General features: G+C 74.8%; 32 protein-coding genes and 1 pseudogene. 22 read left to right on the forward strand and 11 right to left on the reverse strand.

Annotated elements, in window-relative coordinates:
- Nucleotides 1-16 precede the first annotated feature (16 nt).
- On the forward strand, nucleotides 17-1,498 hold the full coding sequence (locus OSB71_RS05280) for an FAD-binding protein (RefSeq protein ID WP_265944709.1): 1,482 nt from the start codon (nucleotides 17-19) through the stop codon (nucleotides 1,496-1,498).
- A 166-nt stretch (nucleotides 1,499-1,664) separates the two neighbouring features.
- Here the strand turns inward: OSB71_RS05280 and OSB71_RS05285 are convergent, their stop codons facing one another.
- Nucleotides 1,665-2,468 (reverse strand): helix-turn-helix domain-containing protein, encoded by an 804-nt coding sequence (locus OSB71_RS05285; protein ID WP_265944711.1) that lies wholly within the window; start codon nucleotides 2,466-2,468, stop codon nucleotides 1,665-1,667.
- Nucleotides 2,469-2,871: 403 nt separating this feature from the next.
- Between OSB71_RS05285 and OSB71_RS05290 the strand changes: the two genes are divergently transcribed.
- From OSB71_RS05290 to OSB71_RS05365, 16 genes are all read left to right on the forward strand, one after another.
- Entirely contained in the window at nucleotides 2,872-4,173 is a 1,302-nt protein-coding gene (locus OSB71_RS05290; protein ID WP_265944713.1) for an aminotransferase class V-fold PLP-dependent enzyme, read from the forward strand.
- Nucleotides 4,170-4,955: a tryptophan 2,3-dioxygenase gene (locus OSB71_RS05295; RefSeq protein WP_265944715.1), complete on the forward strand. Its 786-nt coding sequence runs from the start codon at nucleotides 4,170-4,172 to the stop codon at nucleotides 4,953-4,955. Before OSB71_RS05290 ends, OSB71_RS05295 begins: the two co-directional genes overlap by 4 nt.
- Before the next feature lie 30 nt (nucleotides 4,956-4,985).
- Nucleotides 4,986-5,726 (forward strand): methyltransferase, encoded by a 741-nt coding sequence (locus OSB71_RS05300; protein ID WP_265944717.1) that lies wholly within the window; start codon nucleotides 4,986-4,988, stop codon nucleotides 5,724-5,726.
- Entirely contained in the window at nucleotides 5,723-6,916 is a 1,194-nt protein-coding gene (rffA, locus tag OSB71_RS05305) for a dTDP-4-amino-4,6-dideoxygalactose transaminase (protein ID WP_265944719.1), read from the forward strand. The genes OSB71_RS05300 and rffA overlap by 4 nt, the downstream gene beginning before the upstream one ends.
- A complete protein-coding gene (locus tag OSB71_RS05310; protein ID WP_265944721.1) occupies nucleotides 6,913-8,178 on the forward strand; it encodes a class I SAM-dependent methyltransferase in 1,266 nt (421 codons plus the stop codon). Before rffA ends, OSB71_RS05310 begins: the two co-directional genes overlap by 4 nt.
- A complete protein-coding gene (locus tag OSB71_RS05315) occupies nucleotides 8,175-9,233 on the forward strand; it encodes a methyltransferase (RefSeq protein ID WP_265944723.1) in 1,059 nt (352 codons plus the stop codon). The genes OSB71_RS05310 and OSB71_RS05315 overlap by 4 nt, the downstream gene beginning before the upstream one ends.
- Nucleotides 9,230-10,171, forward strand: coding sequence for an alpha/beta hydrolase (locus tag OSB71_RS05320; protein WP_265944725.1), 942 nt, complete (start codon nucleotides 9,230-9,232; stop codon nucleotides 10,169-10,171). Before OSB71_RS05315 ends, OSB71_RS05320 begins: the two co-directional genes overlap by 4 nt.
- A 29-nt stretch (nucleotides 10,172-10,200) precedes the next feature.
- The gene (locus OSB71_RS05325) at nucleotides 10,201-10,821 is read left to right on the forward strand and encodes a dTDP-4-dehydrorhamnose 3,5-epimerase family protein (RefSeq protein ID WP_265944727.1); all 621 of its coding nucleotides are present in this window, start codon (nucleotides 10,201-10,203) and stop codon (nucleotides 10,819-10,821) included.
- A complete protein-coding gene (gene rfbA, locus OSB71_RS05330; protein WP_265944729.1) occupies nucleotides 10,818-11,783 on the forward strand; it encodes a glucose-1-phosphate thymidylyltransferase RfbA in 966 nt (321 codons plus the stop codon). Before OSB71_RS05325 ends, rfbA begins: the two co-directional genes overlap by 4 nt.
- A gap of 10 nt (nucleotides 11,784-11,793) precedes the next feature.
- Nucleotides 11,794-12,975, forward strand: coding sequence for a glycosyltransferase (locus tag OSB71_RS05335; RefSeq protein WP_265944731.1), 1,182 nt, complete (start codon nucleotides 11,794-11,796; stop codon nucleotides 12,973-12,975).
- Nucleotides 12,976-13,033: 58 nt separating this feature from the next.
- Complete coding sequence (locus OSB71_RS05340) at nucleotides 13,034-14,143, forward strand: FAD-dependent monooxygenase (RefSeq protein ID WP_265944733.1); 1,110 nt, start codon at nucleotides 13,034-13,036, stop codon at nucleotides 14,141-14,143.
- Between the two features lie 33 nt (nucleotides 14,144-14,176).
- The gene (locus OSB71_RS05345) at nucleotides 14,177-16,507 is read left to right on the forward strand and encodes an excinuclease ABC subunit UvrA (protein WP_265944735.1); all 2,331 of its coding nucleotides are present in this window, start codon (nucleotides 14,177-14,179) and stop codon (nucleotides 16,505-16,507) included.
- Nucleotides 16,508-16,782: 275 nt separating this feature from the next.
- Complete coding sequence (locus OSB71_RS05350; protein WP_265944737.1) at nucleotides 16,783-18,579, forward strand: non-ribosomal peptide synthetase; 1,797 nt, start codon at nucleotides 16,783-16,785, stop codon at nucleotides 18,577-18,579.
- Nucleotides 18,572-23,182: a non-ribosomal peptide synthetase gene (locus tag OSB71_RS05355; protein WP_265944739.1), complete on the forward strand. Its 4,611-nt coding sequence runs from the start codon at nucleotides 18,572-18,574 to the stop codon at nucleotides 23,180-23,182. Before OSB71_RS05350 ends, OSB71_RS05355 begins: the two co-directional genes overlap by 8 nt.
- Before the next feature lie 129 nt (nucleotides 23,183-23,311).
- On the forward strand, nucleotides 23,312-24,754 hold the full coding sequence (locus OSB71_RS05360) for an FAD-dependent oxidoreductase (protein ID WP_265944741.1): 1,443 nt from the start codon (nucleotides 23,312-23,314) through the stop codon (nucleotides 24,752-24,754).
- A gap of 122 nt (nucleotides 24,755-24,876) precedes the next feature.
- Nucleotides 24,877-25,122, forward strand: coding sequence for a pyridoxamine 5'-phosphate oxidase family protein (locus tag OSB71_RS05365; RefSeq protein ID WP_265944743.1), 246 nt, complete (start codon nucleotides 24,877-24,879; stop codon nucleotides 25,120-25,122).
- 96 nt (nucleotides 25,123-25,218) lie between these two features.
- On the opposite strand, the gene OSB71_RS05370 is transcribed toward OSB71_RS05365, so the two are convergent.
- Nucleotides 25,219-26,076 carry a response regulator transcription factor gene (locus OSB71_RS05370; RefSeq protein ID WP_265944745.1) on the reverse strand — a complete coding sequence of 286 codons (858 nt, stop codon included), beginning with the start codon at nucleotides 26,074-26,076 and terminating at the stop codon, nucleotides 25,219-25,221.
- A 212-nt stretch (nucleotides 26,077-26,288) separates the two neighbouring features.
- Between OSB71_RS05370 and rfbB the strand changes: the two genes are divergently transcribed.
- Together rfbB and OSB71_RS05380 are read left to right on the forward strand one after the other, a co-directional pair.
- Nucleotides 26,289-27,284: a dTDP-glucose 4,6-dehydratase gene (gene rfbB, locus OSB71_RS05375; protein WP_265944747.1), complete on the forward strand. Its 996-nt coding sequence runs from the start codon at nucleotides 26,289-26,291 to the stop codon at nucleotides 27,282-27,284.
- Nucleotides 27,285-27,325: 41 nt separating this feature from the next.
- Nucleotides 27,326-28,999, forward strand: coding sequence for an MFS transporter (locus tag OSB71_RS05380; RefSeq protein WP_265944749.1), 1,674 nt, complete (start codon nucleotides 27,326-27,328; stop codon nucleotides 28,997-28,999).
- Nucleotides 29,000-29,031: 32 nt separating this feature from the next.
- Here OSB71_RS05380 and OSB71_RS05385 read toward each other — a convergent pair whose 3' ends face one another.
- Complete coding sequence (locus tag OSB71_RS05385; RefSeq protein WP_265944751.1) at nucleotides 29,032-30,030, reverse strand: GlxA family transcriptional regulator; 999 nt, start codon at nucleotides 30,028-30,030, stop codon at nucleotides 29,032-29,034.
- Between the two features lie 109 nt (nucleotides 30,031-30,139).
- On the opposite strand from OSB71_RS05385, the gene OSB71_RS05390 reads away from it, so the two are divergent.
- The gene (locus OSB71_RS05390) at nucleotides 30,140-30,832 is read left to right on the forward strand and encodes an HD domain-containing protein (RefSeq protein WP_265944753.1); all 693 of its coding nucleotides are present in this window, start codon (nucleotides 30,140-30,142) and stop codon (nucleotides 30,830-30,832) included.
- 524 nt (nucleotides 30,833-31,356) lie between these two features.
- On the forward strand, nucleotides 31,357-32,568 hold the full coding sequence (locus tag OSB71_RS05395; protein ID WP_265944756.1) for an LAETG motif-containing sortase-dependent surface protein: 1,212 nt from the start codon (nucleotides 31,357-31,359) through the stop codon (nucleotides 32,566-32,568).
- Nucleotides 32,569-32,704: 136 nt separating this feature from the next.
- On the opposite strand, the gene OSB71_RS05400 is transcribed toward OSB71_RS05395, so the two are convergent.
- From OSB71_RS05400 to OSB71_RS05420, 5 genes are all read right to left on the reverse strand, one after another.
- Nucleotides 32,705-34,549, reverse strand: a complete 1,845-nt coding sequence (locus tag OSB71_RS05400; protein ID WP_416237196.1) for a GMC oxidoreductase — start codon at nucleotides 34,547-34,549, stop codon at nucleotides 32,705-32,707.
- Between the two features lie 203 nt (nucleotides 34,550-34,752).
- On the reverse strand, nucleotides 34,753-36,363 hold the full coding sequence (locus tag OSB71_RS05405) for a succinic semialdehyde dehydrogenase (protein ID WP_265944783.1): 1,611 nt from the start codon (nucleotides 36,361-36,363) through the stop codon (nucleotides 34,753-34,755).
- 191 nt (nucleotides 36,364-36,554) lie between these two features.
- Nucleotides 36,555-39,191, reverse strand: a complete 2,637-nt coding sequence (locus OSB71_RS05410; RefSeq protein ID WP_265944758.1) for a serine/threonine kinase C-terminal domain-containing protein — start codon at nucleotides 39,189-39,191, stop codon at nucleotides 36,555-36,557.
- Nucleotides 39,192-39,421: 230 nt separating this feature from the next.
- On the reverse strand, nucleotides 39,422-41,836 hold the full coding sequence (locus OSB71_RS05415; RefSeq protein ID WP_265944760.1) for a serine/threonine-protein kinase: 2,415 nt from the start codon (nucleotides 41,834-41,836) through the stop codon (nucleotides 39,422-39,424).
- Between the two features lie 135 nt (nucleotides 41,837-41,971).
- Nucleotides 41,972-43,678 (reverse strand): glycerol-3-phosphate dehydrogenase/oxidase, encoded by a 1,707-nt coding sequence (locus OSB71_RS05420; protein ID WP_265944762.1) that lies wholly within the window; start codon nucleotides 43,676-43,678, stop codon nucleotides 41,972-41,974.
- Between the two features lie 189 nt (nucleotides 43,679-43,867).
- Here OSB71_RS05420 and OSB71_RS05425 point away from each other — a divergent pair, with 189 nt between their 5' ends.
- Nucleotides 43,868-45,130 (forward strand): nucleotide sugar dehydrogenase, encoded by a 1,263-nt coding sequence (locus OSB71_RS05425; protein ID WP_265944764.1) that lies wholly within the window; start codon nucleotides 43,868-43,870, stop codon nucleotides 45,128-45,130.
- Nucleotides 45,131-45,784: 654 nt separating this feature from the next.
- Here the strand turns inward: OSB71_RS05425 and OSB71_RS05430 are convergent.
- The 3 genes and pseudogenes from OSB71_RS05430 to OSB71_RS05440 form a co-directional block, all read right to left on the reverse strand.
- On the reverse strand, nucleotides 45,785-46,453 hold the full coding sequence (locus OSB71_RS05430) for a hypothetical protein (protein ID WP_265944766.1): 669 nt from the start codon (nucleotides 46,451-46,453) through the stop codon (nucleotides 45,785-45,787).
- Between the two features lie 197 nt (nucleotides 46,454-46,650).
- On the reverse strand, nucleotides 46,651-47,016 hold the full coding sequence (locus OSB71_RS05435; RefSeq protein ID WP_265944768.1) for a hypothetical protein: 366 nt from the start codon (nucleotides 47,014-47,016) through the stop codon (nucleotides 46,651-46,653).
- 509 nt (nucleotides 47,017-47,525) lie between these two features.
- Nucleotides 47,526-47,712, reverse strand: a pseudogene (locus OSB71_RS05440) (Uma2 family endonuclease); the annotation flags it as partial.

Consider the following 47,712-nt stretch of genomic DNA (forward strand, 5'->3'; position numbering starts at 1 on the left):
CTCTCCGGGAGGCGGCATGATCGGCCGCCGCGGATTCCTCGGCGCGGCCGGGGCGGCCGCCGCGGTGGTGGGTTTCGACCCGCTCGGCGGCGGATGGGTCACCCGGGCCGAGGCCGCGCACCGGCCCGGGTTCGACCGCGCCCCCGCGCTGGACGGCGAACTCGTGCTCGACCGGCCGTCCCGGGAGGCGGTCTCCACCGACCTGGGCAACATCGTCCACCACACGCCCCGGGCCGTCCTGCGACCGCGCTCGACGCGCGACATCGCCGCGATGGTGCGCTTCTGCCGGGCCCGCCGCATCCCCGTCTCGCCCCGGGGCCAGGCGCACACCACCTACGGGCAGGGCCTGAGCGGCGGGCTGCTCGTCGAGAACCGGCACCTGGACCGGGTCCACTCCCTCGGCCCGCACGTCGCCGAGGTGGACGCCGGGGTCCGGTGGATGGACCTGGCGAAAGCCGCCTACGCGGAGACGCCCCGCAGGACGCCGCCGGTGCTCACCGGCTACACCGGGCTGACCGTGGGCGGGACGCTGTCCGTGGGCGGCATCGGCGGCCTGGTCGGCGGCCTGGACACCGGGTTGCAGGTGGACCACGTGCGCGAGCTGGAGGTGGTCACCGGCGACGGGGCCGTCCAGCGGTGCTCACCGCGCCGCGCGCCCGACCTGTTCCACGCGGTGCTCGGCGGACTCGGCCAGTGCGGTATCATCACCAAGGCGGTCGTCGAGCTCGTGCCGGCGCCGGAGCGGGCGCGCACGTACACGCTGGACTACGCGGACACCGCCCCGTTCTTCCGCGACCTGCGCACCCTCCTCGACCGCACCGGCGTCGACCACGTCTACGGCGAGTTCCGCCCCGCCGGCTCCGGCATGGGCTACACCCTGCACGCGACGGCCTTCCACGCTGCGGACGCGCCGCCGGACGACGCGCGCATCCTGCGCGGCCTGGCCGCCGAGCCGCAGGTCACCGACACCGGCTACCTGGACCACGCGTTCTCGATCGACCGGGCCATCGACGCGCTGCGCGAGACGGTGGGCTGGGACCGGCTCGTCAAGCCGTGGTTCGACGTGTGGCTCCCGGGCTCGTCCGTCGAGCCGTTCTTCGGCGACGTCGTGGACGCGCTGACGCCGCGCGACATCGGCGCCTACGGGGCGGGGCTGATCTACCCGCAGCGGCGTGCGCGCACCACGCGGCCCTTCCCCCGGCTGCCCGCGCCGGACGACTCGCCCTGGGTGTTCGTCGTCGACGTCAACACCGTGTCCGAGACCCCGGAGCCGGGCGCGGCCTACACCGAGGCCATGCTCGCCCGCAACGAGCGGCTCTACGCCCGCACCCGCGACGGTTACGGCGGCACGCTGTACCCGATCGGCTCGGTGCCGTTCACCCGGCGGGACTGGCGCGCCCACTACGGCGAGGCGTGGCCGGCCTTCCAGGCGGCGAAGCGGCGCTACGACCCCGCCGGCGTCCTCACCCCCGGCCCCGGGATCTTCGGACGCCGGTGACCAGCACCGCGGCCGGGCCGACGCCGTCAGGCTCCCGGAGCCGGACCCCCGGGGCCGGGGTGGTCCCGGGGGACGCCCGGCGTGCCGGGACCACCGGGCCGGAGCCGCCCAGCCGCGCCGGGGCGGCCCCGGCCCCGGGCGCCCGCCCCGGGGCGGGCGCCCGGGGTCAGCCGCCGGTGGCCGCGAGGGCGCTGCGCACGTCCTCGGCCGCGTAGTAGGTGCGCCCGGCGCTGCGGCGGCGCGCCCATCGGTGCTCGCTGGCCAGCCGGTACACGCTCCCGCGCGGAATGCCCCACAGGGCGGTGACGTCCGCGGGGCTCAGCCAGCGCGGGCCGCGCGTCGGCGGCCCCGGGGCCGGGGCGGCGGACCGCGCGGCGGGTTCGCCGCCGGTCCGGCGCGGCGCGGGCGCGGTGCCTTCCCGGCGGCCCGGGGACAGCCACTCCGGGCCGCTCCAACTGTGCGCGGGGTCGGCGTCGCACGAGACGCGCGCCGGGTCGCGCCGCCGCCGCGGGGGACGGGCGGTCAGGCGCCCGCCGCAGCCGTCCGCCACGCACGGCCCGACGACCACGCGCCCCGCCTCTTCGGGACGGGCCACGCCCTCGACCCGGGCGAGCACGTCGGCCGTCTCGGCGGCGAACTCCCCCGCGGCCGCGTGCCGGACGAGCACGGCGAGGTGGTCGCGCAGAAAGCCGCACAGCTCGGCGGCGGTCCGGCGGGGCGGGCGGGCCCCGGTCAGCTCGGCCGTCAGCCCGGCCCAGGAGGCCAGCACGCCGAGCGCGGCGTGGCGCACGTCCGCCGCCGAGGCGTGCAGCGTGCTCACCGGGCGCCGCGAGGGGCCGGGCGGCCGGGCCCACGAGGGCGCGGGGGTGCGGAAGTGGCGCTCCCCGCACTCGCGGTAGAGGGCGGGCAGGCGCACCAGCGCCTCGTGGAGCCGGGCGCGGCAGGAGGGGCACAGGCTCGTCCCGGCCACCGCGCGCGCGGCCCGCTCCGGTGCCGCCGCGCACCCCGGGCCCGCGCACCTCGTCCCCGCTCCGCCGGTTCCCGCCCCGCGCGTCCGTACCGCTCGCGTCCCCTCGCACCCCGTTGCCATCTCCATGCCTTTCGCTCGTTCCCGACAACCGCTGTTCGACGCGCTCCCGGCACGCCGCCCACCCGTATTCCCGGAATCACTTCCGCCGACCCCGCCCAGGCCCGCTCTGACCCTTTTATGAGAACACCTGCAACACGCTTGAAGATTCTCTGACAGTCCATTGACGGAGCCACTGTTGACCGGCCCCGAGGGGCGAAGATAGAAATTTCTACAGTGCGCTTCGACTGTGTCCGCCGGCTGCCCCGAGCAGCGTCCGCTACGGAACACCGAAGGAGCACGACCAGTGGATTCCACTCGTGAGTGGGCCGAGAAAGAAGATCTCGCGGACCCGCTCTCCACTTTCCGTGAGGAATTCCTCCTGCCAGACGGCGTGATCCAACTGAACGGCAACTCCCTGGGGCCGCTGCCCCGCGCCGTTCCGGGGGCCCTGGACGACGCGGTGCGGCGCCAGTGGGGCGCCCACCTGATCCGGGGCTGGAGCGAGGACGGGTGGTGGGACGCCCCCGTGCGGGTCGGCGACCGGATCGGCCGGCTGATCGGCGCCGGGCCCGGCCAGACGGTCGTGGGCGACACCACCTCCTCGCAGCTCTTCAACGCGCTCACCGCCGCCGCGCGGCTGGTGCCGGGCCGCCGCGTGCTCGTCTGCGACGCCGGGAACTTCCCCACGGACCGCTACGTGGCCGCGTCGGTGGCCCGCGTGCTGGACCTGCGGCTGGTCGAGGCGCCGATGAGCGATCTCGCCGGGGTGCTGGCACGGCACCGCGGCGAGGTCGGCGCGGTGCTGTGCGGCGCGGTGGACTTCCGCACCGGCGAACTGTGGGACGTCGCCCGGACGACGGCCGACGTGCACGCGGCGGGCGGCGTCGCGGTGTGGGACCTCAGCCACGCGACGGGCGCGGTGCCGGTGGCGGTGGACGACGCGGGGGTGGACCTCGCGGTGGGCTGCGGCTACAAGTACCTCTGCGGCGGCCCCGGCGCCCCCGCCCACCTCTACGCCGCCGCGCGCCACCACGGCGCGCTGGACCTGCCGCTCACCGGCTGGCACGGCCACGCCCGGCCGTTCGACATGGCCGACGCCTTCGTTCCCGCGCCCGGCGTCGACCGGGCCCGCACGGGCACGCCGCACGTCCTGTCGCTGCTGGCCCTGGAGGCGGCGCTGGCGCCCCTGGAGGCCGCCGGGGTGGCCGCGGTGCGGCGCAGGAGCCTGCGGCTGGGCGACTACCTGGTCCGCCTGCTGGCCGACCTGCGCGACGCGGACGACGCCCCGGCGGCCGCCCGGGAGCTGGCGGTGGTGACGCCGTCCGCCCCCGGCCGGCGCGGCAACCACCTCACCCTGCGGCACCCCGAGGCGCCCGCGGTCGCCGCCGCGCTGGGGGAACGGGGCGTGGTGAGCGACGCGCGCCCGCCCGACCTGCTGCGCTGGTGCCTCAACGGCCTGTACGTCTCCCACACCGACGTCTTCGACGCGGTGGCGGCCCTGCGGGACGTCCTGGCCGAGCGCCCCGCGGCCGCCGGGCCCACCGCGCCCGGGACCGCCGCGCCCCGGACCGGCTCCGCCGACGGCGGGCGGGAGGTGGCCGCGTGAGCCGGACCAACCCCTACGTCGACTACGCCCGCATGGACGCCCTGCACGCCCTCCAGGAGCCGCGCACCGGGTCGCCGTTCGAGATGTCGTTCATCCTGCTCAGCCAGGTCAAGGAGCTGCTGTTCCGGATGGTGCACCTGGAGGTGGACCAGGCCAGGGCCCGGCTACGCGAGGACCGCGGCGAGGCCGCCTGCCGGGCGCTGTCGCGCGCCGTGCGCAGCCAGCGGGTGCTGATCGGCTGCTGGGAGAGCATGAACGCCATGCCGGCGGACGAGTTCCTGGTCTTCCGCGACGCGCTGGGCGAGGCGTCGGGCACCCAGTCCTTCATGTACCGGCTGCTGGAGTTCACGCTCGGCAACCGGGACACCGCGATGGTGCGCTCGGCCGACCTCACCGCCTTCCCCGAGCTGCGGGCGGAGCTGGCGCGGCCGAGCCTGTACGACGAGGCGCTGCGGCACCTGGCCCGCTCCGGGCTCCCCGTCCCCGAGCGCCTGACCGACCGGGACCCGTCGGCCCCGTACACCGCCGACGAGGACGTGGAGCGGGTCTGGCTGACCGTCTACCGCGACCCGCGGGGGCACCGCTCCGCCTACGACCTGGCCGAGCGCCTGCTGGAAGTGGCCTACCAGTTCTCGCACTGGCGCGCCGCCCACCTGCTCGTGGTCGAGCGGATGCTCGGCGGCAAGCGGGGCAGCGGCGGCAGCGACGGGGCCGCCTGGCTCCGGACGATCAACGAGCACCGCTTCTTCCCCGAGCTGTGGACCATGCGCTCGCTGCTGTGACAGCCCGCCCCCGACCGGAGGGAACCCGTCATGAACGAACTCGGCCTCACCATGGGGCGGGAAGCCTACGCCCACGCGGTCGCGGAGCAGGACGTCGAGCGGGAGTTCACGCTGCTGGACAGGGAGTGGGTCCAGCTCGGCGGCGTGCTGGGCGGGGAGTACAACCACGCGACCGGGCTGTTCGCCTCCTGGCTGCCGTACGAGGGCACCGGCCACCTGCTGGAGATGGGCTGCGGCTGCGGCGTCGCCTCGGTCGTCGCGGCGCTCTCGGGCGTGCCCCGGGTGACGGCGCTGGACATCAACCCCGCGGCCGTGCGCACCACCGAGCTCAACGCCCGGCGGCACGGGGTGGCCGACCGGGTCAGGGCCCGCACCAGCGACCTGTTCGACGCGCTGGAGCCCGCGGAGACCTTCGACCTGATCTTCTGGAACTCGCCGTTCATCGAGACCCCGCCCGAGCAGGGGCACGGCTCCGCCCTCGCCTACCACTTCTTCGACCCCGGCTACGCGATGCACCGGCGGTTTCTCCACCAGGCCGCCGGGCGGCTCGCCCCCGGCGGCCGCCTGTTCCTCGGCTTCAGCTTCGCGATGGGCAGCGCCGAGCGGCTCGGCCGGGTGGCCGGCGATGCCGGTTTCGGCGTCCGCGTCCACCGGCAGGAGTCCTTCTCCGTCCCGGCCGCGGAGCTGGGCGGCTCCCCGGTCTACCGCGCGCACGCCGACGACCGGGCCCACGTCCACCTCGACTTCACCCTTCTGGAGTTGCCCCGATGAGCGTCGCTCCCCCCGCCACCCGGACGGTCCCCTTCCACGTCCCGCACACCGCCGAGCGGCAGGACGCCTACCTGCGCCGGGTGCTGGACTCCGGGGACCTGGACGGCGACGGCCCCTTCACCGCCCGGGCCGGCGAACTGCTGACCGGGCTGACCGGTGCGCGGCACGTCCTGCTGACGCCCTCGTGCACCCACGCGCTGGAGATCGCCGCGCTGCTGCTGGACCTGGCCCCGGGCGACGAGGTGGTGATGCCGTCGTTCACCTTCGCGCCGACGGCCAGCGCCTTCGCCCTGCGCGGCGCCGTGCCGGTGTTCGTCGACTGCCGCCCGGACACCCTGACCCTGGACGAGTCCGCCCTGGAAGCGGCGATCACCGAGCGCACCCGGGCCGTCGTCGCCGTGCACTACGCGGGCGTCGCCGGTGACCTGGACGCGATCCGGCGCGTGGCCGACGCGCACGGCGTCCCCGTCGTCGAGGACAACGCGCACGGCCTGGGCGCGTCCTACCGCGGCGCTCCGCTGGGCGGCGTGGGCGCGCTGGCGGCGCTGAGCTTCCACGCGACGAAGAACGTGCACTGCGGCAAGGGCGGCGCCCTCCTGGTCAACGACGACGCCCTGGTGGACCGGGCGACGATCATCCGCGACCGGGGCACCAACCGGCACCAGTACTTCCGCGGCCAGGTCGACAAGTACCGGTGGGTGGAGCTGGGTTCGAGCTACCTCCTGCCCGAGCCGCTCGCCGCCCTGCTCGCGGCGCAACTGGAGGAGTTCGACGCCGTCCAGGCGCGCCGCCACGCGGTGTGGGACACCTACCACCGCGCGCTGCCCGAGTGGGCGGCGGACCAGGGCGTCGCGCTGCCGGCCGTGCCCGAGGACAACGCGCACTCGGCGCACCTCTACCACCTGGTGCTGCCCTCGGCGGCCGACCGCGCGGCGCTCCTGCGCCACCTCGCCGACCGGGGCGTCCAGGCCACCTTCCACTTCCAACCGCTGCACACCTCCCCCGCGGGCGTCCGGCACGGCCGCGCCGCCCCCGGGGGCTGCCCCGTCACCGAGCGCGTCGCCGACCGCCTGGTGCGCCTGCCGCTGCACACCGCCCTCAGCGACGCGCAGGCCGAGCAGGTCGTGGACGCCCTGCGCTCCTTCCGCACCGGCGCGGTCCGCGCCGCCGACCGAGAGGACCCGCGATGAGCACCGACGCCGTCCGGTTCGTCACCGCGTGCCGCGTGTGCGGCAGCCGCCGGTGGCAGGAGGTGGTCTCCTTCGGCAGCGTGCCGCTGGCCAACGGCTTCGTGGACGCCGCCGAGGCGGACGCGCCCGAGGAGGCGTACCCGCTGGAGGTGGTCTCCTGCCGCGAGTGCCGGCTGCTGAGCCTGACCGCCGTCGTCGACCCGCACCTGCTCTACCGCACCTACTCCTACGTCACCTCCGACTCCGAGACGATGGCCCGGCACATGCGCACGGTCGTGGAGCGGTGCGGGGAGCGCGCCGACCTGGCCGGGGGCGGGCTCGTGGTGGAGCTGGGCAGCAACACCGGCGACCAGCTCCTGCACTTCCGCGAGGCGGGCGCCCGGGTGCTCGGGGTGGACCCGGCGCGCAACCTGGCCCGCGTCGCCGAGGACCGCGGCGTGCCCACCCTGCCCGACTACTTCGACTCCGCGACCGCCCGGGAGATCGCCGCCACCCACGGGAAGGCGTCGCTGATCCTGGGCCGCCACGTGTTCGCCCACATCGACGACGTGGCCGACGTGCTCGCCGGGGCGCGCGAGCTGCTCGCCGACGACGGGCTGTTCACCATCGAGGTGCCCTACGCCGTCGACCTGGTGGAGCGCCTGGCGTTCGACACCATCTACCACGAGCACCTGTCGTACTTCCTGATCAGCACCCTGGACCGGCTGTTCGCCCGCCACGGGCTGCGCACCGTCGACGTGGAGCGGCTGGCGGTGCACGGCGGGTCGGTCCTGGTCTCGGCCGGGCGGGCGGACGGCCCGTGGCGCACCCACGACCGGGTGCGCGACCTCATCGCCGGCGAACGCGCCGCCGGCTACCTGTCCGACGGCGTGTACCGGGAGTTCGGCGCCCGCGTGCGCCGCACCTGCGCGGAGCTGACCCGGCTGGTGCGCGGCCTCGTCGCCGACGGCCACCGCGTCGCCGGATACGGCGCCTCCGCCAAGGGCACCACCCTGCTCAACCTGTGCGGCCTGGGCCCGGGCGAGCTGGAGTTCTGCACCGACACCACCCCGCAGAAGCAGGGCCGGCTCACCCCGGGGACCCACGTGCCGGTCCTCGCCCCCCGGGACGTGCGGCGCCCCCCGGACTACTACCTGCTGCTCGCCTGGAACTACGCCGAGGAGATCATGCGCAAGGAGACCGCCTTCCTCGAAGCCGGCGGCGGCTTCATCGTCCCCGTCCCCGAACCGACCGTGCGCACCGGGGCGGTGGCGGCCCGATGACGACGACACCGGAGCACTCCGCGCCCGAGCTGGGCGCCCTCGTCCCCGTCCTGTTCGGGCACGCCGCCTTCCAGCAGCTCAACGCCGGCTGCCAGCTCGGCCTGTTCGACCTGCTCGACGCCGAAGGGCCGCTGCCCGCCGGCCAGGTGGCCGAGGACCTCGGCCTCGACCACCGGGCCGCCGACGTCCTGCTGCTGGGCACCACGGCCCTGGGCCTGACCGCGGTCGAGGACGGCGCCTACCGCAACGGGCCGCCCGTGGCCGCCGCCTTCCGCGCGGGGCTGTGGCCGGTGCTGCGCGACATCGTCGAGTTCCAGGACCGCGTCTCCTACCGCCCGGCGGCGGACTACGCCGAGTCCCTGCGCACCGGCGAGAACGCGGGCATCCGCCACTTCCCCGGCACCACCCGCGACCTCTACACGCGGCTGTCGGGCGTGCCGGGCCTGGAGGAGCTCTTCTACCGCTGCATGCACTCCTGGTCCCGGCTGTCCAACCCGGTGCTCGTGGAGCGCACCGACTTCTCCGGCACGCGCCGCGTCCTGGACGTCGGCGGGGGCGACGCCGTCAACGCCATCGCCCTGGCCCGCGCCCACCCCGCCCTGCGGGTGACGGTCCTGGACCGGGCGGGGGCGCTGGAGGTCGCCGAGCGCAACATCGCCGAGGCGGGGCTGGCCGACCGGATCGACACCCGCGCGGCGGACCTCTTCACCGACGCCTACCCCGGCGGCCACGACTGCGTCCTCTTCGCCCACCAGCTCGTCATCTGGTCCCCCGAGCAGAACCTCGCCCTGCTGCGCAAGGCGTACGAGGCCGTGGAGCCCGGCGGGCGGGTCCTGGTGTTCAACGCGTTCAGCGACGACGACGGGGCCGGACCGCTGTACGCGGCGCTGGACAACGTCTACTTCACCACCCTCCCGTTCCGGCACTCCACCATCTACCGCTGGGAGCAGTGCGAGGGCTGGCTGCGCGAGGCCGGCTTCACCGGCGTCCGGCGCACCACCGGGCGGAGCTGGACCCCGCACGGCGTGGTCAGCGGCGTCCGGCCGGGGCCGTGAGCGGGCCGCGCGCGAGCGCGGCCGACCGCGCGGCGCTGGACCGGGAGCTCTCCCCCAGCACCCGGGCCCGGGACGCCGCGGGCACCCTCGCCCGGTACCGCGCCCGCAGCCTGGCCGCGCTGCGCACGCTGGAGCACCGGGCCGACGTCGCCTACGGGTCCGACCCGGCCGAGCGGCTGCACCACTTCCCGCCCCGCCGCCCGGGCGCGCCGCTGCTGGTCTTCGTGCACGGCGGGCACTGGCAGGAGTCCGGCAAGGAGGACGCCTGCTTCGCCGCGCCCGCGCTGGTGGCGGCCGGGGCCGGGTACGTCGCCCTGGGCTACGGACTGGCGCCCCGGCGGCGGCTGGCCGAGCTGACCGCGTCGGTGCGGCGCGGGCTGGCCTGGGTGACGGAGCACGCCGCCGCGCTGGGCGGCCAACGCGACGCGGTGCACGCGGCGGGCAGCTCGGCCGGCAGCCACCTGGTGGCCATGGCCGCCGGCGGCCCAGGCGGCGTCCCGCTGGCCGGGCTCTGCCTGCTGAGCGGCCTGTACGACCTGAGCCCCGTGGTCGGCAGCTACGTCAACGACGCGCTGGGCCTGGACGCGGCGGGCGCCCGCGAGCAGAGCCCGCTGCACCGGTCGCCACCGCGCGCCGGGCGGGTGCTGCTGGCCCGGGGGCGGCACGAGACCGACGAGTACGCCCGGCAGCAGCGCCGCTACTCCGCCGCGCTGCGCGGCGGCGGGCGGCCGGTGACGGAGCTGGTGGTAGACGACCGCGACCACTTCGACCTGCCCCTGGACCTCGGCGACCCCGCGACGCCGCTCGGCCGCACGGCACTCGACCACCTGGGCCTGCTCCCCCGGACCGAAGACGGCCGGGAGCCGGACGCGGGGGCCGAAACGGCGGACGCGGGCCGGCCCGGTGACCGCGACGGCCGGGCCCGGGGCGCCCGGTGACCGGTACGACGGAAACAGGAGGGTGCCGCATGCACGCACGGGAACTCGGCGTCGCCGGGGCCCTGGAGATCACCCCGCCGGTCCACCCGGACCGGCGGGGGACGTTCTGCCCGGTGTACCAGGAGGCGGACTACGCGGCGGTGCTGGACGGGCCGCCCTTCCGCGTCGCGCGCACCGCGCTGAGCGTCAACCACAGCGGGGTGGCGCGCGGCGTCCACTACCCGCGCCCCGGGTCGGACACCGCCAAGGTCGTCCTGTGCGCGGCGGGCACGGCGCTGGACCTGGTGGTGGACGTGCGGGTCGGCTCCCCCACGTTCGGCCGCTGGGACGCCGTCCGCCTCCGGCCGGACCGGCCGCGCGCCGTGTACTGCCCGCCGGGCGTGGGCCACGCCTTCGTCGCCGAGGCGGCGGGCACGGTCGTGGTCTACCTGCTGTCCACCCCGTACCGGCCGGAGGACGAAGGGGCCGTCTCCCTGAGCGATCCCGCGCTCGGGCTGCCCCTGCCGCGCGGCGGCGAGCCGGTCGTCTCCGACCGGGACCTGGCCGCGCCCGCGCTGGCGGAGGCGCTCGACCGCGGGCTGCTGCCGCACTACCGACCGGACGACGGCGGCGGCGCCGGGGGCCACAGTCGAAGGAGGACTGAGACGTGAAGGGCATCATCATGGCCGGCGGGTCGGGCAGCCGGCTCAAACCCCTGACCGGCGTGGTCTCCAAGCAACTGCTCCCGGTCTACAACAAGCCGATGATCTACTACCCGCTCTCGGTCCTCATGCTGGCCGGGATCCGGGACATCCTCGTCATCTCCTCGCCCGGCCACCTGCCCCTGTTCCGCTCCCTGCTGGGCGACGGCAGCCGGCTGGGCCTGCGGCTGGACTACGCCGAGCAGGAGCGTCCCGGCGGCATCGCCGAGGCCTTCCTGATCGGCGCCGACCACATCGGGGACGACTCCGTCTCGCTGGTCCTGGGCGACAACCTCTTCCACGGCCCCGGCTTCTCCGCGCTGCTGCGCGACCGGGCCCGGCGGCTGACGGGCTGCACCGTCTTCGGCTACCCGGTGCGCGACCCGCAGCGCTACGGCGTCGCCGAGGTGGACCGCTCCGGGCGGCTGCTGGGCATCGAGGAGAAGCCGCGCCGCCCGCGCTCCGAACTGGCCGTCACCGGCCTGTACATGTACGACAACGACGTGGTCCGCATCGCCCGGGGGCTGACCCCCTCGGCCCGCGGCGAGCTGGAGGTCACCGACATCAACCAGGTCTACCTGGAGCGCGGCAGCGCCGAACTGGTGCCGCTGGGCCGGGGGTTCGTCTGGCTGGACACCGGCACGCACGACGCCCTGCTGGAAGCCGGGCAGTACGTGCAGATCCTGGAGCAGCGCCAGAGCGTGCGCATCGCCTGCGTCGAGGAGATCGCCTACCGCATGGGCTTCATCGGGGCCGACGAGCTGGTGCGGCTGGGCCGGGACCACGACCACACCGACTACGGCACCTACCTGGTCGACCTCGCCCGGCGGGCGGAGGGGGAGCCCGGGCGCGTCCCCGACGTCCCGCCGCCCGAGTTCGCCGCCGACCCCGCCGGACTGCCGTCCCTGACCTCCCCCGCGCCGGGGCAGTAAGGAGCTGACCATGCGCTACCTGTTCACGTCGATGCCCGTCTCCTCCCACCTGATGCCGCTGGTCCCGCTGGCGCACGCCGCCCAGGCCGCGGGCCACGAGGTGCTGGTGGCCACCTGCGGACCCGCGCGGCGCACGGCGGTCGCGGCGGGCCTGGTGACCGCCGAGGCCGGCGCGGCCCGGCAGGCCCGGCAGCCCTACGACGACCTGCTGCGCACGCTGGAGCGGGCCGGGGCCGGGTCAGCGCCGGACGACGCCACCTCCCTGGCCGTGCACGGCCGCGCGTTCGGGGAGGTGGGCGCCCGGATGCTGGACGACCTGGTGCACATCGCCCGCACCTGGGGCGCCGACGCCGTGGTCTACCCCGGCATCCACTCCGCCGCTCTGGTGGCGGCGCGCGCCGCGGGCGTCCCGGCGGTGCTGCACGGGTACGGGACGCCGCTGCCCACCTTCGGCCCGGCACTGGACCACCTCGCGCCGCACGCCGCCCGCGCCGGAGTGGACAAGGTGACGGAGGCGGAGATCGAGATCGACGTCCTGCCCCCGTCCCTGGCCAACTTCACCGACGTGCCCACCGACATCGGCCGCCCCGCGCACCACCTGGCGATGCGCTACGGCTGCTTCAACAACGGCGGCACGCTGCCGCACTGGGCGCTGCGGCCGGGCGAGGTCCCGCGCGTGGTGGCCACCTGCGGGTCCTCGGCGGCCATGACCCGCGACGGCGCGCTCTACCGCGACATCGTCCACGCCACCGGGGAGCTGGGCGCGGAGCTGGTGCTGCTCACCGCCGACGCCGAACTGCCGAAGCTGCCCGCGGCGCTCCCCCCGCACGTGCGGCCCGAGCGCTGGGTGCCGCTGCGCGCCCTGCTGGACGGCTGCGACGCGATCGTCCACCACGGCGGGTCGGGCACCGTGCTCAGCTCGTTCGCCGCCGGGGTGCCGCAGGTCTCGCTGCCGATGCCGGGCACGGTCAACGTCAGCAACGCCCGCACGGTGGCCGACCGGGGCGCCGGGCGGACCCTGGACATCGACGCGGACGGCCCCGGCGCGGTCACCGACGCGCTGCGCGAGGTGCTGCGCGACCCCGCGCCCCGGCGGGCGAGCCGGGAGGTCGCCGCCGAGATGGCGGCGATGCCCGCGCCCGCCGAGGTCGTCGCCCGCGTCGGTGACCTGGTGGCCGGCGGACGCGGGTGAGCCGCGCACACCCCGCGACCGGCCCGGGCCGGCACCCGACGACCGAGGAGGAACAGCCGTGAGGATCGCTGTCGTGGGCGGTGGCCCGGCGGGGCTGGCCGTCGCCGCGTTCGCCCGGCTGGCCGACCCGTCGGCCGACGTCACGGTGTGGGAGCACCGCCGGGGTGAGGACACCTACGGCTTCGGCGTCATCCTGCCGCCCGCCGCGCTGGAGACGGTCCACCGCGCCGACCCGCCGCTGGCCGACGCGCTGGCCGCCCGGCTGACGGCGTGGGACGAGATCACCGTGCACCGCCACGGCGGGTCCCGCACCTCCCGGGCGCCCCGCCTGGGCGCGGTGGGCCGCCGGGACCTGCTGCGGGTGCTGCGGCACCGCTGCGCGGAGCTGGGCGTGCGGCTGCGCCAGGGCGCCGCCGCCCCGGACACCGCCGCGCTCGCCGCCGGGCACGACGTGGTGGTGGCCGCCGACGGCGCCCGTTCGGCCATCCGGACCGCGCTGGCCGACCGGCTGGGCACCACCACGGAGCCGCTGGCCCCCGACTACCTCTGGCTCGGCGCGGAACGGGCCGCCGACTCGCTCGCCTTCCTCGTCGCCGACACGCCGCGGGGCCCGGTGACCGCGCACACCTACCCCTACGGCCAAGGCCGCAGCACCTTTCTGGTGGAGGCCGCGCACCGCCCGGACACCGACGCGCTGGCCCGGCTCTTCGCCGAGCCGCTGGGCGGCGCGCGGCTGCTGGCGAACGGCTCGCGCTGGAGCCGCTTCCGCCAGGTGCGCAACACCGCCTGGTCCAGCGGCAACGTGGTGCTGGTCGGGGACGCGGCGCACACCGCGCACTACTCGATCGGGTCCGGCACCCGGCTCGCGCTCGACGACGCGGCCGCGCTGGTGGCCGCCCTGCGCACCGAGCCCTCGGTCCCGGCCGCGCTCGCGGCGTACGAGGCGGCCCGCCGCCCGGCCGTGGAACACGCCCAGCGGACCGGGCGGGCGAGCGCGGCCTGGTTCGCCGGCCTGAGCGGCGCGGACGGCGCGTCCCCCGAGCGGTTCCTGGTGGACCTGCTCACCCGGGGTGGCCGGATCTCGATGGCCGACCTGGCCGTCGACGCCGCCGACGCCGCCGACGCCGCCGGAGCGCCGTCGGCGGGCACAGTGGTAAGCGGCCGGTGACACACGCACGACGACAGGGAGACGGAAGCGCCCATGGGCGAGGACAGGCAGCACATCGTGGTGACGGGGGCGCGGGCCAACAACCTGAAGGGGGTGAACCTGCGCATCCCGCTGGGCGCGCTGACCGTGGTGACCGGGGTCTCCGGGTCGGGGAAGTCCTCGATCGTCTTCGGCACCATCGCGGTGGAGTCGCAGCGGCAGCTCAACGAGGTCTTCCCCGCGTTCATCCGCAACCGGCTGCCCCGCTACGAGCGGCCGGAGTTCGAACTGATCGAGAACCTCTCCCCGGCGATCGTGGTGGACCAGAAACCGGTGGGCGGCGGCTCCCGCTCGACGGTGGGCACCATGACCGAGGTGCACCCGGTGCTGCGCGTGCTGTTCTCCCGCTACGGGGAGCCGAGCGCGGGCCCGTCCAACTTCTACTCCTTCAACGACCCGCACGGCATGTGCCCCGAGTGCGACGGGCTGGGCAGCACGCTCCAGCTCGACCTGGACAAGCTGCTGGACCGCGGGAAGTCGCTGAACGAGGGCGCGATCCGGCACTCCTCGTTCGCCGTGGGCACCAACTACTGGAAGCGCTACGCCCAGATCAGCCGCTACGAGAAGGGCCGGGCGCGCGAACGGGACCTGGAGCCGGTCTTCGACCCCGACAAGCCGCTGGCCCGCTACACCCGCGAGGAGATGGACCTCCTGCTCTACGGGGAGGGCTTCCAGACGATCCGCCCCGACGACTTCGACAACGTGGCCATCAACGACTACGAGGGCGTCGTCCCGCGCTTCACCCGGCGCTTCATCAAGCCGGGCCTGGAGTCGCTCAAGGACAAGGAGCGCCGGTCCGCCGAGCAGGTCGTCACCGAGCGGACCTGCCCGGCGTGCCGGGGCGCCCGGCTGGCGCGGGCGGCCCTGGACTCGCGCGTCGACGGCCGCAACATCGCCGACTACTGCGCGATGGAGATCGGGGACCTGATCGCCGAGCTGGAGCGGGTCGCGGACCGCTGGGCGGGCCCGGTGGTCCCGGCCGCGCTCGCCTCGCTGCGGCGCATCGAGTCGGTGGGCCTGGGCTACCTCACCCTGGACCGGCCCACCCGCACCCTCTCCGGCGGCGAGGGGCAGCGGCTGAAGGCCGTGCGCCACCTCGGCTCGGCCCTGACCGGGATGACCTACATCTTCGACGAGCCGACCGTCGGCCTGCACGCCCACGACGTGGAGCGCCTGGGCCGGCTGCTGCTGGACCTGCGGGACAAGGGCAACACGGTGCTCATCGTCGAGCACAACCGCGACGTCATCGCCCTGGCCGACCACGTCGTCGACGTCGGTCCCGGGGCCGGTGCGGACGGCGGCGAGATCGTGTTCACCGGCACCGTCGCGGAGCTGGCCGACAGCGGGACCACGACCGGGCGGTGGTTCCGCGCGGAGCCGAACCTGAAGGCGGAGCCGCGCACGCCGACGGGCGCGCTGCCCGTGCGCGGCGCCCGCCTGCACAACCTGCGCGACGTCGACGTCGACTTCCCCACCGGCGTGCTGACCGCCGTGACCGGCGTCGCCGGGTCCGGCAAGTCCACGCTGGTGTCCCGGGTGTTCACCGCCGAGCACCCGCAGGCCATCGTGCTCGACCAGTCGGCCGTCGGCATCAACCCGCGCTCCACCCCGGCCACCTACACCGGCATCTGGGACACGGTGCGCAAGCAGTTCGCCAAGGCCCACGGGCTGGACGCGGGGCTGTTCAGCTTCAACGCCAAGGGCGCCTGCCCCGAGTGCCGGGGGCGCGGCACCGTCACCACCGACCTGGCCTTCATGGACCCGGTCACCACCGTCTGCGAGGTCTGCGACGGCCGCCGGTACCGGCAGGACGTCCTCGAACACCGGCTGAACGGCCGCAACATCGCCGAGGTGCTGGACCTGACCGTGGCGGAGGCCACCGACTTCTTCGACGACCCGGGCATCCTGCGGCGGCTGGCGCCGCTGCGCGAGGTGGGCCTGGGGTACCTGACCCTGGGCCGTCCCCTGTCCATGCTCTCCGGCGGCGAACGGCAGCGCATCAAGCTCGCCGACCGGCTGCACGAGAGCGGCAGCGTCTACGTCTTCGACGAGCCGACGTCGGGCCTGCACATGGCGGACGTCGGCAACCTGCTGGCGCTGCTGGACCGGCTGGTGGACGCGGGCAACACGGTCATCGCGATCGAACACGACCTGGACGTCGTCAAACACGCCGACTGGATCATCGACATCGGCCCCGGGGCCGGGGAGCAGGGCGGGCGCGTCGTGTTCACCGGCACCCCGGCCGAGATGGCCGACCACGCCGAGACGACGACCGCCCGGCACCTGCGTGCGGCGGCACCGCAGCAAAAGCGCTCCGGCGGCTGACCCCCGACCACTCCGCCCGGCGGCCCGGCACACCCCGCGGTGTGCCGGGCCGCCGCGTGCCCGGACCGCCGTCCTGCGCCGACCGACCCCGGGCCGCCGCCGCGCGCGCCGTCCGGACCCCCGGGCCACCGCCCCCCCCGTCCCGCGCCACCCGTCTCCCGCCGCCCCTCACCCGCCATCCGTCATCCGTCATCCGTCATCCGCCACCGTCCCTCCGATTTCCCCGCCGCGGGCGGCCACCGCCGCCGCGGCACGTCGTCGCTGCTGGAGGAAACGTGCACGCCAACCAGGAGTTGCCGGACGTACCCGCTCTTCCCGAGGCCTTCGCGGCCGCCGCCCGGGCCGCCGCCGACCGGACCGCGCTGGAGTACGGCACGTCCTCGCTCACCTACCGCGAGCTGAACGCCTCGGCCAACCGCCTCGCCCGCCGCCTGCGGCACGCGGGCGTGGCGGCCGGGAGCCGGGTGGGCGTCCACATGTCCCGCTCCCTGGAGCTCTACACGGCCTTGCTGGCCGTGCTGAAGGCCGGGGCCGTGGTCGTCCCGCTCAACCCGGCGCACCCCGTCTCCGTGCGGCGCGCGATCGCCGAGGAGGCCGCGCTGCCGCTGACGCTGCGGGACGTGCCGGCGGGCCTGGGCTCGGTCACCGTCGAGCACGACGTCCACGAGCTGATCGCCGAGAGCGCCGGGCTGGACGACGGCGACCCGGCGGAGCCGGTGGACCCCGAGAGCACCGCGTTCATCCTGTTCACCTCCGGCTCCACCGGGCGCCCCAAGGGCGTGCGCATCGCCCACCGGGGCATCGCCCGCGTGGCCCGGTACACCGGGGAGGTGGAGGTCCGCGCCGACGACTGCTTCCTGCAGACCGCCCCGTACTCCTTCGCCGCCTCCACCACGGAGATCTGGCTCAGCCTGCTGCACGGGGCCCGGGTGGTCGTCCCGCCCTCCCGGCTGCCCTCGCTGCCCGAGCTGGCGCGGACCGTCACCGAGCGCCGCGTCACCTTCCTCAACCTGCCGTGCGGCCTGTTCAACCTCCTGGTCGACCACCACCCCGAGGCGCTGCGCGGGGTGCGCACGGTGATCGTCAGCGGGGACTTCCCCTCCCCGGCCCACCTGGCCCGTGCGCTGGACGCGGTGGGCGGGACCGTCTACAACGCCTACGGCTGCACCGAGAACTCGGCGCTGACCGCCGTCCACGCCGTGACGGAGCAGGACCTGCGCGGCGGGGTGCTCCCGGTGGGCCGCCCGCTGCCGGGCGTGGGGCTGCACGTCCTGCGCGACGACCTCACCCCGTGCGCGCCCGGCGAGGTGGGCGAGCTGTGCCTCAGCGGCGCCGGGCTCGCCCAGGGCTACCTGGACCGGCCCGAGCTGACGCGGGAGAAGTTCCCGGTGCGATCCGGCACGCGGCTGCTGCGCACCGGCGACATGGCCCGCGCGACGCCCGAGGGCGAGGTCGTGCTCGCCGGGCGCGCCGACCAGATGGTCAAGATCCGCGGCTACCGGGTCGAGCTGCGCGAGGTCGAACTCGCGGCCGAGGAGACCGGGTTGGTGGAGCGTGCCGTGGTCCGCGCGGTGGAGGCGGGCGACCACCTCAAGGAGCTGGTCCTGTTCTGCACCACCGCGCACGGCGAGCCCCCCGGCACCGAGGCCCTGCTGGCCGAGCTGCGCGGCCGGCTGCCCGACTACATGCTGCCCGCCCGCGTCCACCACCTGGCCGAACTCCCGCTGAACCACAACGGGAAGCTGGACCGCATGGCCCTCCGGGAGCCCCGGGCCGTCCTGGTGGAGCCGCGCGCCGAGCAGCCCGCCCCCGCGGCCGGGGACCCGGTGGCCTCCGCCATCGTCGGCCTCCTGGTCGGGGCGACCGGCGGCGAGCGGATCGGCCCCGGCGACTCCTTCGTCCTGTCCGGGGCCAACTCCCTCCAGCTCATCCAGCTCGCGGCGAACCTCCAGGACGTGATGGGGGTCGACGTGCGGGCCGAGGACGTCTTCCGGTACGACAACGCCCGGGAGCTGGCCGACCACATCCGGTCGGTGCGCGAGGGCGGCTCGGAGGTGGCCGCACGTGACTGACGCCCTGCTCACCGTGGTCCTCGACCGGTGGCGGCACCTCACCGGCCGGCCCGCGGCGGCGGCCGACGACCCCTTCGACGCGGCGCACGGCGACGCCCTCGCCGCCGACCTGGGGGGCGTGCTGGGCCAGGAGCTCAGCGCGGCGGACGTCGCCGGGAGCGGCACCCCGCGCGCCCTGGCCGACCTCCTGCGCGCACGACGCCGCGCGGCCTCCCCCGGCCCGGCCGGGGGCGACGCGGGCCGGGGGCCGGCGGACGGCGGCCACACCGTGCTGGAGGCGACCGCCGGTCAGGCCGGCATCTGGTACGCCTGCGAGTACGGCGACCCGGCGGCGTACAACTCCCCCGTCCTGCTGCGCTTCCCCGAGCGTCTGGACCCCACGGCGCTGCGCCGCGCCCTGCGGCACGTGGTGACCCGGCACGAGAGCCTGCGGACCACCTTCGCGACGGCGTCCGACGGCCGGCTGGCGCAACACGTGTCGGCCGAGCCCCGCTTCGGGTTCGCGACGGCCACCGCGCGCGGCGAGGAGGAGGTGCGGCGCCAGGCCGCCCGCTTCGCCACGGTCCGCCTCGACCTGCGCACCGGTCCGCTCCTGCACGCGCTGTGCCTGGACGCCGGGCAGGACGGCACGGCCCTGCTGGTGAACGTGCACCACGCCGTGTTCGACGGCTTCTCCTGGTCCGTGCTGCTGACCGAGTGGCTGACCGCCTACCGGTCCTTGGCCGGCGGCGAGCGGCTGCCGCAGGCGCCGCCGCCCCGGCAGTTCCGGGAGGTCGTCGCCGCCCGGGAGCACGCGGAACCCCGGGCCGGTACGCCGTCGTCGGACTACTGGCGCGAGCACCTCGCCGGCGCCCCGGCCCAGCTCGACCTGCCCCTGGACGGCCCGCACGCCCGGGACGCCGACGCCCCGGGCGCGGAGGGCGTGCGGACGGTCCTGCCGGCCGCCGAGGCCCGCGCGCTGCGGGAGCGGGCCGCGGCCGAGGGCGTGACCCCGCTGATGGTCCTGCTCACCGCCTACGCGGTGCTGCTGCACCGGCACACCGGTCAGGAGGACCTCACCGTCGGCCTCCCGGTGTCGCTGCGCGACCGCGCGGCCGACCAGGAGGCGATCGGCCACCTGGTCAACACCGTGGTGCTGCGGCACCGGATCGCGCCGGGCGACACCGTGCGGGAGCTGCTGGCGCGCACGCGGCGGGAGGTGCTCGCCGCGATGCGCCACAAGGACGTGCCCTTCGAGGACGTGGTGCGGGCGCTCGCCCCGGAGGGCCGGGACGGGGGCCGCTCGCCGCTGTTCCGGACGATGGTCACGCTGATGCCCAGGGACCGCCGCGACCTGGGCCACCTGGGCCTGGGCGCGGACGCGTGGCAGCACGTCAGCGGCGTCCCCAAGTACGACCTGTCGCTGATCGTCGAGGAGGGCGAGCGGGAGCTGGGCCTGACCTTCGAGTACGACCCGGCCCGCTTCGGGGCCGAGGCGGTCGAGCGCTTCGTGCGGCGCTTGCGGACCCTGCTGGCGGACCTGCTGGACCGCCCCGGCGGCACGGTGCGCGAGCTGCGCTGGGTGCCCGGGGAGGAGCTGCGGGAGCTGGCGGCCGTCTGGCACGGGCCCGAGGACGACCGGCCCGCGCGGCGGTCGGTGCCCGCCCTGTTCGCGGAGCGCGTCCGGCACGCCCCGGACGCCGTGGCGGTCGAGGCGGTGGACGGCGCCACCCTCACCTACCGGGAGCTGGACGCCGCGGCCGGCCGGCTGGCCGGGGCCCTGCGCGCCCGGGGCGCCCGGCGGGGCACGCGGGTGGCGATCCGCCTGGAACGCGGCCCGGACGCGATCACCGCCCTGCTCGCGGTGGTGCGGGCGGGCGCCTCGTTCGTCCCGCTGGACCCGGCGTACCCGCGCGAGCGGATCGCGCTGATGCTCGACGACGCCCGCCCCGGGCTCCTGCTCACCCGGGGCGGCGCGGGGGTGCCGTGCCCGGCGGGCACCGACGTGTTCGACCTGGACGCGTGGGACCCCGCGGAACCGGACCGGGCGGGCGGCGCGGAGCCGCCCCCGCGCGCCCCGGGTGACGAGGCGTACGTCGTCTACACCTCCGGTTCGACGGGGCGGCCCAAGGGCGTCGTCGTCGAGGACTTCACCCTCACCAACCTGGTGTACCGGCAGGCGGACCTGTCCGGGCCGCACGCCGGTGCGCGCACCCTGCAGTACATGTCCCTCTCCTTCGACGTGTCGTTCGAGGAGATCTTCGCGACGCTGTGCGCGGGCGGCACGCTGGTCCTCACGGACGAGGAGACGCGCGCCGACCTGCACCGGCTGGCCGGGTACCTGCGGGAGCGCCGCGTGGGCCGGGTCTTCCTGCCCTACGTCGCGCTGCGGGAGCTGGCGTCCGTCGTCGTGCGCGACGGCGTCCGGCTGCCGGAGCTGGCCGAGGTCCACACCACCGGCGAGCAGCTCGTCGTCACCCCGGACCTGCGGGAGATGTTCGGCCGCCGCACCCCGGCGGCGCTGGTCAACGTGTACGGCCCGTCGGAGGCGCACCTGTGCACCGGGTACCGGCTGCCCCCGGACCCGGCCGACTGGCCGGAGCGGCCGCCGATCGGCCGGGCGGTGGGCGGGGTGCGGCTGCACGTCCTGGACGCCGACCGCCGTCCGGTGCCCTTCGGGGTGCCGGGCGAGCTGTACGTCGGCGGGCGCGTGCTCTCCCCCGGGTACCTGAACCTCCCCGAGCAGACCGCCGCGCGCTTCCTGCCCGACCCCGACGCGCCGCACCCGGGCGCGCGCCTGTACCGCACCGGCGACCTGGTGCGGTGCACGCCCGAGGAGGGCTTCGTGCACCTGGGCCGGGCGGACGAGCAGATCAAGATCCGCGGCTACCGGATCGAACCGGCCGAGGTGGAGGCGGCGCTGTGCGACCTGCCCTCGGTCACCGCCGCGGCCGTGGTCGCCGCCGAGAGGGGCCCCGGGGACCGGCGGCTCGTCGCGTTCCTGCGCACCGACGCCCCCGTCGACGAGGCCGCGCTGCGGCGCACGCTCGGCCGCACGCTGCCGGGGCACCTGGTGCCCGCCCGGTTCGCGCGGATCGACCGGCTGCCCACCGGGCCCAGCGGCAAGACCGACCGGGCCGCCCTGGCCGCGCGCGCGGCCGAGCTGCCCGCCCCCCGGCGCGAACCGGCCGCCGGGCGCCCGCTGACCGCCACCGAGCGGCGCGTCGCCGCCGTGTGGGCCGACCTGCTGGACGGCGCCGCCGTCGGCCCGGACGACGACTTCTTCGCCGAGGGCGGCCACTCCCTGCTGGCGGTGCGGCTGCGGCAGGCGCTCCAGGAGGCCTACGGCACCGACCTGCCGCTGAGCACCCTGCTGGCCGAGCCCACCGTGTCGGGCATGGCCGCGGGCGTGGAGCGGGCGCTGGCCGGGGAGACCACGGCGCGCGGGCCCGACCTGTGGGCCGACACCCGGCTCCCGGACGGCGTGGACCCGGCCGCCACCGTGCGGCGCGCCGACCCGGCGACCGCCCGGACCGTCCTGCTGACCGGGGCCACCGGCTTCCTCGGCGTCTACCTGCTGCGGTCGCTGCTCGCGGCCGGGTGCGTCGTCCACTGCGTCGTGCGGGCCGGCTCGGCGGAGGAGGGGCTGCGCCGCCTCCTGGACACCGCCCGCCGCTACCGGACCGGGGACGGGCTGGACCTGTCCCGGGTGCGGGTGGTGGCCGGGGACCTGTCCCGGGAGCGGTTCGGACTCGCCCCCGCGGAGTACCGGGAGCTGGCCGGGCGGGTGGAGTGCGTCTACCACGCGGCGGCGCACATCAACTTCGCCGCGCCCTACGTCTCGGTCAGGCCGACGAACGTGGACGGCTTCGCGCGGGTGGCCGAGTTCTGCGCCGACACCGTGCTCAAGCCGCTGCACCACATGTCCACGCTCGCGGTCTTCGCGCCCGGCGGGGCCGCCCGGGACATCGACGAGGACGCCGTGCCCGACACCCCCGAGGGGCTCGGCATCGGGTACGCGCAGAGCAAGTGGGTCGCCGAGCGGCTGGCGCTGGCGGCGCGCGAGCGCGGGGTGCCGGTCACCGTGCACCGGATCGGGCGGATCGGCCCGGACACCGCCAGCGGGGCCTGCCGCACGGACGACTTCTTCTGGCTCCAGGTCAAGAGCTTCCTGCGCCTGGGACTGGCCCCCGAGAAGCCCGGGCCGCCGGTGGACCTGCTGCCGGTGGACATCGTGGCCGACGCGGTCGTGCGGCTGTCGCGCGCGCCCGCCGCGCAGGGCCGGAACCTGCACGTCTTCCACCCGGTCGGCATGGACTGGGAGACGGTCTTCGCCGCCCTGGGCTCCCTGGGCAGCCCGCCCCGGCCGGTGTCCACCGAGGAGTGGCTCGGCGCGCTGGAGTCCGGCCCGGCCGAGGCCGGCGACCGCTCCCTGGCGAGCCTGGTGCCGCTGTTCCGGGAGGGGGCGATGGAGCTGGCCGACCACGCTTACGGCAACGACGGCACCGTGGCGCTGCTGCGCGAACTCGGACTCGCGCTGCCCGCCCCCGACCCGTCCTGGATCACCTCGATGGTCCGCTACTTCACCGAGACGGGCCAGCTCGCGGACGACCCCGTGCCCTGAGCGCGCGGGCGGCGCGCGCCACGCGCCGACCGCGCGCCCCGAGCCACCGCACTCCCGCGGGCCCGCCCGCGCCCGGCGGAACCGCCGAGGACGCCCGGCCGCCGAAGGCCACGTCAGGGAAGGACCCTCATGTCAGAAGCCAGGCGACACGTCAGGGCAGTCATCGTGGGAGCCGGCCCGGTGGGCTGCCTCCTCGCCATCGAGCTGCGCCGACGCGACTTCGAGGTGGAGGTGCACGAGAAGCAGTCCGCCGACGGGATGGCGGCCGTCGGCACCGGGCGGTCGTTCAACCTGACGCTCACCCTGCGCGGGTCGAGCGCCCTGCGCCCCACCCTGCGCGACCGCGTCTACGCGACCGGCTCGGTGCTCCAGCAGCGGATCGTGCACCACCGCGACCGCTCGCTGACCCACCAGCCCTACGGCGTCGGCCCCGACCACCACCTGCTGTCCGTGCCCCGCGCCGCGCTCCAGCGCGTCCTGCTCGACCAGGCGCGCGCGGCCGGGGCCCGGGTGTACTTCGGCCACTCCTGCGTCGCCGCCGACGCGCACCGCGCCGAGGCGGTGTTCGTCACCGCCGACGGCGGCGTCAGCCGGGCGCGGGGCGACATCCTGATCGGCTGCGACGGCGCGAACAGCACGCTGCGCCACGAGCTGTCCAAGTCCGGCGCCCGCATGCGCATCCACCAGGAGTACATCCCGCACGGCCACGTCGAGCTGAGCATGGTGCCCGAGGCGGCGCGGGGCCTGAGCGGGGACGGCATGCACCTGTGGCCGCGCGGGGACCACTTCCTGCAGGCCCAGCCCAACCGGGGCGGCACCCCGACGACCACCCTGTTCATGCCGGTGGAGAGCCGGGGCGGCGACCCGCGCTTCCGCTCCTTCCCCGACCGGGGCTCCGTGCGCGAGCACTTCGCCCGCGAGTACCCCGACATCGCCCCCGCCCTGCCCCGGGTGGCCGAGGAGGTGTGGGACGTGCCCCCGGCGCTGCTGAAGGTGGTGCGCTGCGCCCCCTACCACTACGCGCGGGCCGTGCTCGTCGGCGACGCCGCGCACACGGTCGTCCCCTTCTACGGGCAGGGCATCAACTGCAGCTTCGAGGACACCGAGGTGCTGTGCGGCCTGCTCGACCGCCACCTGGGCGGCACCGCCGACCGCCACGCCGCGATCCGGGCGGCCGTGGCGCGCTTCAGCGAGCTGCGGGTGGCGCCGGGGCAGGCGATAGCCGACCTGTCCATGGCCAACCTCGAAGAGCTGAGCGCCCGCATCGACGACGAGCGGTTCCATCTGCGCAAGGCGGTCGAACGCCGGCTGCACCAGCGCTACCCCCGCGACTTCACCCAGCTCTACCAGCTCGTCGCCTTCACCCGCGTCCCCTACGACGAGATCGTCCGGCGCAACGAGCGCGACGAGCGCCTGCTCGACCTGCTGTGCGAGCGCTTCGACCTGCGCACGCAGGCCGACGAACTCATCGCCTCCTACCCGCACTTCGCCCGCCGCCTGGACGCGGCGGGACCGCCCGCGCCGGCGCTGACGCCCGGCTCCGCCGCACTGTCGCACCCGGGAGACCCGTGATGGCCGACCAGCCCTACGACGTGGAACCGGACCCCCGCTACAGCGCCGAGGGCGCGCGCCCGGCGTCCCGGGCCGAGACGCGGCGCCTGCCGGCCGACGCGGAGCTGTACTAGGTCGCGACCGTGCGCCCGGACCCCAGGCCGCACGTGGCGCCCGTGGCCGGCGCCTGGCACGCCGGAGCGCTGTGGTTCTGCTCGCTGCCCCGGGAGCGCAAGGTGGAGAACCTGTCGGCCGACGCGGAGTGTTCGCTGCTGACGGGGACCAACGAGCCGGCCGGCGGGGTGGACGCCGTCCTGGAGGGCCGGGCGGTGCGGGTCACCGGAACCGGGGAGCTGGAGGAGGCCGCCGAGGCGTTCCGCCGCACGTAGGGCGCGCTGTGGGACTACGTCGTCGACGGTGCCGTGCTCAGCGGCTCCACCGGCCGCGCCCGGGCCTTCTCCGTCGCCCCCGTACGGTGTTCGCGTTCACCAAGAACCCTGTCGCGCAGACCCGTTGGCGGTTCGCAGACTGACGAGCCGGGGCCGTAACACGAGCGGCTCCTCGGCCTCCCCCAGCTCCGGGCGGTCGGCCCCCGCGCCGGGGACGGCCGCGTCCGGGCCCGGCGCCGACACCCCGAAGCGGAAGCCGACGCCGCGGACGGTGGTGACCCACTCGCTGTGGCCCAGCTTGCCCCGCAGGCTGCTGACGTGGGTGTCTATGGTCCGGCTCGCCTGGGCGCTGATCCGGTTGCCGGCCGGGTAGTCCCAGACGAGGAACATCAGCTCCCGCCGGCGGAAGACCCGCTCGGGCTCCGTCGCCAGCGTGTGCAGCAGGTCGAACTCCTTGCGGGTGAGGGGCAGGCCCCGCCCGTGCAGGCACGCCTCCCGCCGGGCGGGGTCGATGACGAGCGGGCCGAACTCCAGCCGCTCGCCCTCCCCCGGATCGGCCGCGCGCGGCCCGCGCGCGGCCTCGGTCCGGCGGAGGATCGCCTTGATCCGCGCCACCAGCTCGCGGGCCCGGTAGGGGATGTCGACGCAGTCGTCGCACCCCGCCTCCAGCAGCAGCACGCGGTCCACCTCGGACTCGTTCGAGGTGAAGCCGATGATGGGGACGTCGCTGTCCTGGCGCAGCGCCCGGCACAGCGAGACGCCGTCGAGGTCGGGCAGGTCGGTGTCGAGCAGGATGAAGTCGTAGTCGTGGTGGGTCTCCAGGACGGCCCGGCCGCTGGCGACGGCCTCGGCGTCGTAGCCGTGCCGGGCTAAGTCCCGTTTCATCACGTCCACCGAGGCGCAGGCGGAGGCCACCAGGATGCGGGGCGTGGGGTGCTCATGGCCGTTCCACACAAATCCTCCTGTCAGTGCTGTTCCGCTCGCGCGGCCGGACGGAGCCCGTGTCTGCATGCGCCTTCACCGCGTCGTCCGCGATATACCCGAAAAGTATGTGAGGTGCGTCACTTCCAGGTTTACATGCACCGTGCACCGAATGCGGGGAAATCGGTGGCCGACGCGTTCCGCTTCTCCCCCGGCCCATTCGCCCCCGACGTAAGGAGCAAGCCGTGCCCACCCGCATCCTCGTGACCGGCGGCGCCGGATTCATCGGATCGCACTACGTCAAAGCCCTGCTCGCCCCGGGCAGCCAGGTCCGGGTGACCGTGCTCGACCGCCTCACCTACGCGGGCAACCCGGCCAACCTCGACTCCGTGCGCACCCATCCGGGATTCCGCTTCGTCACCGGGGACGTGTGCGATCCACGGACGGTCGACGCCGTCGTGGCGGAGGCCGACGAGGTGGTGCACCTCGCCGCCGAGACCCACGTGGACCGCTCGATCACCGGCGGCCAGGAGTTCGCGCGCACCAACGTGCTCGGCACCCAGGTGCTGCTGGACGCCGCGGTGCGGCACGGCGTCCGGCGCTTCGTGCACGTCTCCACCGACGAGGTGTACGGCACCCTCGCGCACGGCTCGTGGCCCGAGGACCACCCGTTGCGCCCCAGCTCGCCCTACTCGGCCTCGAAGGCCTCCGGCGACCTGCTCGCCCTCGGCTACCACACGACCCACGGCCTGGACGTCCGCGTCACCCGCTGCTGCAACAACTACGGCCCGCGGCAGTACCCCGAGAAGATCATCCCCCTGTTCGTCACCCGCCTGCTGAGCGGGCGGACGGTGCCGCTCTACGGCAGCGGCGACCACCGCCGCGAGTGGCTGCACGTCGAGGACCACGTCACCGCGCTGGAACGGGTGCGCACGGACGGACGGGCGGGCGAGATCTACAACGTCGGCAGCGGCACCGAACTGAGCAACACCGAGCTGACCGGACTGCTGCTGGAGCACTGCGGCGCCGGCTGGGACCGCGTCGAACGCGTGCCGGACCGGCCGGGCCACGACCGGCGCTACGCGGTCGACACCACCAAGATCACCCGGGAGCTGGGCTGGGCGCCGCGCCACCGGCTGACCACCGCGCTGGCCGAGACCGTCGCCTGGTACCGCGCCCACCCCGACTGGTGGCCCCGCCCGGACGCGCACGCCCCGCTCCACCACTCCCCGGCCACCTGACCGGGCCGCCCCCGCGCCCGCCCGTCCCGCAAGGAGTACCGATGACCTCCGCCCGCCCCGACCAGTCAGCGGAGACGGCCCCACCACCGCCCCGTGCGGGCACCAGGCAGTGGGTGGGACTGGCCGTCCTCGCGCTGCCCGCGATGCTGATCGTGATGGACATGACGGTGCTGCACCTGGCCGTCCCGCACCTCAGCGCGGACCTCGCGCCCACCGGCTCCGAACTGCTGTGGATCACCGACATCTACGGCTTCATGGTGGCGGGCTTCCTGATCACCATGGGCAACCTCGGCGACCGGATCGGCCGCCGCCGCCTGCTGCTGACCGGTGCCGCCGCCTTCGCCGCCGCCTCCGTGCTGGCCGCCTACGCCACCGGCCCCGCCACCCTCATCGCGGCCCGCGCCCTGCTGGGTCTGGCCGGGGCGACCCTGATGCCGTCCACCCTCTCGCTGCTGCGCGTGATGTTCCACGACGGGCGCCAGCGCACCATCGCCATCTCGGCGTGGATGATGAGCTTCACCGTGGGCGCCTCGATCGGCCCCCTGGTCGGCGGCCTGACGCTGGAGCACTTCTGGTGGGGCTCGGTCTTCCTCATCAGCGTCCCCGTCATGGTGCTGCTGCTGGCGCTCGGCCCCGTCCTGCTGCCCGAGTACCGGGCGCCGTCGGCCGGGCGGCTGGACCTCGTCAGCTCCCTGCTCTCCCTGGCCGCCGTGCTGCCGGCCGTCTACGGCGTCAAGGAGACCGCCCGCGACGGTCCCGGGGCGACGGCCGTGGCGGCCCTCGCGCTCGGCGCGGCGGCCGCCGTCGCCTTCCTGCGGCGGCAGCGCCGCCTGGCCGACCCCCTCATCGACCTGCGGCTCTTCGGCGAGCCCCGGTTCACCGTCTCCCTGAGCGCCCTGGCCACCCTGTCCTTCGTGATGTTCGGGATCAACCTGTTCATCGTCCAGTCGCTCCAGCTCGTGCACGGGCTGTCCCCGCTGGAGGCGGGCCTGTGGATCCTGCCCGGCAGCGTCGGCGGCGTCGTCGGCACGGTGGCGGGCATCACGGCGCTGCGCCGGGCCCGCCCGGCCTACGTGATGGCCGCCGTCCTGGCGCTCGCCGCAGTCGGCCTGCTGCTGGTCGCCCGGGCCGGCCCCACGGACTTCGCCCTGCTGGTGACGGGGCTCGCCGTGATGTCCACGGGCATCGCACCGGCGCTGAACCTGGGCACGGACATGGTGGTCAGCTCCGCCCCCGCGCAGCGGGCGGGCGCGGCGTCCGCCGTCTCGGAGACCAGCAACGAGTTCGGCGGCGCGCTCGGACTGGCGGTCCTGGGCAGCGTGGGCACCGCCGTCTACCGCGCGCGGTTGGCAGCGGACATGCCGGCCGCCGTCCCCGCCGACGCCGCCCGGTCCGCCGGGGACACCCTGGCCACCGCCCTGTCCGTGGCCGGGCGCCTGCCCGCGCAGACGGGCGACCGGCTCGCGGAGGCCGGCCGCGCGGCCTTCTCCCACGGCCTGTCGGTGATGGCCGTCGCCGGGGCGGTGCTCGTCGCCGTCTCCGCCGCGCTCGTGGCCACCACCCTGCGCCACGTCCGCCCCGCTTCCGGCGCCGGGGCGGAGCGCGGGACACCCGAGGAGCCCGGGGAGCCCGGGCACGCCGGTGGCGACCGGGACGCCGGGGACGGTGAGGCCGGCGGCGCCTCGCGACGCACCGCGCCGGACGCCGCTCTCTGACGGGGGCCCCTGACCGACGCGGCACCAGCCGGCTAGTGGAGAGCGGGGGCGGAGCCGCGCCGTGCGGTGACCTCTTCGGACGGGAAGCGGAAGGCACCGCGGTACTCCTGCGGTGAGACACCGGTCTGCCGCGCGAAGTGCACGCGCAGGCTGGCGGCCGAGCCGAACCCGGCCTCCGCGGCGACCTGCTCGACCGGGAGGGCGGTGGACTCCAGGAGAAGCCGGGCACGCTGGACTCGGGCCCGCAGGAGCCACTGGAGCGGAGTGGTCCCGGTCTGTGCGCGGAAGTGACGGTTGAGGCCCCGCACGCTCATCCTGGCGTACCGGGCGATCTCCCCCAGGGTCAGCGGCTCGTGCAGCCGAGCCTCCATCCAGCACAGCGTGGCCTGGAGCGCGCTGGGCGTGCGCTCCGGGTCGGGGTGCTCGATGAACTGACTCTGACCCCCGGCACGCTGCGGGGGCATGACGACGCGACGCGCCGTGGCGGCGGCCACCGTGGCGCCGACGTCGCGACGCACGAGGTGAAGGCAGAGGTCCAGGCCCGCGGCCACCCCGGCCGAGGTGATCAGGGCACCGTTGTCGATGTAGAGGTTGTCGCCGTCGACCCGGACGGCCGGGTGACGGCGGGCGAGCTCTCCCGTGTACTGCCAGTGCGTGGTGGCCGGGTACCCGTCCAGCAGGCCGGTGGCGGCCAGGGTGAAGGCACCGACGCAGACGGACGCGAGCCGGGCGCCGGCGTCCGCCGCAGACCGCAGCGCCGCGACCACCACCGGGTCGGGCCGGTCCAGGAAGCCGGCGTGGCCGGGGACGACGACGGTGTCGGCGTCCGCGAGGGCGTCCACGTCGAAGTCGGTCGCGATGCGCAGGCCTCCGTAGGCCCCGGCCGTCGTCACCCTCCCCCCTCGGGCACAGGTCCGCAGGTCGTAGTAGGGGCCACCGACGACGTCGTTGGCCGTACCGAACACTTGTCCGGGGATCGACAGCTCGAACGGCAGGGCGCCGTCGAGGGCGAGAATGGCGACGACAGGCATGGCCAGAACCTAGCGGACAGTGGCATTCATGCCGCTGGTGAGGGTGGCAGCGGCGATTGCAGGATGCATGTCGCAGCGACCTCTCCCACGATCCAGGAGCGAGAAACCCATGCACACCGCGGCGTCACCCCACCCTTCCGACCTCGCCCTCCCGGACACCGAACTGGCCCGCTCCGCACTGGACTTCAGCGCACGGCACACCGAGCCCTTCATCGTCCGACACGCCGTACGCGGCTATCTCTACGGCCGGAAGCTCGGCGAGCACCGCGGCCTCGAACCGAACGTCGACTACGACGACGAGCTGCTGTTCTCGGCCTGCGTCCTGCACGACATCGGGCTGGCGGACGAGGCCAACGGGTCGCAGCGGTTCGAGGTCGACGGCGCCGACTTCGCCGCACGGTTCCTGCGCGAGCACGGCCTGCCCGATGACGACGTCGAGATCGTCTGGGACGCCATAGCCCTGCACACCACCGACACCATCCCGCAACGCAAGCGGCCGGAGATCGCTCTCTGCCAGGCCGGAGTCGCCGTCGACATCCTCGGCCACGGCCGCGAATTGCTACCCGAGGGCTTCGCGGCCCGCGTCCACGCGGCCTATCCGCGGGACAACCTCGCGTTCGCCCTGACCGACGCGATCGTCGCCCAGGCCGTACCCGACCCGGCCAAGGCGAACCCGTTGAGCTTCCCCGGGGCACTGGTGCGCCACCACCTGCCGCCGGGGTCCGTCCCCGAGTGGCACGACCTCATCGCGAACAACGGCTGGGGCGACGCCGCCCCGGATCAAGGCCCGCCCGGCCCCTGAAACCCTCCCGCCGGGGGCGCGCCCCCGTCCATGCCGGGCCGGAGGCCTCCCGCCCTGTCGCGGGCGAGCGCGACGGCTCCCGTGTCCGCCCCACACCGACACCCGTACGCCGGAGCAGGCACGCCCTTCGCCCCGGGTAGGCGGAGGCCGCCCCTTGCCAGAGGTCGGGTTGCGGATACTCTCGGTCGGGGAGTTCCGGCAGCCGGAGTTCCGCTTCCCGGGCGGGACGCACGAGCCGACCACATGGTTGTACGGCGGGCGGTAACGGTCCCGGAACACTCCCCCGGCGCGCATCTGTGAGATACGGCACAGGAAAAAGCGTACCGCGTGGGCAACTGCGGAGCCTTGCCCGATTTGCCGCCCATGGCCCGCTCACGAGCGGACGCGAAGGGCGGGAACCGCTGCTGACACGTCGTTTATTCCGCGCTTACTGTCAGGCCGTGCCGTGCAGCGCGGACCGTCATCCCGTGCTCCGGCGACACCAGCGCTTTTTTCATGCGACGACGCCCATGAAGAGGTCACACATGCGTATTCGCCGTGCAGTTGCGGCTGCTGCCGCCACGGCTGTCATCGCCCCCGCCGCGGTCCTGGCGGCCCCGGCTGCCTACGCGACCGAGAACACCACCGGTGGCGGCTCTTCCCAGGGCGCCACCGAGGGCGCCACCGGCGGCTCCACCGAGGGCGGCACCGAGGGCACCACCGGCGGCTCCACCGAGGGCGGCACCGAGGGCGGCACCGAAGGCACCACCGACGGCGGCTCCACCGACGGCGCCACCGACGGCACTACCGGCGGCTCCGCCGAGGGCGGCACCGAAGGCGCCACCGAGGGCACCACCGGCGGCGGTTCCACCGAAGGCGCCACCGAGGGCACCACCGGCGGCGGTTCCACCGAAGGCGCCACCGAGGGCACCACCGGCGGCGGTTCCACCGAAGGCGCCACCGAGGGTTCCACCGGTGGCGAGGACACCGAGAAGCCCGGTGAGGGCGACGAGGACGAGGACGGGAAGGACGAGGAGCCCGACGGCGAGGAGCCGGGCGAGTGGCCCGTCGGCGAGTGCGAGATCGTCGACACCGACGACGACCTGACGGCCACGCTGGTCAACCTTCCCGAGCAGGTCGCCGCGGGCAGCGGCTGGAAGAACTTCAGCCTCCAGCTCAAGAACAACTCCGCCGAGGCGCACGACTTCGCGCAGGCCCACGTGTACGTGGACGCCTACACCGAGGGCGGCGAGGACGCCACGCAGCACTTCACCCTCCAGGTGCGGGGCGCCGACGGCAACTGGTTCGACGTGAGCCTGGACCCCACGGACGAGCAGTGGGGCTTCATCGGCCAGGGTTCGCTCAAGCCCGACGAGATGGTCACGCTGGACCTGCGCCTGAAGGTGGACAAGAACGCCCCGTCCGCGTTCGGCTTCGGCTTCGGCTACGCGTTCTACCTGAACGAGGACCAGGAGACCTGCTCGGAGAGCCTGAGCGACTTCTACCTCTTCGACGTCATCCCGGCGAGCTCCAAGCCGAGCGGCAACGACGCCAAGCCGCAGGGCGGCAAGAAGAAGCTGCCCGCCAAGCCCGACAGCAAGGCCGACGAGGACCTGGAGTTCACCGGCGAGCTGGCCGAGACCGGCTCGGACTCCAACCTGCCGATGTTCGCGCTGGCCGGTGCGGCCGCCGTGGCCCTCGGCGGGGGCGCCATGTTCGTCGTGCGCCGCCGCAAGGGTGCCGACTCGGCCGCCTGAGCCGCCGCACGGCGTCGACGCCGCACAGCGCTGGCACCGCACGGCGCGGGCACTGACGCCTGACGCCTGACGCGGAAGGGCCCCCGGTCTCCCTCCACGGAGACCGGGGGCCCTTCCGCACGCGCGGGCGGCGGCGTCAGGACGCCTTCGGCGGCACCGTCGGCACGGGCAGCACCGGCAGCCGCAGGGCGGCGAACGCGGACTCCGGTACGGCCGGGTGCTTCGGCGGCACCGCCCGCAGCCGCACGTACCCCGCGCCCTGCTCCGGCCGCGGGTCGGCCTCGCCCTTGTTCGGCCACAGCGACATCGCCCGCTCCGCCTGCGCCGTTATCGTCAGCGAGGGGTTGACGCCCAGGTTGGCCGAGACCGCGGAGCCGTCGACCACGCTGATGCCCGGGTGGCCGTAGAGCCGGTGGTAGGGGTCGATGACGCCCTGCTCCGCGTCCGCGCCGATCGGGCACCCGCCCAGGAAGTGCGCGGTCAGCGGCGTCCCCATGACCTCGCCGATGTTGGTGCCGGCGAAGCCGTGGATCTCTTCGGCCAGGTGCCTGGCCGCCTCCGCGCCCTCGGGGATGTGCAGCGGGTTCGGCGACCCGTGGCCCTGCCGTGCGGTCAGCAGCCCCTTGCCCAGACCCTTCGGCTTGCGGTACGTGGTCAGCGAGTTGTCCAGCGTCTGCATGACGAGGCCGATGATGATGCGCTCGGACCACCGGTAGTTCGACAGCGACCGCGTGAACAGCAGCGGGTGCCGCAGGCAGGTCAGCACGTGGGAGAGGACGCGCGGCAGCTTCGTGCCGTGGCGGACCTGGAGCGTCGTCATCAGGCCCATCGCGTTGGAGCCCTTCCCGTACCGGACGGGTTCGATGTGGGTGGTGTCGTTCGGGTGGATGGACGAGGTGATGGCGACGCCGCGGGTGAAGTCCAGCTCCGCGTCCTCGCCCCACTTGCGCCGGTAGCGCCGGTGCGCGGTCTGCGCGCCCACCAGCGCCTCGGAGTTGGTGCGGGTCAGCTCGCCCAGGCGGCCGGACAGGCGCGGCAGCAGCCCTTCGTCCCGCATGCGGTGCAGCAGCGTCTGGGTGCCGTAGGTGCCGGCCGCGATCACCACGCGGCGGGCGCGCAGCACGCGCGGCGCGGCCCGGCGCTTGCCGGTCGGCACGGTGACCACGGCGAACCCGTCGCCGTCCTCCCGCACCGCGCGCACCGTCGTCAGCGGGTGGACGGCGGCCCCGGCCCGCTCGGCCAGGTAGAGGTAGTTCTCGTTCAGGGTGTTCTTCGCGCCGTGGCGGCAGCCGGTCATGCACGAGCCGCACTCGGTGCAGGCCCTGCGCTCGGGGCCGGCGCCGCCGAAGTAGGGGTCGGGCACGCGTTCCCCGGGGGCCGCCGTCACGGAGCCGTCGGCGTCCTTGCCGTCGCCGAAGAAGACGCCGACGGGGGCGAGGTGGAAGGTGTCGCCGACGCCCATCTTCTCGGCCGCGGCCTTGAGGTGGACGTCGGCGGGCGTCGTCGTCGGGTTGAGCCGGACGCCGAGCATGCGCTGGGCCTGGTCGTAGTACGGCCTCAGCTCGTCCTGCCAGTCGGTTATGTGGCCCCACTGGCGGTCCCGGAAGAAGGCGGGCGGCGGCACGTAGAGCGTGTTGGCGTAGTTCAGCGAGCCGCCGCCCACGCCCGCCCCCGCCAGGATCATGACGTTGTTCAGCAGGTGGATGCGCTGGATGCCGTAGAGGCCGAACGCCGGTGCCCACAGGTAGTTCTTCACGTCCCAGGACGTCTTCGGCAGCGTCTGCGGGTCGAAGCGGCGGCCCGCCTCCAGGACACCGACGCGGTAGCCCTTCTCGGTCAGCCGCAACGCCGAGACGGCGCCGCCGAACCCGGAGCCGACGACGATGACGTCGTAGTCGTACGCGTCGGCGGGGTCGTGGGCGTCGGCGGACGCGGCGGCGGCCTGGGCCGGCACGGTGGGCTGGGACTCGTCCTGTGACACAGGAACCTCCGGAGGGAAAGCGGTGGAGAGGACGGCCTGGCGGCGGCACGGTGAACAGCCCGGCACATGCACGGCCCGGCGGGCGGGGCGCCCGGCTGGCGCACGGCCCACGGCGCGCGCCCGGCGGCGGGTGCGCGGTGGCGCGCGCCCGGCGGGCGGCGCGGAGCGGACGCCGGGGGTCGCGTCGCCGCCCGCCGGGCGGCTCAGCGGATGCGCAGGGCCTTGAGCGCGCGCAGCGAGCGCGACATGAACGCGGTGAACTGCTCGTCGGACATCCCGAGCGAGGGGGCCATCGGCAGCAGCCGCTGCTCCGCGACCGTCTGTGCCTCGGTGAACTTCACGATGCCCTCCGAGCCGTGCCGGCGTCCGATGCCGGAGACGCCCATGCCCCCCATCGGCGCCTGGACGCTGCCGTACGCCGGGGCGTAGCCCTCGTTGATGTTGACGGTGCCGGTGCGCAGCCGGGCGGCGACGGCCCGGGCGGCGCGCGCGTCGCCGGACCAGACGCTGGAGTTCAGGCCGTACGGTGTGCCGTTGGCCTTCCGGACCGCCTCCTCGGTGTCGGAGAAGCGGTAGACGGAGACGACCGGTCCGAACGTCTCCTCGGTGCAGACGGTCATCGGTTCCTCGACGCCGTCCAGGATCGTGGGCTCGTAGAACAGCGGTCCGACGTCGGGCCGGTGCCGTCCGCCGGCCAGCACCCGCGCGCCCTTCTCGACGGCCTCCTCCACGTGCCGCCTGACCACCCGGAGCTGGCTTTCGGAGACCAGGGAGCCCATGTCGGCCCCGTAGGCGAGCGCGGCGCCGAGCTTCATGGCCCGGGTGCGGGCGACGAAGCGCTCCAGGAAGGCGTCGGCCACGGACTCGTGCACGTACAGCCGCTCGATCGAGACGCAGAGCTGGCCCGCGGAGGAGAAGCAGGCGCGCACCGCACCCTCGGCGGTCTTGTCCAGGTCGGCGTCGGGCAGCACGATCATGGCGTTCTTGCCGCCGAGCTCCAGCGAGCAGCCCACCAGCCGCGCCCCCGCACGCTCGGCGACGTCGCGGCCGGTGCGGGTGGAGCCGGTGAAGGAGACGTAGTCACCGCGGTCGACCACGGCGCGCCCGACGATCGGGCCGTCCCCGAGCACCACCTGCCACACCTCGCGCGGCAGCCCCGCCTCGATCAGCACCTCACGCGCCCACAGCGCGGTGAGCGCCGTCTCGGTGTCCGGCTTCATGACGACGGCGTTGCCGGAGACGAAGGCGGGCAGCGCGTCCCCCACGCTCAGCTCGAACGGGTAGTTCCACGGCGAGATCATGCCGATCACACCGCGCGGGTGCCGCAGCTCCCGGGTGCGGGTGAGCACCGGGACGGCGCCCAGATGCCGCCGGGGCGCGAGGTAGGCCGGAGCCTTGCGGCCGTAGTGCCGTGCGGCGACGCAGACGGCCATGACCTCCTCGTAGGCATGCAGCCGCGCCTTGCCCGTCTCCAGTTGGACGAGGTCGAGCACCTCCGCCTGGCGGCGCATGACCAGGTCGTGGAAGCGCAGCAGGACGGCCGCCCGCTCCCGCACGGGCCGCGCGGCCCACGCCGCCTGGGCGGCGCGGGCGCGCTCGAAGGCGGTGGTGACGTCCTCCGGGGTGGACGCGGGCAGGTCCGCGAGCTTCTCGCCGGTCAGCGGGCAGTGGCACCGGGTCTGCCCCTCCCCGACGACGTCACGGGTGAGACGGGCGACGCGCGCGGGGGTGACGACGTCGGCGGCACGGCGAGCGCCTGCGGGCGCGGCGACCACCGCGTTCGTGGGCTGGGAGTCCGGCTGGGAGTCCGTCATAGGGGGCATAGGGGGGAGGGTAAGCCCGCGACCACGGGCGGCGGTACCCGTGGGTAACCCCTTTTCCAAAAACTTGCCAGTGATTACTGGCACGGACTGGCGCACCCACCGCCGGGACACCAACTCCAGCACCCGACCGGCGCACACCGGCCCCGCAGGACGCGACGGGGGCGAGGCGGGGCGCGGGGGCCTCAGCCCGTGGCGCGGTAGGTGTCCACGACCTCGGAGAAGTGGGCGTCGATGTCCGCGCGCCGCTGCTCGGGTCCGCGCACCAGGACCACGTGGTACGTGGAGCCGAGCAGCATCGCCCGGTTGCGCGCCAGCCGCCGCTCGCCGCCGGTCTCCCAGACGAACTCGCCCTCGGCCATCGCCGTGTCCCCCACGGTGATCGTCCGCACCCCGCTGACCGTCTTCCAGCCCGTCGACTCGCGGTAGTCCGCCAGCTCCGGCTCGTCGCCGAGCTGGTACGCGCGGGGGTCCGCACCGTAGCGGTCGGCCCCGTCCCGGCCGGGTACGACGATCAGCTCCAGGCCGTCGCCGCTGTAGCGGACCTGCTCCGCGCTCGTCTGACCGCGCGCCCAGCCCTTCGGCACGACGATCTGGAAGCCCGCCGGATCGCGGCGCAGCTCGTAGCCCTCGGGGACGGCGGGCTCCTCCGCGCCGGGCGCACCGGCCTGCGGCGTCCGGGCGTCCCGGGGCTCCTCCGCCTCGTCCGGCGCGGCGTCCTCCGGGTCCGCGGACTGCTCCGGCGGCGCGGCGTCATCCCCCTCCGGGGGCGGCGCCGGATCGGCCGGGGCCTCCCCGACGGAGCCGCGGCGGTTGGGGTTCGACGGGTCGGCCGGCGGCATCACCAGCACCGCGACGCCCACCGCCGCCACCAGCCCCGCCAGCACCAGGCCGACCAGCAGCGCGCCCAGCCGGCGCGGGCTGCCCGCACGCTGCCGCCCGGACCGGCCCGCACCGGCCCGGCGCCGCCGGTCGCCCCGGTGGCGCGGCGGGGCGGCCGCGGCCGGCGGCCGCTCCGGACGCCGACGCCGCCGCACCCGCACCAGCTCACCGCGCAGCCGCAGGATCGGCAGCCGGCGCGGGTCGGAGCGGCGCCCCGCGGCGAGCGCGTGCGCCGTCACGACGTTGTGGCCCACGTCCGGCTCCGGAGCCGAGCGGATGAGCGAGCGCAGCCAACCGCTCAGCTCCTCGAAGTCCGGGCGCTCGGTCGGGTCCTGGCGCAGCAGCGACTCGATCACCGGGCGCAGCGGCCCGCACTCCTCCGCGAACGCGGGCGGCTCCGCGCACACGAGCTGCACCAGGTCGGCCGTGTTCTCCTCGGGGTAGGGCGCGTGGCCCTGGACGGCGCGGAACAGCAGCGCGCCGATGGCCCAGAGGTCGGCGGCCGCGCCCACCGGCGGGGCGAGCCGCCAGTTCTGGTACACCGGCCCCGCCTGCTCCGGCGCCCAGCGCTCGGTGACCGGGCCGACCATCGTCATCCGGGCCTGCCGGGCGCGCTCGGCGGCCAGCGTGGAGGCCGGGCCCCGGTAGCGGGCCGCCGCGCCGCCCCCGCCCGCCTCCGGGGCCGTCCAGGCCGCGCGGGCCGGGGCGGCGGACTCGCCGTGGCCCTGCCCGTCGTCGCCCGGGTGACCCCCGTGGCCGGTGTGGCTACCGGTGCTTTCGGTGCCGTAGCCGTCGTCCTCGACGCCCCGGGGGCGGGCCTCCTCAGGGAAGCCCAGGTGCGCGTACGGATGCGGCTCCAGGTCCCGCGGGCCCGGGTCGTCACCGTCGTAGGGCGTCGCCGGGACGACGTCGGGGTCGTCGGCGTAGGCGTACTCCGGCGGGGGCGGCGGCAGGTGCGGCCCGGAGGCGGCCGGGCCGGGCTTGTCCCCGCCCCACGGCCCGTACCGCACGCGGCCCTCGTCGGCGTGCGCACCGGTGTCCGGCGCGTCCTCGACGTAGGACTCCGGGTGCGCGGCGGCACGCACGGGGGCCACCTCGTCGGCGTACACCGGGCCCCGGCGGCCGCCGTGCGCGGAGTCGTCGCCGTAGCCGGAGTCGCCCTCGTACACGGAGTCGCCGCCGTAGCCGGAGTCGCCGCCGTAGCCGGGCTCGCCCTGGTACGCGGGCTCGCGGAAGGGGTCGTCCGGGCGCGGTGCTCCGGGCTCGCCGGCGCCGCCGGGCGCGGGGGCGTCCGCGAGCGCGGGGGCCGCGGCCTCGGGCGGCCCGTGGCGGCCCGGATCGGCCGGGGCCATCGGACCCTCGGACGGCAACGGGTCGTAGCCGCACAGGGCTTCCTCGGCGGCGCCGGACGCCAGGCCGGTGAGCAGCGCCCGGCCGTCGTCGCACACGAGGACCGAGCGGGCGGTGATGTTGCGGTGCGTCCAGCCGTAGGTGTGCACGGCGCTGAGCGCGGCCAGCAGGTCGGCGGCGATCTCGGCGGCCCGGTGCGGCGTCAGCGGGGACTCGGCGAGCAGCGCCGTCAGCGGCCGCCCGGCCACGTACTCGCTGACGACCCACAGGCCGTCGTCCTCGACGAACACGTCGAAGACCTGGTCCAACCGTGGGTGGTCCGGTATCCGGGCGGCGGCCAGCGCGGCCTCCACGGCACGGCGCACCGCCGGGTCGTCCGGCTCCCGCGTCGCACCGGGCGGCCAGCGTGCGGCGTCCGGCTCGCCCAGCACCTCCGCGTCGACCACCTCCGGCAACGGCACCTGCCGGACCACGACGTCCTGGCCGCTGGCGGTGTCGTAGGCCACGCACTCGCGCGGCTCGTCCTCCTCCGAGGGCGACTGGGGCAGGCGGTACCGGTCGGCCAGCAGCCGACCCGCGAACTCGTCCACGAGGCCTCCCCACACGAGCGCATCCGTCAGGGCCGCCCCACCCGCCGGTCTGCGGATGCGCACGGTCCACGACCCTTCACGATACGGGCCAACTGGGCGTCGCGGGGCCCCTCGTGACACTCGCCTCAGCGTGCGCGGGCGCACAGACCGGCGCACGGCGCACGTCGTTCATGTGCCGTACACCCGCGCGCCAGGCAGTCGTCACCCCGTCAGGGCCGCCTCCGGCGCGGTCAGTCGACCGGCTGGAACGTCTCGTACGCCGTCTCGCGCAGCGTCGTGCACTCCTCGTCGTCCCACGCGTCGGCGGCGCAGGTGACGAGGATGGCGTGCCCGCGCCCGGCGTCCACCTGGAAGCCGCGGTTGACCGAGCGCAGCCGCTGGCCGTCGCGGGTGTGCTCGTACGTCCAGTCCGCGACGGTGGGGTAACCGCGCCACCGCACGGGCTCCATCCCCACCAGCTCGTAGCCGTTGAAGGTTCCCCTGACGGCGCTCTCCAGCGCCTCCCAGGCGTTCAGCGCGCTGTCCTTCGGACTGCTGGTGTAGTCGACCTGGACGCTGGGAACAGCGCCCAGGTCGGCGGCGTAGACCCCGCCGGACTCCCGGCCCGCCGTCCGCACCCGGGTCCAGTCGTCGGGCAGGGCCATGGAGAACTTGAACCGCTCGTCCGTCACCGTCTCGTAGCCCTCGGGCAGACCGTCGCCGGACGGCTCGGCGCCGTCCTCCCCGCCGGCGCCCCCGCCGTCCCCGGCCCCGGGCTCGTCCTCGCCGCCGTCGCCACCGTTGCCGCCGTCGCCACCGTTGCCGCCGTCGCCGCCCCGGGCGCCGCCCTGTTCGCCCTGGCCGCCGTTCTTCCCCGCGGTGCCCTGCTCGCCGCCCTGCGCGTCGTCCCGGCCGCCGCCGTCCGCGCCACCGTCCTGCTCGCCGGTGCCCCCGGCCGCCGTCGCGCCGTCGCCCTGGCCGCCGGATTTCCCGCCGTCCCCGCTGTTCAGCGCGAAGGCCAGCACCGCGCCGAGCACCCCGACGAGCACCACGACGACCGCCGCGATCACCAGCGTCCGCGGGCGCCGGGCGCCGTCACCGCCCTCACCGCCCTCACCGTCACCGTTCCCGCCGCCGCCCGAGGCGAACGCGGCCGACGCCGGGCGCTTCCCCGACGTGGCCGACCGGACGCGCGGAGCCGAGGCCGAGGACGACGCCGTCCGCGCCACGCCGCCGGACGCCGCCGAGGAGGCCGCGCCGGACGACCCCGGCGCGGCACCGGGCATCGCGACCGTCGCCGTGGCGCCCGGAACCGGGTCCTCCGGGGCGTCGAGCACGGCCTGGAGCAGCACCCGCGCCCCGGCGTCGTCCAGCCGCTCACCCGGGTCCTTGTGCAGCAGGCCGTAGATGACCTCCGCCAGCTCGCCCGCGTTGCGCGGCGGCTCCAGCACGTCCGTCATGACGGCGGTGAGCGTGGCGATCGCCGACCCCTTGTCGTAGGGCGGATGGCCCTCGACGGCGGCGTACAGCAACCCGCCGAGCGACCACATGTCGGCGGGCGGGCCCGGGAGCTGACCGCGCGCCCGCTCCGGCGAGATGTAGGACGGCGCGCCGACCAGCATCCCGGTGGAGGTGACCGACGGGTCCCCCTCCACCTTCGCGATGCCGAAGTCGGTGAGGACGACGCGGCCGGTGTCCTCCTCGATCAGCACGTTCGACGGCTTCACGTCCCGGTGCACGATGCCCTCGCGGTGCGCGGCGCGCAGCACGCCGAGCACCGCGAGCCCGATCTCGGCCGCGCGCCGCGGCGTCACGGGGCCGTCCTCCCGGATGACGTCGGCCAGCGAGCGGCCCTCGACCAGCTCCATCACGATCCAGGGCCGGTCGTCCTCCTCGACGACGTCGAAGACGGTGACGGCGCTGCCGCTGCGGATGCGCGCGATCGCCTTCGCCTCGCGCAGCGTGCGGGTGATCAGGCGGCGCTTCTCGTCCTCGTCGATGTCGGAGGGAAAGCGCAGCTCCTTGACGGCGACCGTGCGGCCCAGCACCTCGTCGCGCGCCCGCCACACGGTGCCCATCCCGCCGCGCCCCTGCACGCCGCCCAGCCGGTAGCGCCCCGCCAGCAGACGCCCCGTCTCCCGCCCGGCGGCAGCCCCCTTGCGCCCGGCCTCCCGCGCACCCGCCGCGGCGTCCCCCGTCTTCCCGTCGGCCTTCCCCGCGTCACCCCGCGCGTCCCTCGCCCCGCCGGCCTTCACCTCGTCAGCCGGAGCATTCTTCGCCCCGTCAGCCTTGACCGCGTCAATCCGCGCGTCCTTCGCCCCGTCAGATTCCCCGGCCCCGTCCCGCGCGGTGTCCGCGCTGCCCGTCTTGCCCGCGTCAGCCCGGGCGGCGTCGGACGCCTTCGACCGCTCCGCGCCGGCGCTCGCGGGGCCGGCGCTCCCCGGGCTTTTCGCGTCGGTCTTCGCGGAGTCGTTCTTCGCGGCGTCAGCCGTCTCGCGGGGGTCGCTCGGAGCCGGCGCCGCTCCGGAGCGGGCCGAGGGCGCACCCGGGCCGTCGGCGCGGCCCCCGGGCGCGTCCGCCGCCGCGTCGGCCGGCTTCACGTCGTGCGTCCGCGCCTCCTTGGCGGCGGCATCGGCACTGGCCTTCGTGTCGCCGTTCTCGCCCATGCTTCCCCTCGCGCTCAGCCGCCCAGCAGTCGCCCCATTCTCACTCATGGCCGAGTCCCTCCCGGCACACCCCCGTCAGAAGGGCCAAGGCCTCGGTCGCGCGGCGTGGTTGGGCGCTGCGGACGCCCGCCGGGCCTACCCGGGAGCCACCTCCGGTGCCCCCAACCGGGCCGCGTCCGCCGTCTGGTCGTCCGGCTGGAGCTGCGACTCCCGCTCGGCCTGCACCCGTTTGTGGTAGTGCTCCACCTCGCGCTCGACCCGCTCGGTGTCCCACCCGAGCACCGGGGCCATCAGCTCGGCGCACTCGCGCGCGCTGCGCGTGCCGCGGTCGAACGTCTCGATGGAGATCCGGGTGCGCCGCGTCAGCACGTCGTCCAGGTGCTGGGCGCCCTCGTGCGAACAGGCGTAGACGATCTCGGCCTTGAGGTAGTCGTCGGCGTACGGCAGCGGCTCGCCCAGCGCGGAGTCCCCGGCGACCAGGTCGAGCACCTCCTGCGTCAGCGTGCCGTAGCGGTTGAGCAGGTGCTCGACGCGGGCGACGTGCAGCCCGGTGCGGGCGGCCAGGCGGGCGCGCGCGTTCCACAGCGCCGGGTAGCCCTCCGCTCCGGCGAGCGGCACGTTCTCCGTGCAGCACTCGGCCACCCGGTGGTCCATCGCGCGTGCGGCCTCGTCCACGGCGTCCTTCGCCATGACCCGGTACGTCGTGTACTTGCCGCCCGCCACGACGACGAGCCCGGGCACCGGGTGCGCGACGGTGTGCTCGCGCGACAGCTTGCTCGTCGCGTCCGACTCCCCGGCGAGCAGCGGCCGCAGACCCGCGTACACCCCCTCCACGTCGTCCCGGGTCAGCGGCGTGGAGAGCACCGTGTTGACGTGCTCCAGCAGGTAGTCGATGTCGGCGCTGGAGGCGGCCGGGTGCGCCTTGTCCAGATCCCACTTGGTGTCCGTGGTGCCGATGATCCAGTGGCGGCCCCACGGGATGACGAACAGCACGCTCGTCTCGGTGCGCAGGATCAGCCCCGTGGAGGAGTTCACCCGATCGCGCGGCACGACCAGGTGGATCCCCTTGGACGCGCGCACGTGGAACTGCCCGCGCTCGGCGATGAGCGCCTGCGTGTCGTCCGTCCACACGCCGGTGGAGTTGATGACCTGCTTGGCCCGCACCTCGAACGTGCCACCCTGCTCGACGTCCTGCACCCGCGCGCCCACCACGCGCTCGCCTTCGCGCAGGAAGCCGACGACGCGGGCCCGGTTGGCGGCCAGGGCGCCGTAGGAGGCCGCCGTGCGCACCAGCGTGGCCGTGTGCCGGGCGTCGTCCACCTGGGCGTCGTAGTACTGGAGCGCGCCCACCAGGGCGTCTTTGCGCAGGCAGGGCGAGACGCGCAGCGCCTTGCGCCGGCTCAGGTGCCGGTGCACCGGCAGGCCGCGCCCGTGCCCGGAGGAGACCGACATCGCGTCGTACAGTGCCACCCCGCTGCCCGCGTACCAGCGCTCCCACCCCTTGTGCTGCAAGGGGTAGAGGAACGGCACCGGCTTCACCAGGTGCGGCGCCAGCCGCCCCAGCAGCAGCCCGCGCTCCTTGAGCGCCTCCCGGACGAGCGCGAAGTCCAGCATCTCCAGGTACCGCAGCCCGCCGTGGATGAGCTTGCTGGAGCGGCTGGAGGTGCCCGAGGCCCAGTCGCGCGCCTCGACGATCCCGGTGGCCAGCCCGCGCGTGGCCGCGTCCAGCGCCGTCCCGGCGCCGACCACCCCGCCGCCGACCACGAGGACGTCCAGCTCGCGTTCGGCCATGCGGGCGAGTGCCTCGGCCCGCTCGTCCGGTCCCAGAGTCGCTGTCCTCACCGCTGCCTCCCGTGGTGTCGCACCGCCGCTCGAACCCAGGCCGGGCTCTGCCCTCGATGGTTCCCATGATGACGACGCTGACCCGCGCACCGTCCACAGACTCCGCAATCCACCATATCTGTCATATATGCGATTAACCTGACCTGGCGGCTCTTAGTGTTAACCGCTCGGGGAAGGGAATCCGCGCCCATGCCAGCAGACCTCGCCGTGCTCGGACTCGGTCACCTCGGCCTCCCCGCCGTCCAGGCCGCCACGGCGGCGGGCATCGCCACCGTCGGCTTCGACACCGACGAACGGGTGGTCGCCGACCTCGCCGCGGGCCGCCCGCCGCGCGCCAGCACCCTCACCGCGGCCGACCTGCGCCGCATGACCGCCGCCGGCTTCCGCGCCACCTGCGACCCGGCCCGGCTCAGCCGCGTGCGCACCGCCCTGATCTGCGCCCCCACCCCGCTCGGCGAGGACGGCACGCTGGACCTGACCGCCGTGCGCGCCGCCGTCCGCACGCTCGCCCCGCACCTGCGGCCGCGCACGACCGTCATCATCGAGTCCGCCGTCTACCCGGGGACGACGGAGGAGACGATCCGCGCCCTGCTCGAAGCGGGCTCCGGCTTCCGCGCGGGCCGCGACTTCCACCTCGCGTGCAGCCCCGCCCGCCTCGACCCGGGCAACCGCGACTTCCGCTACGCCGCCGTGCCCCGCGTCATCGGCGGCCTCACCCCCGCCTGCACCGAGGCGGCGGCGGCCGTCTACGGGCGGCTGACGGACAAGGTCGTGCGCGCCCGCGGGCTGCGCGAGGCGGAGACGACCCACCTGCTGGAGACCAACTACCGCCACGTCAACATCGCCCTGGCCAACGAGATGGCCATCCTCTGCCACGACCTGGGCGTCGACTACTGGGACGTCATCCGGTGCGCGGAGACCAAGCCGTTCGGCTTCCAGCCCTTCCGCCCCGGACCCGGCGTCGGCGGCCACGCCGTCCCCGTGGACCCCAACTACCTCGCCTACCGCAACCGCACCCTCGGCCACCCGCTGCGCATGGTGGAGCTGGCGCGCGAGGTGAACGACCGCATGCCGCGCTACGTCACCCAGCGCGCCACGGCACTGCTCAACGAGTACGGCAAGTCCGCGCGCGGCTCCCGCGTCCTCCTGCTCGGCGTCACCTACAAGCCCGACCTCCCCGACCAGGAGGGCTCCCCCGCCCGCGAGATCGCCACCCGCCTGCTCGAACTCGGCGCCCAGCTCAGCTACCACGACCCCCACGTCCCCGTCTGGCACGTCGCCGGCCGCCCCGTCCCCCGCGCCGACTCCCTCTACGACACCGCCTCCGCCGCCGACCTCACCGTGCTCCTCCAGCCCCACCGCACCTACGACCTCGCCGGCCTCTCCGCGAAGGCCCAACTCCTCCTCGACACCCGCGGCACCACCCCCACCGGCACCGCCTACCGCCTGTGACCCCCGCCACCCCACCCCGGAGACGACCGCCCCCAGCCACCGACCACGCCCCGCCCTGCCCCGCCCCCGGAGCCGTCCGCTCCCGACGCTCCCCGCACCGCCCGGCTACACACGCGTGCACACTCGCCCGGCCCACCAAGACCCGTCCGCCAGCACGCCGCACCGCCCTACCGACCGCGGGGGACCTGTCACCGAAAGGCGACCGGGAACGCCAGGAGGCAGAGCGCAAGACGGCCGGGATCGACTGGCAGGTCAGCGGCACGTCCCCGTCACGCCGACCGGCGGGCCGACCCACGGCCACACAACCCGCCACTTCGACCGACTCCCCGACCGGCGAGGGCTCCACCACGTCCGCCCTCCTCCACCTCCGCCACCCGACGGCCACCCCGCTCCCGGAGCGAGACGCCGCCCTCGTCAAATCAAGGACCATCTCAGCCACGTCCCCACCGGCGTCCCCGCAACCGTCTACACCCACGCCCGGCTCCGGCTCAAAGACCAGGCCATCGCCCCCTCGACCACGGCGACGAGGAGCCTGACGACCCACCCACCTCGGCAGTTGCCCCCTGACGTCGGCGTCACCATCGCCGCCAAACACCTGCAGGCCCGGTCAGACCTTCCTCTGTCCGGCCCTCCAGGCTATGCGCGAGCAGAGTGCTACCCATGTTCCATTCGACTGACCCATCGCCGACATACATCAACGGTGATCGGCTCGAACAGTTCAGGAGTCGACACCTCGAAGATGAATTGAGTCACCATCTCAACATCTACTTCGCCGATCTCGATACGATCCAGCATGTGAATCGCATCAGCCCATTTCGGCAAATCGAAAAAGTCTAGTTCCCCAGAGATGCACCGCTGTAGAACCTCCACTACGGCATCACGGCCCAAGCGTACAGGCGGCCCCTCCTGTCGATCGCACTGGTTGGCAGCCTCGATCAGCCCATCCAGCGACGATTCCCAGCGCATCAGACCGGTCAGAGCCTGGCATGAATCTGGCTCCATGGGCCTACCCTCGCTTGCACTTGATGCACGCAAATCCGTCAGCAGAAAGACGCTCGCAAGGCAACTCCGCGACTCCGCACAGCCTTCGGGAATTCCACTCCACCCGCCACCCTGCCCCTGGAACACGGCGGCGAACTCGTCGTGATCACGGAACTCCTCGGCCACGCCCACATCAGCGTCACCGCCACCGTCTACCACGTAAGGCTCCGTTTCCAGCGAGACGCCATCGACACCCTCAGCACCGCGCTTGACGGTCCTGCCCACGACGAGTCGACCCACGACGACGGCGACGACCCACCGCTGTGCGGATCCACCGTCCACCGCCGTTGCCGTCAACTACTGCCGTCAGACAGTGCTGGAGCCCCGACGGGCGTCACCCGTCGGGACTCCAGATTTGCCAGCAGAAATAGGCGCCACCTATTGCAGTATCGCCACCGCAAGGCGGTGCGCGTAGAGCCTCACGGCACCGCACCAAATCACGTTCGCCGCCGACCTGAAATCGAGATCAGCAGCTCTACCTATTCAGACCCCGCCATCAGGGCATTTTTGCCGAGCTCATAGACTTCGATCGCACGCGGGAAATGGTCTATGAATTCCTCCCAGAAACCCGGAACTTGCCAGACAGCAGGTGCCATTGTGAGCGACCCGTCCCACTCAGTGGATACCGTCCACGATGAATGCATCCTCGGATCGACCAATTCGAAGAGCCGCGAGTCAAAGAGGGGCGGGAGTTCGCCTCTACGGTACTCGATCCTGAAGTAGTTCGGTCCGTCCACCTGACAATACGCCTCAAGGATCACGTACACCTGCCCTTGACGCAGGACATCCGCCCCCTGGCGAACACTCTGCTCATGACCTTCGACGCCGGTGAACCTTACTTTCACGGGGCGCCCCCTCTGCGGTTCATGACGACCTTGTAGTCGTAGTCGCACATGACCTCGCCAGATACTCGGTTCATGTAGTAGTGCACTTGATAATCACCCTACGGGCTTTGATTCGTCTTGGTGCTGTACTTGCCCCACTGTGAAGCACCTCCGCGTTCTGCGAATCGATATCGAAGTTCCTTGTTCCCCATTTTCGTTCCAGGCATCGCCAATCTGGAACCGGAGATCGCATCAGGCGTTAGCTGGCCACTCTCGGTGAAGGGCGAGTTCGCCGACTCCAGCCGCAACTTTTGCGCGAGCTTTTCCCTTGGAGAGAGCCGGATGGGACATCATAGTTGCTGTTATGAACGAGGACCGGAGTCTGCCCAGCCAGCACATAGTACGTGTGGAGGGAAAGGGCTTATCACCTGCGTTTCTGCAGGTCAGTGCCAATCCGTATGTCCGTGGAAGTCCGCTGGTGTATGCCGTTGGCGGGCCCGGTTGCCGTCGGCGTTGCCGTCGAACCGCATCTACTGCCGGGAGAGCGCGGCAGGGTCGATTGCGATGGGGAACGGGGCGTCCAGGCGTGTGGTCACGCCCGCGAGGACGGTCGTCCGCTCCACGTACCGGCCGGCTTCCCACTCGTAGATGGCGAGCATCGGAGCCGGGTCGAACTCGAGGCGCCAGAAATGCGGGATGGCGGCATCGGCGTAGAGC

This window comes from Streptomyces marinisediminis (assembly GCF_026262575.1).
Classification (GTDB): Bacteria; Actinomycetota; Actinomycetes; order Streptomycetales; family Streptomycetaceae; genus Streptomyces; species Streptomyces marinisediminis.

Coding starts and splice junctions, on each gene's coding strand:
- OSB71_RS05385 (WP_265944751.1), bottom strand. CDS start 30,030: ATGCCTGTCGTCGCCATTCTCGCCCTCGACGGCGCCCTGCCGTTCGAG.
- OSB71_RS05325 (WP_265944727.1), top strand. CDS start 10,201: ATGCACGCACGGGAACTCGGCGTCGCCGGGGCCCTGGAGATCACCCCG.
- OSB71_RS05415 (WP_265944760.1), bottom strand. CDS start 41,836: ATGGGCGAGAACGGCGACACGAAGGCCAGTGCCGATGCCGCCGCCAAG.
- OSB71_RS05335 (WP_265944731.1), top strand. CDS start 11,794: ATGCGCTACCTGTTCACGTCGATGCCCGTCTCCTCCCACCTGATGCCG.
- OSB71_RS05280 (WP_265944709.1), top strand. CDS start 17: ATGATCGGCCGCCGCGGATTCCTCGGCGCGGCCGGGGCGGCCGCCGCG.
- OSB71_RS05310 (WP_265944721.1), top strand. CDS start 6,913: ATGAGCACCGACGCCGTCCGGTTCGTCACCGCGTGCCGCGTGTGCGGC.
- OSB71_RS05395 (WP_265944756.1), top strand. CDS start 31,357: ATGCGTATTCGCCGTGCAGTTGCGGCTGCTGCCGCCACGGCTGTCATC.
- OSB71_RS05425 (WP_265944764.1), top strand. CDS start 43,868: ATGCCAGCAGACCTCGCCGTGCTCGGACTCGGTCACCTCGGCCTCCCC.
- OSB71_RS05315 (WP_265944723.1), top strand. CDS start 8,175: ATGACGACGACACCGGAGCACTCCGCGCCCGAGCTGGGCGCCCTCGTC.
- rffA (WP_265944719.1), top strand. CDS start 5,723: ATGAGCGTCGCTCCCCCCGCCACCCGGACGGTCCCCTTCCACGTCCCG.
- OSB71_RS05405 (WP_265944783.1), bottom strand. CDS start 36,363: ATGACGGACTCCCAGCCGGACTCCCAGCCCACGAACGCGGTGGTCGCC.
- OSB71_RS05345 (WP_265944735.1), top strand. CDS start 14,177: ATGGGCGAGGACAGGCAGCACATCGTGGTGACGGGGGCGCGGGCCAAC.
- OSB71_RS05380 (WP_265944749.1), top strand. CDS start 27,326: ATGACCTCCGCCCGCCCCGACCAGTCAGCGGAGACGGCCCCACCACCG.
- OSB71_RS05360 (WP_265944741.1), top strand. CDS start 23,312: ATGTCAGAAGCCAGGCGACACGTCAGGGCAGTCATCGTGGGAGCCGGC.
- OSB71_RS05300 (WP_265944717.1), top strand. CDS start 4,986: ATGAACGAACTCGGCCTCACCATGGGGCGGGAAGCCTACGCCCACGCG.
- OSB71_RS05390 (WP_265944753.1), top strand. CDS start 30,140: ATGCACACCGCGGCGTCACCCCACCCTTCCGACCTCGCCCTCCCGGAC.